Source organism: Nonomuraea sp. NPDC049480 (assembly GCF_044465905.1).
In the GTDB taxonomy this organism is placed as follows: Bacteria; Actinomycetota; Actinomycetes; order Streptosporangiales; family Streptosporangiaceae; genus Nonomuraea.
Map to the genome: position 1 here is coordinate 1 of NZ_JBITMD010000017.1, position 55757 is coordinate 55757.

General features: G+C 71.4%; 52 protein-coding genes and 2 pseudogenes (1 of these 54 running past the window's edge). 31 read left to right on the forward strand and 23 right to left on the reverse strand.

All coding sequences use genetic code 11. From position 1 onward, the window contains the following. Positions 1-86: 86 nt before the first annotated feature. Positions 87-295, reverse strand: a pseudogene (locus ACIBX3_RS38020) (Tn3 family transposase); the annotation flags it as partial. Positions 296-415: 120 nt separating this feature from the next. Here ACIBX3_RS38020 and thyX point away from each other — a divergent pair. Continuing rightward, entirely contained in the window at positions 416-1198 is a 783-nt protein-coding gene (gene thyX / locus ACIBX3_RS38025) for an FAD-dependent thymidylate synthase (protein WP_397125381.1), read from the forward strand. A 378-nt stretch (positions 1199-1576) separates the two neighbouring features. Here thyX and ACIBX3_RS38030 read toward each other — a convergent pair whose 3' ends face one another. After that, the gene (locus ACIBX3_RS38030) at positions 1577-1846 is read right to left on the reverse strand and encodes a hypothetical protein (protein WP_397125382.1); all 270 of its coding nucleotides are present in this window, start codon (positions 1844-1846) and stop codon (positions 1577-1579) included. A 232-nt stretch (positions 1847-2078) separates the two neighbouring features. Between ACIBX3_RS38030 and ACIBX3_RS38035 the strand changes: the two genes are divergently transcribed. Beyond that, entirely contained in the window at positions 2079-3038 is a 960-nt protein-coding gene (locus ACIBX3_RS38035) for a S1C family serine protease (protein WP_397125383.1), read from the forward strand. On the opposite strand, the gene ACIBX3_RS38040 is transcribed toward ACIBX3_RS38035, so the two are convergent. The 6 genes from ACIBX3_RS38040 to ACIBX3_RS38065 all read right to left on the reverse strand — a co-directional run bounded on the left by ACIBX3_RS38040 (position 2998) and on the right by ACIBX3_RS38065 (position 11029). Further along, positions 2998-4416 (reverse strand): glycosyltransferase family 4 protein, encoded by a 1419-nt coding sequence (locus ACIBX3_RS38040; protein ID WP_397125384.1) that lies wholly within the window; start codon positions 4414-4416, stop codon positions 2998-3000. The two genes, ACIBX3_RS38035 and ACIBX3_RS38040, sit on opposite strands and share 41 nt — an antisense overlap. A 158-nt stretch (positions 4417-4574) precedes the next feature. Next, positions 4575-7706, reverse strand: a complete 3132-nt coding sequence (locus ACIBX3_RS38045) for a PDZ domain-containing protein (protein WP_397125385.1) — start codon at positions 7704-7706, stop codon at positions 4575-4577. Between the two features lie 98 nt (positions 7707-7804). After that, positions 7805-7927, reverse strand: a complete 123-nt coding sequence (locus ACIBX3_RS38050; RefSeq protein ID WP_397125386.1) for a hypothetical protein — start codon at positions 7925-7927, stop codon at positions 7805-7807. Between the two features lie 88 nt (positions 7928-8015). After that, positions 8016-9881 (reverse strand): GTP-binding protein, encoded by a 1866-nt coding sequence (locus ACIBX3_RS38055; RefSeq protein ID WP_397125387.1) that lies wholly within the window; start codon positions 9879-9881, stop codon positions 8016-8018. A 213-nt stretch (positions 9882-10094) separates the two neighbouring features. After that, positions 10095-10298: a hypothetical protein gene (locus tag ACIBX3_RS38060; protein ID WP_397125388.1), complete on the reverse strand. Its 204-nt coding sequence runs from the start codon at positions 10296-10298 to the stop codon at positions 10095-10097. A 59-nt stretch (positions 10299-10357) separates the two neighbouring features. Continuing rightward, complete coding sequence (locus tag ACIBX3_RS38065; protein WP_397125389.1) at positions 10358-11029, reverse strand: hypothetical protein; 672 nt, start codon at positions 11027-11029, stop codon at positions 10358-10360. A 134-nt stretch (positions 11030-11163) separates the two neighbouring features. On the opposite strand from ACIBX3_RS38065, the gene ACIBX3_RS38070 reads away from it, so the two are divergent. Next, positions 11164-11439, forward strand: coding sequence for a DUF3040 domain-containing protein (locus tag ACIBX3_RS38070; protein WP_397125390.1), 276 nt, complete (start codon positions 11164-11166; stop codon positions 11437-11439). Between the two features lie 332 nt (positions 11440-11771). On the opposite strand, the gene ACIBX3_RS38075 is transcribed toward ACIBX3_RS38070, so the two are convergent. Beyond that, complete coding sequence (locus tag ACIBX3_RS38075) at positions 11772-11939, reverse strand: hypothetical protein (RefSeq protein WP_397125391.1); 168 nt, start codon at positions 11937-11939, stop codon at positions 11772-11774. Positions 11940-11995: 56 nt separating this feature from the next. On the opposite strand from ACIBX3_RS38075, the gene ACIBX3_RS38080 reads away from it, so the two are divergent. Continuing rightward, positions 11996-12691 carry a TetR/AcrR family transcriptional regulator gene (locus ACIBX3_RS38080; RefSeq protein WP_397125392.1) on the forward strand — a complete coding sequence of 232 codons (696 nt, stop codon included), beginning with the start codon at positions 11996-11998 and terminating at the stop codon, positions 12689-12691. Position 12692: 1 nt separating this feature from the next. On the opposite strand, the gene ACIBX3_RS38085 is transcribed toward ACIBX3_RS38080, so the two are convergent. Beyond that, positions 12693-13160 carry an OsmC family protein gene (locus tag ACIBX3_RS38085; protein ID WP_397125393.1) on the reverse strand — a complete coding sequence of 156 codons (468 nt, stop codon included), beginning with the start codon at positions 13158-13160 and terminating at the stop codon, positions 12693-12695. Beyond that, positions 13157-13312, reverse strand: a complete 156-nt coding sequence (locus ACIBX3_RS38090; RefSeq protein ID WP_397125394.1) for a hypothetical protein — start codon at positions 13310-13312, stop codon at positions 13157-13159. The genes ACIBX3_RS38085 and ACIBX3_RS38090 overlap by 4 nt, the downstream gene beginning before the upstream one ends. Before the next feature lie 181 nt (positions 13313-13493). Here ACIBX3_RS38090 and ACIBX3_RS38095 point away from each other — a divergent pair, with 181 nt between their 5' ends. Together ACIBX3_RS38095 and ACIBX3_RS38100 are read left to right on the forward strand one after the other, a co-directional pair. After that, a complete protein-coding gene (locus ACIBX3_RS38095; RefSeq protein WP_397125395.1) occupies positions 13494-14141 on the forward strand; it encodes a PadR family transcriptional regulator in 648 nt (215 codons plus the stop codon). Positions 14142-14279: 138 nt separating this feature from the next. Then, complete coding sequence (locus ACIBX3_RS38100) at positions 14280-15131, forward strand: alpha/beta fold hydrolase (RefSeq protein WP_397125396.1); 852 nt, start codon at positions 14280-14282, stop codon at positions 15129-15131. A 56-nt stretch (positions 15132-15187) separates the two neighbouring features. On the opposite strand, the gene ACIBX3_RS38105 is transcribed toward ACIBX3_RS38100, so the two are convergent. From ACIBX3_RS38105 to ACIBX3_RS38120, 4 genes are all read right to left on the reverse strand, one after another. Continuing rightward, on the reverse strand, positions 15188-16762 hold the full coding sequence (locus ACIBX3_RS38105) for a penicillin-binding transpeptidase domain-containing protein (protein WP_397125397.1): 1575 nt from the start codon (positions 16760-16762) through the stop codon (positions 15188-15190). Positions 16763-16828: 66 nt separating this feature from the next. Then, the gene (locus tag ACIBX3_RS38110) at positions 16829-17491 is read right to left on the reverse strand and encodes a lysophospholipid acyltransferase family protein (protein ID WP_397125625.1); all 663 of its coding nucleotides are present in this window, start codon (positions 17489-17491) and stop codon (positions 16829-16831) included. Between the two features lie 350 nt (positions 17492-17841). After that, on the reverse strand, positions 17842-19464 hold the full coding sequence (locus ACIBX3_RS38115; RefSeq protein WP_397125626.1) for a SulP family inorganic anion transporter: 1623 nt from the start codon (positions 19462-19464) through the stop codon (positions 17842-17844). A 318-nt stretch (positions 19465-19782) separates the two neighbouring features. After that, on the reverse strand, positions 19783-20391 hold the full coding sequence (locus ACIBX3_RS38120; protein WP_397125398.1) for a TetR family transcriptional regulator: 609 nt from the start codon (positions 20389-20391) through the stop codon (positions 19783-19785). A 65-nt stretch (positions 20392-20456) separates the two neighbouring features. Between ACIBX3_RS38120 and ACIBX3_RS38125 the strand changes: the two genes are divergently transcribed. The 6 genes from ACIBX3_RS38125 (at position 20457) to ACIBX3_RS38150 (ending at position 28489) form a co-directional block, all read left to right on the forward strand. After that, positions 20457-22496: a HelD family protein gene (locus tag ACIBX3_RS38125; RefSeq protein ID WP_397125399.1), complete on the forward strand. Its 2040-nt coding sequence runs from the start codon at positions 20457-20459 to the stop codon at positions 22494-22496. An 84-nt stretch (positions 22497-22580) separates the two neighbouring features. Continuing rightward, on the forward strand, positions 22581-22895 hold the full coding sequence (locus tag ACIBX3_RS38130; RefSeq protein ID WP_397125400.1) for a hypothetical protein: 315 nt from the start codon (positions 22581-22583) through the stop codon (positions 22893-22895). A 209-nt stretch (positions 22896-23104) separates the two neighbouring features. Next, on the forward strand, positions 23105-23701 hold the full coding sequence (locus tag ACIBX3_RS38135) for an NUDIX hydrolase (RefSeq protein WP_397125401.1): 597 nt from the start codon (positions 23105-23107) through the stop codon (positions 23699-23701). A 104-nt stretch (positions 23702-23805) separates the two neighbouring features. After that, positions 23806-26475 carry a class IV lanthionine synthetase LanL gene (gene lanL / locus ACIBX3_RS38140; protein WP_397125402.1) on the forward strand — a complete coding sequence of 890 codons (2670 nt, stop codon included), beginning with the start codon at positions 23806-23808 and terminating at the stop codon, positions 26473-26475. 46 nt (positions 26476-26521) lie between these two features. Further along, positions 26522-26647, forward strand: a complete 126-nt coding sequence (locus ACIBX3_RS38145) for a hypothetical protein (protein WP_397125403.1) — start codon at positions 26522-26524, stop codon at positions 26645-26647. Between the two features lie 87 nt (positions 26648-26734). Next, positions 26735-28489 (forward strand): ABC transporter ATP-binding protein, encoded by a 1755-nt coding sequence (locus ACIBX3_RS38150; RefSeq protein WP_397125404.1) that lies wholly within the window; start codon positions 26735-26737, stop codon positions 28487-28489. A gap of 371 nt (positions 28490-28860) precedes the next feature. On the opposite strand, the gene ACIBX3_RS38155 is transcribed toward ACIBX3_RS38150, so the two are convergent. Both ACIBX3_RS38155 and ACIBX3_RS38160 read right to left on the reverse strand, forming a co-directional pair. Continuing rightward, on the reverse strand, positions 28861-29832 hold the full coding sequence (locus ACIBX3_RS38155; RefSeq protein ID WP_397125405.1) for a tyrosine-type recombinase/integrase: 972 nt from the start codon (positions 29830-29832) through the stop codon (positions 28861-28863). Positions 29833-29993: 161 nt separating this feature from the next. Next, positions 29994-31172: a cysteine desulfurase-like protein gene (locus tag ACIBX3_RS38160; RefSeq protein ID WP_397125406.1), complete on the reverse strand. Its 1179-nt coding sequence runs from the start codon at positions 31170-31172 to the stop codon at positions 29994-29996. 9 nt (positions 31173-31181) lie between these two features. Here ACIBX3_RS38160 and ACIBX3_RS38165 point away from each other — a divergent pair, with 9 nt between their 5' ends. The 4 genes from ACIBX3_RS38165 to ACIBX3_RS38180 are packed head-to-tail and all read left to right on the forward strand — an operon-like array spanning position 31182 to position 35084. Then, positions 31182-32234 (forward strand): winged helix DNA-binding domain-containing protein, encoded by a 1053-nt coding sequence (locus ACIBX3_RS38165; protein ID WP_397125407.1) that lies wholly within the window; start codon positions 31182-31184, stop codon positions 32232-32234. Between the two features lie 24 nt (positions 32235-32258). After that, complete coding sequence (locus ACIBX3_RS38170; RefSeq protein WP_397125408.1) at positions 32259-33689, forward strand: wax ester/triacylglycerol synthase family O-acyltransferase; 1431 nt, start codon at positions 32259-32261, stop codon at positions 33687-33689. 16 nt (positions 33690-33705) lie between these two features. After that, entirely contained in the window at positions 33706-34824 is a 1119-nt protein-coding gene (locus ACIBX3_RS38175) for a winged helix DNA-binding domain-containing protein (protein ID WP_397125409.1), read from the forward strand. Beyond that, complete coding sequence (locus ACIBX3_RS38180; protein ID WP_397125410.1) at positions 34761-35084, forward strand: hypothetical protein; 324 nt, start codon at positions 34761-34763, stop codon at positions 35082-35084. The genes ACIBX3_RS38175 and ACIBX3_RS38180 overlap by 64 nt, the downstream gene beginning before the upstream one ends. A gap of 74 nt (positions 35085-35158) precedes the next feature. On the opposite strand, the gene ACIBX3_RS38185 is transcribed toward ACIBX3_RS38180, so the two are convergent. Next, on the reverse strand, positions 35159-35815 hold the full coding sequence (locus ACIBX3_RS38185) for a TetR/AcrR family transcriptional regulator (RefSeq protein ID WP_397125411.1): 657 nt from the start codon (positions 35813-35815) through the stop codon (positions 35159-35161). A 142-nt stretch (positions 35816-35957) separates the two neighbouring features. On the opposite strand from ACIBX3_RS38185, the pseudogene ACIBX3_RS38190 reads away from it, so the two are divergent. The 5 genes and pseudogenes from ACIBX3_RS38190 to ACIBX3_RS38210 all read left to right on the forward strand — a co-directional run. Then, a pseudogene (locus tag ACIBX3_RS38190) lies at positions 35958-36908 on the forward strand (RNA polymerase sigma factor); the annotation flags it as partial. 174 nt (positions 36909-37082) lie between these two features. Next, positions 37083-37850, forward strand: coding sequence for a class I SAM-dependent DNA methyltransferase (locus ACIBX3_RS38195; RefSeq protein ID WP_397125412.1), 768 nt, complete (start codon positions 37083-37085; stop codon positions 37848-37850). A gap of 74 nt (positions 37851-37924) precedes the next feature. Beyond that, positions 37925-38872, forward strand: coding sequence for an adenosine deaminase (gene add, locus ACIBX3_RS38200; protein WP_397125413.1), 948 nt, complete (start codon positions 37925-37927; stop codon positions 38870-38872). A gap of 21 nt (positions 38873-38893) precedes the next feature. Next, positions 38894-39121: a hypothetical protein gene (locus ACIBX3_RS38205; RefSeq protein ID WP_397125414.1), complete on the forward strand. Its 228-nt coding sequence runs from the start codon at positions 38894-38896 to the stop codon at positions 39119-39121. 46 nt (positions 39122-39167) lie between these two features. Next, positions 39168-39629 (forward strand): hypothetical protein, encoded by a 462-nt coding sequence (locus ACIBX3_RS38210; RefSeq protein WP_397125415.1) that lies wholly within the window; start codon positions 39168-39170, stop codon positions 39627-39629. 109 nt (positions 39630-39738) lie between these two features. Here the strand turns inward: ACIBX3_RS38210 and ACIBX3_RS38215 are convergent, their stop codons facing one another. Continuing rightward, the gene (locus ACIBX3_RS38215) at positions 39739-41760 is read right to left on the reverse strand and encodes a beta-galactosidase (protein ID WP_397125416.1); all 2022 of its coding nucleotides are present in this window, start codon (positions 41758-41760) and stop codon (positions 39739-39741) included. A 403-nt stretch (positions 41761-42163) separates the two neighbouring features. Between ACIBX3_RS38215 and ACIBX3_RS38220 the strand changes: the two genes are divergently transcribed. Continuing rightward, positions 42164-43171 carry a LacI family DNA-binding transcriptional regulator gene (locus ACIBX3_RS38220; protein WP_397125417.1) on the forward strand — a complete coding sequence of 336 codons (1008 nt, stop codon included), beginning with the start codon at positions 42164-42166 and terminating at the stop codon, positions 43169-43171. Positions 43172-43185: 14 nt separating this feature from the next. Here the strand turns inward: ACIBX3_RS38220 and ACIBX3_RS38225 are convergent, their stop codons facing one another. Together ACIBX3_RS38225 and ACIBX3_RS38230 are read right to left on the reverse strand one after the other, a co-directional pair. Then, complete coding sequence (locus tag ACIBX3_RS38225) at positions 43186-43455, reverse strand: hypothetical protein (RefSeq protein WP_397125418.1); 270 nt, start codon at positions 43453-43455, stop codon at positions 43186-43188. A 48-nt stretch (positions 43456-43503) separates the two neighbouring features. Beyond that, on the reverse strand, positions 43504-43725 hold the full coding sequence (locus ACIBX3_RS38230; protein ID WP_397125419.1) for a hypothetical protein: 222 nt from the start codon (positions 43723-43725) through the stop codon (positions 43504-43506). Positions 43726-43793: 68 nt separating this feature from the next. Here ACIBX3_RS38230 and ACIBX3_RS38235 point away from each other — a divergent pair, with 68 nt between their 5' ends. From ACIBX3_RS38235 to ACIBX3_RS38270, 8 genes are all read left to right on the forward strand, one after another. Further along, positions 43794-44192: a hypothetical protein gene (locus ACIBX3_RS38235; protein WP_397125420.1), complete on the forward strand. Its 399-nt coding sequence runs from the start codon at positions 43794-43796 to the stop codon at positions 44190-44192. Between the two features lie 374 nt (positions 44193-44566). Then, complete coding sequence (locus ACIBX3_RS38240; RefSeq protein WP_397125421.1) at positions 44567-45145, forward strand: hypothetical protein; 579 nt, start codon at positions 44567-44569, stop codon at positions 45143-45145. Between the two features lie 96 nt (positions 45146-45241). Continuing rightward, positions 45242-46174, forward strand: a complete 933-nt coding sequence (locus tag ACIBX3_RS38245; RefSeq protein WP_397125422.1) for a hypothetical protein — start codon at positions 45242-45244, stop codon at positions 46172-46174. A 63-nt stretch (positions 46175-46237) separates the two neighbouring features. Beyond that, positions 46238-47176, forward strand: coding sequence for a family 43 glycosylhydrolase (locus ACIBX3_RS38250; RefSeq protein WP_397125423.1), 939 nt, complete (start codon positions 46238-46240; stop codon positions 47174-47176). A 23-nt stretch (positions 47177-47199) separates the two neighbouring features. Continuing rightward, a complete protein-coding gene (locus ACIBX3_RS38255; RefSeq protein WP_397125424.1) occupies positions 47200-48465 on the forward strand; it encodes an ABC transporter substrate-binding protein in 1266 nt (421 codons plus the stop codon). A gap of 1 nt (position 48466) precedes the next feature. Continuing rightward, entirely contained in the window at positions 48467-49408 is a 942-nt protein-coding gene (locus ACIBX3_RS38260) for a carbohydrate ABC transporter permease (protein ID WP_397125425.1), read from the forward strand. Continuing rightward, entirely contained in the window at positions 49405-50226 is an 822-nt protein-coding gene (locus tag ACIBX3_RS38265; protein WP_397125426.1) for a carbohydrate ABC transporter permease, read from the forward strand. The genes ACIBX3_RS38260 and ACIBX3_RS38265 overlap by 4 nt, the downstream gene beginning before the upstream one ends. A gap of 38 nt (positions 50227-50264) precedes the next feature. Continuing rightward, positions 50265-51272 (forward strand): LacI family DNA-binding transcriptional regulator, encoded by a 1008-nt coding sequence (locus tag ACIBX3_RS38270; RefSeq protein WP_397125427.1) that lies wholly within the window; start codon positions 50265-50267, stop codon positions 51270-51272. 72 nt (positions 51273-51344) lie between these two features. On the opposite strand, the gene ACIBX3_RS38275 is transcribed toward ACIBX3_RS38270, so the two are convergent. Continuing rightward, complete coding sequence (locus ACIBX3_RS38275) at positions 51345-53678, reverse strand: rhamnogalacturonan lyase (RefSeq protein ID WP_397125428.1); 2334 nt, start codon at positions 53676-53678, stop codon at positions 51345-51347. A gap of 142 nt (positions 53679-53820) precedes the next feature. Then, positions 53821-54600: a DeoR/GlpR family DNA-binding transcription regulator gene (locus tag ACIBX3_RS38280; protein ID WP_397125429.1), complete on the reverse strand. Its 780-nt coding sequence runs from the start codon at positions 54598-54600 to the stop codon at positions 53821-53823. 80 nt (positions 54601-54680) lie between these two features. Here ACIBX3_RS38280 and ACIBX3_RS38285 point away from each other — a divergent pair, with 80 nt between their 5' ends. Beyond that, positions 54681-55757 carry the 5' portion of an L-fuculokinase gene (locus ACIBX3_RS38285; RefSeq protein ID WP_397125430.1) on the forward strand. Its footprint extends 417 nt past the window's final position, so 1077 of the gene's 1494 nt are visible here — the first part of the coding sequence; the start codon lies at positions 54681-54683; the stop codon falls past the right edge of the window.

Below are 55757 nucleotides of genomic sequence, written 5' to 3' on the forward strand. Positions count from 1 at the left end.
GAAGCCCGACAGAACCTCGACAGGAGCCCATGGTCACTGTCCGTCGACCTACTCGTTGACCAGGGGGAACCCTGCGGTATTTCGGTCAACGGGTCCTCCTGGCCTTCGCGGTACGCCTGGCGGATCGGGCCCCGGCCGCCATGGCAGATGGCGCGGGCCAGACGGTGGCGGGACTCCTGGACGGTGAGCTGCCGGTTCATCAGGCGGCGGTAGGTGTCGTCCATCGGGCCGACAGGGCGAGGAGGTGCATGGTCTTGTCGATCCGGCCGTACTCGGCGAACGCCGTACCGAGCGGAGGGGAGATATCGATCCCGGTCTGGAGCGTGTTCGGCCGCGGGCGCCGATTCGCGCCGAGCCGCGGGAGCTGGTTGGCTTTAGGCCGTCACAACGCGGTTGATCCGAACGGGGGCTTTCCATGCGCACTGTCGAACCCGAGGTCTTCATCGTCGCCCGTCCGGCGCTCGACTACGACGAGCTGGCCCGTTACCTGGCCGAGGTCGGCGGGGAGAGCTGGCTGGAGCGGCTGGACCGCGGTGACCTCGACGCGCAGAACCTCGCCGAGTTCGCCGGCCGGCTCTGCTACCGCTCCTTCGAGCCGGGACTCAACCCCAACGTGGTGCGCATCAGGGAAAACCAGGACGACTATCTGCGTAACATCCTGGCCAGCGCGCACGGCTCGGTCCTTGAGCACGTCAGCTTCAGCTTCGTGCTGCACAACGTGAGCCGTGTCCTCACACATGAGCTGGTCAGGCATCGCCCCGGCGTGGCGATCTCCCAGGAGTCGCTGCGGTTCGTCCGCCTGGACGAGCTGCCCTTCTGGTTCCCGGAATGGGCACGGGCCGATGACGAGCTGATGAAGCGGGCCACGGCCGTGCTGGAGCAGCTGGAGCAGTTCCAGCTGTGGATGGCCGATCACTTCGGGCTCGACGAGGAGGGCGTGCCGTTCTCGGAGAAGAAGCACCGCACGTCGTTCATGCGCAGGTTCGCCCCCGAGGGCGTGGCGACCGGGCTGGTGTGGACCGCGAACGTGCGCACGCTGCGGCACACGATCGAGGCCCGCACCGCCGCCGGCGCGGAGGAGGAGATCCGCCTGCTGTTCCAGCGCATCGGTGAGCTGATGCGCCGGGAGGCGCCCGCGCTCTTCGGCGACTACGTGGTCGAGGACGGGGCTTGGGTACCAGGCTGGCGAAAGGTCTGACCGGCCTCGCACTCCCGTAACACAGGCACGCAGCCGGGACACGGGTCCACCGCCTCCCCGCCCGATTCCACCACCGCATGATTCCGGCAGGGCTGAGGCTGTCGGCCTCGGGCTACCTCGCGGTGGCCGCCATCACCGTGCACCTGGGCTCCCCTGGCCTCCCATCAAAGCCGCCGTCGTGTCCGGCGCCGGGATGCCCGGCTTCAGGACCCGGAAACTTCCCCGTCGTCGACCCCGTCCGAGGTGAGCCGACCACGAGGTCGTCCGGCCTCATACGGATCCATATCCCCAAAGCGTGACTCCAGCCAGCCGGTCCCCTCGGAGCGGGCCAGGACGGGGTGGATGGTGCCGGGAGTCAGAGTTCAACTCAGGCGGTCGTCAGGCTGTGCCGGCGTCCGCGCCGGTGTCCGGTTCATGAAGGTCTGCCAGCCCGAGGCCGAGTTCTTCGAGCAACTCCGTCAGCTCGTGCAGCTGGTAGTAGCCGGGTACGCGGCCCACCGCCGCACCGTCTCTGGTGACGAGGTACCACACCTCGCCGGGCTGGACGTCACGGTCGAGCATGCTGACGAAGATCCAGTGAGCGTTGCCGGGGCGGACGTCCACCGGATGAACACGGATGCCGCCTGGACCTTCGAGGTAGCGAGGCATGGCCGTCAGGCGGGCGGCGCGAACCGCGGCAGGCCGGCGAGCTTGATCTCGTGCTGCTCATCCATGAATCGAAGCTACGACGAGATCGCCGGCCCGTCACCTCCTGACCCCGGCCGTCCTTGGGGTGGAGTCCGCGACGACACAGAAAGGCCCGGTCTTCCTCATCTGCGAGGCGCGCCGGGCGCCGTGGTTGGAGTTAACGTGTAAGTAAGTAATCATCTTGGAGGTCTTGATGGCCGACCCCCTCGACGCCTACTCCCAGGTCGTCTCCTCTGTCGCCGCCGAACTCCTTCCGAAGGTCGCTGCCGTCCGTACGCGGGGCGGCAGCGGCTCCGCCGTCGTCATCGACGTGAACGACCTCTCGCCCGGACGCACCTTCACACATGGTTCGCCGAGTTTCCTGCTGACCAACGCGCACGTGGTCGGTTCCTCCCGCGCCGGCACGGTCGCGTTCGGTGACGGCACCTCCGGCGACTTCATCGTGGTCGGCCGTGATCCGCTGTCGGACCTCGCGGTGATCAGGGCGCAGACGGTCACCCCCCAGCCCGCCGTGCTCGGCGACAGCGACGAACTGGTCGTCGGGCAGCTCGTGGTGGCCGTGGGCACGCCGCTCGGGCTGGCCGGGTCGGTGACGGCCGGCGTGGTGTCGGGGCTGGGGCGCTCGCTGCCCGCGCGCAGCGGGTCGAACGTACGGCTCATCGAGGACGTGATCCAGACCGACGCCGCGCTCAACCCGGGAAACTCGGGCGGGGCGTTAGCCGACTCCCGGGCGCGGGTGGTCGGGATCAACACGGCCGTGGCCGGGGTCGGCGTGGGGCTGGCCGTGCCGATGAACGCCACGACCCGCTCCATCATCGCCGCGCTGATCCGGGACGGCCGGGTCCGGCGGGCGTTCCTGGGGCTGGTGACCTCACCCGCGCCGCTGCCCGAGCAACTGCGGCGGCGTACCGGGCAGGACGGGGCCCTGCGCGTGGTCGAGGTGGTGCCGGGCTCGCCCGCGCACCGGGCCGGGCTGCGCGGCGGCGACCTGGTGCTGAGCGCGGGCCGCAGCCCGGTGGGCGACGCGCAGAGCCTGCAGCGGCTGATGTTCGCGGACGCCATCGGGCAGCCGCTGCCGATCACCGTCTACCGCAACGGTGCGCTGGTCGACGTCATTGCTGAGCCGGTGGAGCTGACCGGCTCAGGTGTGTGACGCCGGGAGCGTCCGGTGACGCGCCATCGGACGTGGCCTTCCGGGGCGGCTGCGGCCCGTCGGACGTGGCCTGTCCAGGCGGCTGCGGCCCGTCGGAAGTGGCCTGCGCGGGCGGCTGAGGTCTGGCGTACGTCCCGTTGCGGCGGGCCAGCAGCTCGGCCAGCAGCGCGTCCCACTGCCGCCCGATCGCGTCCACGTCGTACGTCTGCGCAGTCTCCAGCGCCCCCGCCGCCAGGTCCCGGCGCAGCTGCTCGTCCTCGATGACCCGGATGATCGCCGCCGCCAGGTTGGCGTTGGTGCGCGGCTTGACCAGCAGCCCGTCCACCTCGTGCGTGATCATCTCCTTGGGGCCGTGCGGGCTGTTGAAGCTGACGATCGACAGCCCCTTGGCCATGGCCTCCAAGATCGTCATCGGGAAGCCCTCGTGACGCGAGCTCAGCACGTAGATGGACGCCTTCTCCAGCTCGGCGCCCACGTCGGAGGTGGGCCCGGGCAGCTCGACCGTGCCCTCGAGCCCGGCCTCGGCGATCTGCTGCCTGAGGTTGTCCTCCTGGGGGCCCGCGCCGAAGATACGCAGCTTCCAGTCGGGGTGGGCGGCGGCCACGGTCTCCCAGGCGGTGATGAGCCGGTGGTAGCCCTTGATACGGGTCATCCGGCCGACCGTGATGGCGACCTTGGCGTCGAGCTTGGACACGTCGCCCGTCATGGGGGGCACGGCGTTGGGGATGCGGACCAGCTTCTTCGGCTTCTTCGGCAGCGTCTCACGGTAGTCGCGCAGGTCGGCCTTGGTGAGGGTGGCCAGGGCGTCGAGGCGGCGGTAGCGCCACTTGATCAGCTCCTGGATCGGCTCGGCCTGGGTACGCAGCGCCACGTGCTCCTGCCCGATCGTGATGACGCTCGGCAGTGCTAACTGGGCTATCGCCAGGTTGAGCCCGGGACGGGTGGCCATCAGCACGCCGGTGTCGAGCGAGCGGATGTAGCGGGCCAGCTTGAGGTCGGTCCACAGGTTGAACCGGTGGTAGGCCGACTCCTCCTTGGGGATCAGCTTGCTGGGCATCTTCGACAACATCGCGCGCAGCGGGTCGGCGCTGGGGTTGAGCCGGTCGTCGAGGTAGCGGAACCTGACTCGCGGATCGATCGGGAAAAACGGCTCCTCGGCCTCCTTCAGGATGCTCACGATCTCCACGTCGTGCTCCCTGGCCAGGTAGCTCGCCAGGTTGAACACCGTCCTGATCGTGCCGCCCATCCCGTTGGCGTGCAGCAGCAGAATGCGGACCTGTTCAGTGGACGGAGGCGGAGCCTTCTGCACCTTGCGCCGGTTGTACCCCCGATAGAGCCGGACAACGGCCGACTTTCCCTTGCGTGCCAGTGCGCGCACCTGACAGGTCCCCCTTAAGGACGGAAGAAGTCACACACACGTGGCCGGTGTACAAGGAAGCGCCCCTTGCCACCGGCCAATGTCTCGCGTCGGCGGAGTGCACCATTCATCCCCTGTGCGCTTTCCCCACCTATGATCTTTAGACGCCCGAAAGCTGACTAAGGTTGCATCCGCGGCCGGTGTCGGGGGTCAGGAGTGTGCGGCGGCCGCTCGGCCAGCAGGCCGAGCGCGACGTCGATGGCCCGCTCCAGCTGCGTGTCGACGCCCCTGGCGTAGTCCTGCGGGGTGATGTCGACCTCGATGTCCGGGTCGGTGCCGTAGTTCTCCACCTGCCAGCCGACGTCGTCGAAGGCGAAGGAGAACTCCGGCTGCGTCGTCACCGTGCCGTCGGCCAGCTGGTGCCGCGGCCAGATCCCGATGACGCCGCCCCAGGTGCGCTTGCCGACCAGCGGGCCCAGCTTCAGCACCTTGAACGTGTGGCTGAAGATGTCGCCGTCCGAGCCCGCCCACTCGTTGGTGAGCGCCACCAGCGGCCCGCGCGGCGACTCCGGCGGGTACGGCTCCGCCGCCCCCCACCGCGGGTAGTCGTAGCCGAGCCGGCGCCGGGCCAGCTTCTCCAGCAGCAGCGCCGACACGTGCCCGCCGCCGTTGAAACGCACGTCCACGATGAGCGCGTGCCGGTCGTACTCGGCCAGGAACCCCCGATGAAACTCGCCGAACCCGTCCGCCCCCATGTCGGGAACGTGCAGATAGCCGACCCGGCCGCCGGAGCGCTGGTGGCACTGGGCGCGGTTGAGGTTCACCCAGTCGCGGTAGCGGGCGGGCTGCTCGTCGGCGATCGCCCGCACGGTGACCGTGAAGACCCGGTCCTCGCGGCGCAGCGTCAGCTCGACCTCCTCGCCGGCCTGGTTGACCAGGCGCTCGTTCGGGGTGGCGGCCGTGCCGATGGGTGCGCCGTTGATCGCCAGGACCGCGTCGCCGGTGCGTACGTCGACGCCCAGCCGGTTCAGCGGCGAGGTGACCGCCGGATCCCACGGATCGCCCGTCACGATGGCGCGGATCGAGTAGACGCCGTCGCGGTAGTCCCAGTCCACGCCCAGCTTGCCCTGGCTGTAGTCGGGGCCGGGACGGTATTCGCCGCCGCTTTCGAAGGCGTGGCTGGTGGCCAGCTCGCCGTGCAGCTCCCACAGCAGGTCGGAGAACTCGCCCCGGGTCGTGACCCGGTCCACCAGCGGCAGATAGCGGTCGTACACCGCCGGCCAGTCCACGCCGGCCATGTCCTCGGCCCAGAAGTTCTCCAGCTGCAGCCGCCACGCCTCGCGGAACATCTGCCGCCACTCCGCCTCCGGGATCACCGACACCTTGATGCGCGACAGGTCGATCCAGCCGCTCTCCCGCCCCGGGTGCTCGTCGTCGCCGTCCGGCGCCTCGCCCGCCTTGACCACGCGCAGCCGGGACCCGGCCCGGTACAGCAGCGTCTTGCCGTCGCGGCCCAGCTCGAAGTCGGTGACGCCGTCGGCGAACGTCTCCTTCTCGCGCTTGGCGAAGTCGTACAGATGCAGCGTGTTCTCGCCCTCGGTGTGGCTGGCGAGGAACAGCGCCTTGCCCTTCAGCCCGGCCACCCGCTCGTAGCGGCCCTCGGGCAGCGGGAACGCGGCGACGCGGCCGGCCAGGCCCTCCACGTCCACGCGCAGCGGCTCCGGCGTCTCCTCTTCCTCGTCCTCGTCGTCCTTCTGCTCCAGCGGGCGCTGCGCCGGCACGAACGGGTCCGGGACGTCCGCGCGCAGCGCCACCGCGTACAGGCGGGTGCCGAGCGGAAAGCCCAGGTCGAACTGGAGCTGGTCATAGACGGGGGAGAAGATGCGCTGGCCGATGAAGTACAGGTAGCGGCCCTCCGGGTCGAACGCCGGCATCGCGTCCTGGAGCACCGGCTCCGTGGCCTGCACGGTCAGCCCGGTCTCGGGCCGGTGCAGCTTGATCGCGCTGGTCTGGGCGTTGAGCGGCGAGGCGTAGGCCAGCCAGTGGCCGTCGGGCGACCAGGCGAGGTCCTCGGGCGAGCCGTGCGGATTGGCCTCGACCAGGCCGGCGCGGCCCGTGGCCAGGTCGAGCAGGTGCAGCTCGTGGCGGTGGTTGACGACGGCCACCCGGTCGTGCGCGGGGTCGGGGACGAGCTCGGTGATCCGGCCCAGCCGGGCGACCTCCGTGCCGGGGCCGCCCTCGGTCCCTTCGAGGATCACCAGCCGCTCCTCGTCGCTGTCGTCGCTGGCCGCCGCGACCAGCCGGACGCCGTCGTTGAGCCAGGTCAGGAAGCGGTAGCGGACGCCATCGGGCGCGCCGTGCTGGCGTACCGGGCCTTCCCAGTTCGCCATCGCGTACGCCTTGCCGCGCGCCGTGATCGCCAGCGCGCTGCCGTCCGGGCTGAGCGTGGCGCCGTCGAGGTAGTCGGCCGCGTCGACGAACCTGCGGTTGCGCTGCGTGCGCGAGCTGGCCAGCCGCACCTCCAGCTTGCGCGGCCGCTCCCCGGGGTCGAGCAGGTAGAGATCCGCGCCCGCGTGGTAGACCAGCCGGTGGCCGTCGCCGGACAGGTTGCGCGCGTAGTAGTCGTCGTGGTGGGTGTGTTTGCGCAGATCCTGACCGTCGGGGGTGCACGAGTAGACGTTGCCGACCCCCTCGTGGTCGGAGAGGAAGCACACCCGCCCACCGCTCCAGCACGGCGAGGCCAGGTTGCCGGGCAGCCGGATCAGCCGCCGGAACTCACCGGCTCCGGCCGGGTCGATCCACAGGTCGCCGACCGTGCCGCCGCGGTAGCGCTTCCAGCGGGCCGGATCGGCGGTGTTGCGGCCCAGCACGATCATGCCGCCTGGGCCGTACGCGATCGAGTTCGCCGGGCCGTACGGCAGCCGCTCCGGCACCCCGCCGGGCGCCACCCGGTGCAGCCACTTGCGGGCCTCGAACGGCTGGGCGGCGTCGCTGGCGTACAGGATGCGGCCCTCAGGGTCCCAGCCGGTCACCGTGCAGCGCGCGCCGTGGAAGGTCACCCGGCGGGCCGCACCGCCGTCGGCCGGCATGACGTACACCTCTTCCGGGCCCTCCTCGCGGCCGACGAACGCCAGTTGTTCGCCGCGCGGCGAGATGCGCGGATAGCCCGCCTCGGCGAGCCCGGTGGTCAGGCGGAAGGCCCGGCCGCCCCGGGCGGAGACCATCCACAGGTCGTCCTCGGCGGCGAAGACGACGACGTCCTGGAAGACGGCGGGAAAGCGCAGGTAGGCCGGCATTGCGGTGAGCTCCACGGTCGATCGGACAGCCGGCAGGCCGGACCGGCCCCGGCTGTCCGATCATGTCACCCCGCGGGCGGGCGCCCCATGCCGCCCGCCCCGCGGGTTCCAGGTCAACCCTCTTCCGAGGTCTTCCCGGTGTCCTTCTTCGTCTCCTTGGCCTGCCTGTTGGTCTTGATGGCCTGCTTCTTGGACTTGCCCGACTTGGTGGCGGGTTTCTTCTTCGTGTCTGCCATGGGAATTCCCCCCTGTACGGATGAGATGCACCCGATTGGTGCACCGCGTTCGTTAATACCCATCTATCGACTAAACCCGACATACCGCCTATCGGGTGGGCCGGTCGCCGGACGGCTCCGACCACCACGCGCCCTCGCCGTGCGACAAGCCGGGCAGCCGCTGCTCGAACTCGTGCACCACGGCCGCCGGGAGCTCGCCCGTGATCACCCAGGCGTCGTCGCGCCTGACGGTCCCGTCCAGCTCGCCGCCCAGCGCCGCCAGCCCGCCGGTGACCGCGGCGAACGCCTCCAGCGGGATCTCCACCTCGAAACGGTGACACGGCTCGTACACCGTGGTGCCCGCCCGGCGCAGCGCCTCCATGAGCACGAGCGGCGTACGGCCGCGGAAGTCGGCCGCCACGGTGGTGGGCGCGCTGTAGCCGCTCCGGGTCAGCGTCACCATGACATCGGTGACCGGCCAGCCGTGCGGGCCCTCGCGCAGCGCCAGCCGTACGCTCTCCTCGATCGCCCGGTAGAAGGCCTGCGGCAGCGACCCGAGGTCCACCTCCAGCCGGTAGCCGACGCCCGAGCCCGGCGCGCCCGGCTCCACCCGCAGGCCGACCGTGGCCATGAACGCGTTGGGGCCGTGGCGCCGGATCTCCTCGACGGCCTCGCCCGTGCCGGAGGGACGCTCGAAGAGGATGGGGCGGCTCGGCTCGAACACCGCCTCGACGCCGAACTCCCTGGCCAGGGTCTCGCCGATGACCTCCTTCTGCACCTCCCCGTACAGCAGGACCGACGTCTCGCCGCCGGCGAGCGTGCGGGTGCCGATGAGCGGGTCCTGCTCGGCGAGGGTCAGCAGGGCGGCGTGCAGACGGGGCTCCTGGCCGGGGACGCGCGGGCGGACGACCGTCTCCAGGCTGGGCGGGCTGAAGTACGCCTGACCGCCCGCGGGCGGCTCGCCCACGTGGTCGCCGACGCGGATCTCCGGCACGCCCCGGACCTTGACGATGTCGCCCGCCACCGCCTGACGCCGCCCCGGCGCCCCGGCGACGGCCAGCGCGGTCAGGCGGCCGTCGTAGGCCCGGCCCTTCCCGTGGAACGTCAGAGGCTCCCGAGGCCGCAGCACGCCGTCGCGTACCCGCAGGTAGGCCACCTTCTCGCCGGTCGGGGCGCGCTCGATCGCGAACACGGTGGCCCGCGCCGCGCCCGGCGCCCGCTCGGGGCCGGGCTGATGGACGGCGGGCAGCAGGGTGGCGATGCCGTCGAGGAGATCCGCGACCCCCTGCCCGGTGATCGCCGAGCCGTACAGCACCGGGTGCGCCTCCCCGCCCGCGCACTGGCGGGCCAGCGCCGCGCGCACCTGTCCCAGGTCGGGCGTCTTCCCGTCGGCGAGCAGCTCCAGCAGCCCGTCGTCCCGCTCGGCCAGCACCTCGGCCGCCTCCTCCACCCGCTCCGGCGGGATGCCGTGGGTGGCGGCGGCCGCGCGGCCGATGTCCCGCACGGTGTTCAGGGCGACGCTGTACGGCGACAGCCGCCGCCGGATGTCGGCCAGCAGCTCCCGCTCCCTGGCACCCGCCCGGTCGATCTTGTTCACGAAGATCAGCGTGGGCAGGCGCAACCTGCGCAGGGTCTTCATGAGAACCCTGGTGTGCGGCTGGACGCCCTCGACGGCCGACAGCACCAGCACGGCGCCGTCCAGTACGCCGAGCGCCCGCTCCACCTCGGCCACGAAGTCGGCGTGGCCGGGTGTGTCCACCAGGTTGATCCGCAGGTCACCCAGCGTGAATGAGGCGACGGCCGTGCGGATGGTGATGCCGCGGCGGCGTTCGATCTCGCCGGAGTCGGTCTGTGTGCTGCCCTCGTCCACGCTGCCGAGCCGGTCGATGACGCCGGTCTCGAACAGCAGCCGCTCAGTGAGGCTGGTCTTGCCCGCGTCTACGTGCGCGAGGATGCCGATGTTCAGGATGTGCATGTGTGGTGGAGCCCTCGAGAACTCTCGTGCCAATGGGGCGCTGGGAGATTCCGAGGCGGCGCCGCATCACATGCTCCTGGTAGGTCGGCCAACAGAACCCGGCCATCGTGCCACCGCGAGAGGGCGGCGAGCGAGCGATTTTCCTCCGACCCGCCGACCACCGCGCATCGGGCCCGTCGAGGCCGGACCGGTGCGGGCGATGCGCGGACGAGGTCACAGGAGGCGGAGTTGCTCCGGGGCCGGCGGGGCAGGGGCAGGGGCAGGGGCCGGGCGGGGTGGGAGGCGGCGGGCCATGGCCGGGGTGGCGCGGCCCACGCCGAAGCGTTCGGCCAGCTCCTTGACCTGGGACGTGATGCGTCCCTGGTATGCCTTCGGCGCATAGGCGCCCCGGCCGTACAGCTCCAGGTAGCGCGGCACCAGGCGGGGATGCGCCCGCGACAGCCACCCCAGCCACCACCACGGAACTTTGAGGATCCCTAATGAAACTGGTGAGCCTGGCGCAGACCTCCAGCCGCCGGCGCGGATTGGGTGCCCGCCTCGACCGCCCGCCAGACCTCCTGATCGACGAACCCGACCGACACGCCGGCGCTCACCTCGGTCACCTCGGCCGCCTCGATGAGCAGATCGAGGTCGCGCAGGATCAGCGTGCCCTTGGTGAGGATCGAGAACGGGTTGGCGGCGTCGCGCAGCGCGGCCAGGATGCCGCGCATCAGCCGGTAGCGGCCCTCGGCGCGCTGGTAGGGGTCGACGTTGGTGCCCAGAGCTACCGGGAAACGGCCTCTGACCGGGTGGCCGCCCCAGCGGGGTGAGGCCAGCTCCTTGCGGGCCAGCTCGGCGGCGTTGACCTTGACGACGATCTTGGAATCGAAGTCCGCTCCAGCATCCAAATCCAAATATTCGTGCGTCTTTCGGGCAAAACAGTAAATACAGCTATGGCTGCATCCCCGGTAGGGATTGATCGTGTACTCGAACGGCACGCGACTCGCAGCAGGCACACGGTTGATGATGGATCGGGCCTGGATCTCGTAGAAGGTCATCCCCTTGAACTCGGGTGTGTCGAACGTGCGGGTGATCGCGCCGCGGGCGAACAGCGGAGCGATCGGATCGTCCTGGCCGGGCCCGGTCAGACGCAGGTTGTCCCAGCGCATCCCATGATTAGAACAAAAGTTCGAGCTTGATCGCAAGCTGAAAAGAGAGTGCAATTACCTGGTCAGGCGGTGGCTAATGATCTTCATGGTTGGGCAGAAAGACGCCACAGAGCTTGCGTTCCGGAGGTGCATCTATGGCCTGGTCGCAGGACGAGGAGCGGATGCTGGCCCAGATCGAGCAGCACCTCGTCGACGACGATCCGCGACTCGTCGCACGGCTGGAGTCGTTCAACGAGCGGGCCCGTCGCAGCGAGGCGAGGTCGAATGGGCAGCTCGGCGGCCGGCGGCGACCGCGCCGCTCGACGGTCATCATCTTGATCAGCTGGCTGCTCATGGCCACGCTGATCGCCACTCTCCTGATCATGGTCCTCAGTCACGAGGCCGCCACCGCCGTGGCCGACGCCTTCTGAACGTTCACCGCGCGGTCCAGGCACGCCGGACGATCCCGTAGCCGATCACGGTGATCCCTTTCCGCCGTAGCACTCGCGGGCCCGCGGTGAGATGAGGAACTCGTAGTCACTCCGGCGCACGCGCCATCCGTGCGGATCGACCGCCCGCGACTCCGCTCCTCCCAGACCGGGATGCACGGCCCACTCGCTCAGGCCCGGCGGCAGCTCGCGCAGCCGCCGGGCGTACGCCGGCCGGCGCCACGGTCAGCTCGAACACGTCCGCGCCCGCCGTCGGCCAGGCAGTGCCAGTCCAGGTGGGCCGGTGTCAGGCCGGCGTCGAGGACGGCGTCGATCTACGCGCGGAACTCGACCTCGACCTCGACCTCGATCTCGTCGAGCCGGGCCCGGCCGGGCAGATCGGGGATGCGGTCGTGGGTGAACAGCTCGCCCGTCTCGCCGAGCAGGGACGGAACCCTGTCCCGGTCCGCCGGCGGCCCCCAAGAGAAAGGCGGCGCGCCCACTGCTCCGCCCCATAATGACAAGAAGTTTTCTTAGAGGCGTTAAGGACGGGAGCGGGATGGGCGGCAGGCGCGAGAGGGTCCGGCAGGCGACGCTGGGGGAGATCCGCGCGGCCGCGCGCAGGCTGCTCGTCGAGCACGGCTCGGCGGCCGTCACGATCAACGCCGTGGCCAGGGAGATGGGGATGAGCGGTCCGGCTCTCTACCACTACTTCGGCAGCCACGAGGAGCTGGTCGGAGCGGTGACCGCGGACTTCTTCCGCGAGCTGACCGAGGTCTTGGAGGCGGCGCGGGACGCGTACCCGCAGGGGGAGCACGCCCGGCGGCTGCTGGCCGCGTGCCGTGCGATGCGGACGTGGGCGATCACGCACCGGGCGGAGTTCGGGTGGGTCTTCGCCAGCCCGATCACGAGCGAGCGGCGGCCCGACTCGCCGCGCGAGCTGGCCGGGCGCGACTTCGAGCAGGTCTTCCTGGAGGAGGTCGCGGCACTGTGGGAGAACCGGCCGTTCCCCGTGCCCGCCGAACTGGATCCGGCGATCAGGGAGCAGGTGCGGGCGTACACGGCCGCGGCCGGGATTGGGCTGCCGGTCGAGGCCGTGCACGTCTTCCTGTCGTGCTGGATCAGGCTGTACGGCCTGCTCTGCATGGAGGTGCTCAACCAGCTCGACTTCGCCTACTCGGACCTGGAGCCGGTGTTCGAGGAGTGCCTGCGGGAGATCGCCCCCAAGCTCGGGCTGGACTACGACGACCTGTGAGTCATGCCGTGCGGACTGCCGGCTCGTGACGCACGGGGAAGTTGACCGAGGAGGCGATGAAGCAGGCCTTGTGGGCGTCGGCGTGCAGTCTCGTCGCGGTCTCGGTCATCTCGGGCGCGGCAACGGTGACCTCAGGGCGCAGGACGACCTCGGTGAAGTGGCCGCCGTCCGCGGTCTCGGCCATGGTGCCGACGGCGCGGTCGACGTACTCGGTGACGACGACGCCCGCGAGCGAGCACAGGTGCAGGTACCACAGCATGTGGCACTGCGACAGCGAGCCCACCAGGAGCTGCTCGGGGTTCCAGCGCGCCGGGTCACCTCGGAAGGCCGGGTCGGAGCTGGCCGGGATCGCGGGCGGGCCGTCGGCGGACAGCTCGTGGTCGCGGCCGTAGTCGCGGTAGCCGCTTGTGCCGGTGCCCTTGTTGCCGGTCCAGGTCACGACGGTCGGGTAGGTGTGCAGGCGCGTCATGGGCGGTCGTCCTTCGTCGTCTCGTGCCGGGCGGGGGTGCGGCTCATCTCCAGGATCTCCGCGGCCTCCATCTCCGTGAGCCGGGCCCCGAGCGGGGAGGTGCCGCCGAGGGTCAGCTCCCGCGGCCGGCTGCATGCCACGTCGGTCCGCATGCGATCAGATTAGGGCTTTGTATGCGTTGCAGGTAAATGGGCGTGTACGGCTTCCTCGTGGCGTGCGATCCGTGCCACGGGTGACCGAACCGGAAAGCGGACCGGCCTGCCTGAGCCTTGCGCCCGAATACTCGTCTACGTATATTCGTAGACGGGTATTTGCTGACGAAGGTGATGAGGCATGGCAACGCGACGTCCGGTTCGGAACCTGCTGGCGCTGGCCGTGCTGACCGCGGTCGTCCAGCGCCCCATGCATCCGTACGAGATGGCCTCGGTCCTGCGGGCACGCGGCAAGGACCAGGACATGCGGATCAAATGGGGATCCCTTTACACCGTCGTCCGCAACTTGGAAAAACATGGCCTGCTGGAGGCCGTGGAGAGCACACGGCAGGGCGCCCGCCCCGAGCGGACCGTCTACCGCATCACCGACGCCGGCCGCGCCGAGGCCGAGGACTGGACCCGCGAGCTGCTGTCCACCCCGCACCACGAGCCGTCCCCCTTCGAGGCCGGCCTGTCGGTGATGGGCGGGCTCGGCCCCGGCGAGGTGGTGCCCCTGCTGCGGCGCCGTCTGCAGCTGCTGGAGGGGCGGATCGAGGCCGACCGGCAGGACCTGGAGCGGGAGCGGCGGGAGCTGCCCAGGCTGTTCCTCGTCGAGTCCGAGTACGCGCTGGCGATGCGGGAGGCGGAGGCCGCCTGGGTGCGATCGCTGCTGGCGGAGCTGGCCGGCGGCACGTTCCCCGGCATGGGGGAGTGGCGGGCCTACCACGAGACCGGCCGGCTGCCCTCCGACGTGGCAGGCCTCGCGGAAAGGGGCCTCGCCACCGAATGAAAGACCCGGCGGAGGTGCTGGCACACCGCCGCCGGGTGACCTCGTACCGACAGACCCGCGGAGCGGACCCCGGCCACGAGATGGCACTGGCAACAATAGCCGGGCTCCCCTCCACGGACCCAACCAAGGGGAGACACCATGATCACTCTCGACGCCGTGACGTCGAAGGACGGCACCGCGATCACCTACCACCGGCTCGGCCACGGCCCGGGCCTGGTCCTCCTGCACGGGGCCATGCAGACCGGGCACGGCAACATCGAGCTGGCCGAGGCCCTGGCCGGCGATTTCACCTGTTACGTGCCCGACCGCCGGGGAAGGGGCCGCAGCGGCCCGTGCGGGCCCGGCTACGGGCTCCGGCGCGAGGTCGAGGATCTGGACGCGCTGCTCGCGGCGACGGGCGCGCAGCACGCCGTGGGCGTCAGCTCGGGCGCGATCATCGCCTTGCATGCCGCGCTCGTCCGGCCGTCACTGCGCAAGGTCGTCGCTTTCGAGCCGCCGCTGGACATCGACGGCTCCAACCCGACCGGCTGGCTGTCCCGCTTCGACAGGGAGATCGCCGCGGGCCGCATCCCCGCGGCGCTGGTCACCGGCATGCGAGCCACCCGGATGGGGCCGCCGATCTTCAAGGTGATGCCGCGGCCGCTGCTGGAGCTGCTCACCGCCATGATGCTGAAAAATCAGGACAAGGCCGCCAGTGTCGGGGAGCCGACGTTCCGCGAGCTGGCACCGTCGCTGCACAACGACGTTCAGGTGGTGGCGGAGACCGCCGGTGACCTGGACGTCTACGGATCGGTCGGGGCCGAGGTGCTGCTGCTCGGCGGCACGAAGAGCCCGGCGTACCTGAGGTCGGCGCTCACCGCCCTGGAGCGGGTGCTGCCGCGGTCGCGTCGCGTGGACCTGGCCGGTCTCGGCCACAGCGCCACCTCGAACGCCGCCATGCGCGGCAGGCCGGAGCGCGTGGCTGAGGAGGTGCGCCGCTTCCTCGCCTGAGGCGGGCCGCAGGCCTCGTGAGGAACCGCCGGCCCGTCAGGAACACCTGAGGCGGGCTACAGGCCCTTGAGGAACGTCGCCGCCACGGGGGCGGCCACCTTGCCGCCTCCACCGCCGCCCTCCACGACCACCGCGAACGCCACGTCGCCCTTGAACCCCATGAACCAGGCGTGGCTGGGGAGCTTCTCGCCGGTGCCGTACTCGGCCGTGCCGGTCTTGCCGTGGGTGCCGGCGGGCAGCCCCGCGGCCTTGGCGGTGCCCTTGGTGACCACGGCCGCCATCATGGCGTGGAGCTGCTCCTTCACCCCGTCGGGCAGCTTGCGCTCGGCGGCCTTCTGCTTCAGGGAAGGCACCAGCGTCGGCGGGCGCCAGGTGCCGTCGGCGATGGCGGCGGCCACCGACGCCATCGACAGCGGGCTGGCGGTGATCTTGGCCTGCCCGAACGCCTCCGCCGCCAGCTCGGAGTCCGAGCCGGCCTTCGGGAAGCTGGCCTTGGCGGCCGGCACCCCGATGTTGAGCGGCTGGTTGAAGCCCACGTCCTCGGCCGCGTCGAGCAGCTTGTCCGCGCCCAGCTTGGAGTGCGCCAGGGGCGCGAATGTGGTGTTGCACGAATGAGCGAAGGAGTCCAGGAACGACAGCGACCCGAACGCCTCGTTGTCGGAGTTGCGGATCGGCAGGCCGCCGACGTTGGCGTTCTTCGGGCAGGTGACCCGGTCCTGCGGCGACATCCCCGCCGCCAGCAGCCCGATCGCCGTGACGGCCTTGAACGTCGAGCCCGGCGGGTAGCGGCCGTCCAGCGCCCGGTTGAACCCGCCCCGGTTGTTGACCACGGCCAGGATCTCTCCGGTCGACGGCTTGATGGCCACCATGGACGTCGGCTTCTCCATGTCCTTGACCGCGCCCACCGCCGCGGCCTGCACCTGCGGGTCGAGCGTGGTCTGGACGGGCTCGCCCTTGCTGCCCTCGATGGTCTTCAGCGTCTTGCCGCCGAGCTGGATGTCGGTGGACGGGGTGCCGGCCAGCCGCTCCTGGAACGTCTCCTGCAGCCCGCCCCGCCCGACCGCCTGACCCACCTTGTAGGCAGAGCCGAGCTTGGCCACGTCCTTCTTGGTCGCCTTGTCCAGGAATCCGACGAGCTGCTGCACCGACCCGCCTGCCGTGCCGTCGTCGATGCGGTCGCCGTCGGCGTCGGTGATCTCGGCCCTCCCCGGCCAGCGCGTCTTGATCTGGAACGTCTGCCCCGCCGTCATCGACGGATGCAGCGTCGCCGGCTTCCAGTCCACCTTCCAGGAGCGGTCGGCCACCACGAGGTCGATCTGGCCCTCGTAGGACCACTCGCCGATGTTCTTCAAGGCCAAGGTCGCGGTGTACGGGACGCGGGCCGAGTCGTCGCCCTCGGCTACCGGGCCCAGCCGGATCGAGGTCCGCTCCACCGCCAGCCCGCTGCGCTGCTGGTCGTACGCGCCGAGCTGTTGCGGCTTGGCCAGTTCCTTCGCCATCGCCGCCTTGTCCCCGGCCTGCCACGCGGCCGCGAAGCGTTGCGCCGTCTCGGCCGGGGTGCCCCTGGTGTGCAGCAGGTAGTACGCGCCACCGGCCGCGGCTCCCACCGCGAGCACGGTGGCGCCGGACACGATCGCGATCGTACGGCCCCGCGCCACTGACTCAGCCCCCTGGTCCTCGACGACGAATGTCCGAGCCTAGGCCAACCCGTTGGATGCCTTGACGCTGGCAGCATAGACCGGGACGTATTCCTGCCCGGACAGCTTCTGGACGGCGGCCATGATCTCGTCGGTGACGCGCCGCCGGTCGCGGGCGCTGGTGTGGTCGCCCTCGAAGTGCATCGGCTCGCCGATGGAGATGCCGATCTTCGCGGGCCTGGGCACCTTGGCGCCGAGGGGCAGCACCTTCTCGGTGCCGTTGAGCGCCACCGGCAGCACCGGCGCGCCCGTCTTGAGCGCCAGCCAGGCCACCCCGATCTTGCCGCGATAGAGGCGGCCGTCGGGGGAGCGGGTGCCCTCGGGGTGGATGCCGAACAACTCGCCCCGCTCCAGCAGCGCGGCGGCCTCGTCCAGCATGGTCTGCGCGGCGTGTGCGCTCTCGCGGTCGATCGGCAGGCTCCCGCCCAGCCGCATGAAGAATCCGGAGACCGGGTTGCCCGAGAAGTACTCGTTCTTGGCGGTGAACGTCACATGCCGCGGCAGCAGCGCGGGCAGCAGAAACGAGTCCAGCACGGACAGGTGATTGGCGGCCAGGATCGCGGGCCCGCTCCTCGGCACGTGGGCCGCGCCGGTGATGTGCGGCCGGCACATCGCGTGCGCCAGCGGCGCGGCGGCGAACTTGACCACTTCGTAAAGCAACAGGCTCTCCTGGATCAGCGGGCGGTCGGCCACCCCACCATAGAGCAGGCGTCCCGCTGGTGAGCGGGACGCCTGGGAAAGCAGTTAGGCCGATGTGGCGGTCGCCTCCTCGGCGAGATGCACAACACGGTTCCAGCCGAACGGTATTCCGTGAAGGCGGTAATTTGCGGCCCGGGGGACACTAACCACATCGGCTCCTTGAGTTAAGCACACGGCTTGGCCCGGGAGGTAATCGTGGCCTCCACCTGGGAAGCCCGTGACCCTGCGCCCGGGTGGACCGGCGCGGCGACGCGGGGTCGTGGCGGGAGCGCGGCGCCCATGCCGGTGGTCGCCGGCGCGGGCGCCGCGGCGGGTCAGCCCGCCAGGCGGGGCAGGACGCCGGTGCTGTGGAGGCGGTCGCGGGCGGCGGCGATGGCCTCCGTGGTCGTGGCGAAGACCTGGCCGGCCTGATTGAGGCGCGCGATCACCCCCAGCGCCTCCAGCGGCTGGTGGTGGCCGTCCGGGATGCCCGAGACGTAGACGAGGATGCCGCGCCGCTCCAGTCGTTCGATGGCGTCCCCCAGGACCAGTGCGCCGCTCGCGTCGATGGTGGTGACCCGGGACATGCGCAGGACCACCACGGACACGTCGGCCACCTCCGACAGCTCCAGCAGGAAGCGATGGGCGGCGGCGAAGAACAGCGGTCCCGCCAGGCGGTAGGTGACGATGTGCTCGGCGAGCACGGCGTGCTCGTCCTCGGTGTGCTGGAGCCGCACGTCGCGGCGCAGCGGCTCCGGGTCGAGGCGTACGTTGCGCGCCATGGCCCGCAGCGCCAGCGCCCCGGCGACGACCAGGCCGAGGATGACGGCCGGCACAGTGTCGAGTGTGAGCGTGGCGACGGCGGTCAGGACGAGGACCACGGCGTCGCCCCGGGTGGACCGGAACATGGCCCGCACCGCGTCCATCTCCACCATGCGGGCGGAAGTGGCCAGCAGGACCCCGGCCAGCGCGGCGAGCGGGATCTTGGAGACGAGGCCCGCGGCGGTGTACACGATGCCGGCCAGGATCACCGCGTGCGAGAGCGCCGCCAGCCGGGACCGGGCGCCGGAGCGCACGTTCACCGCGGTCCGCACCATGGCCCCGGTGCCCGGCATGCCGCCGAACAGCGGCGTGACGAGGTTGGCGAGGCCCTGACCGAACAGCTCCCTGTCGGGGTCGTGCCGGCGCCCCCGGCTCATGCCGTCGGCGACGGCCGCCGACAGCAGGGATTCCAGCGCGGCCAGGGCGGCCACCGCGATGGCGGGCGCGACGAGGGACGGCAGCGCGGCCGGATCGAGGAACGCCAGCGACGGCGCGGGCAGTCCGGCGGGCAGGTCGCCGATCCTGGCCAGCGGCAGCCCGGCCACCTCGGCGACGACGGTGGCGGCGGCGACGGCGAGCAGCGAGAACGGCACGGTGGGCCGCAGGCTCGTCCCCACCAGCAGGACGGCGGCCACGGCCAGCGTGACGGACATGGCCCACCAGTGCGGCCGGGCCAGGAAGTCCACGAGCCCGTGCCAGGCCACGACGGCGACCTCGTCGCTCTCCGCGGCGGGTACGCCGAGCGCGTGGGGAATCTGCTGCAGGCCGATCACGCAGGCGATGCCGACGGTGAAGCCGGCCACGACGGGAGCGGGGACGAGCGCGACGTACCGGCCGGCGCGGGCCAGCGCGAGGCCGACCAGCAGCAGCCCGGCCAGCACGCCGACGGTGAGGACGCCGGAGACGCCGTGGGCGGTCATGATCGGCATGAGCACGACCGTCATCGCGCCGCTGGCTCCGGACACCTGCAGCCCGGACCCGCCGAACACGGCCGCCACCGACCCGGCGACCACGGCCGTGGCCAGGCCCGCCTGGGCGCCCATGCCGGAGGAGATGCCGAACCCGAGGGCCAGGGGCAGGGCGACGATCGCCACCGTGAGACCGGCCTGCAGGTCCCTGCGCGGATGGCGGCCCATCGCGGCCAGCGCGGCGCGTTCCGGAAGCACGGCGCGCACGCGCGCCCACCCGGACGACACGACGCCGGTCACTTTATGTAGTCCTTCAAACACGTAACGTCACGACATATGTGCATAAAGAACCCGTCCACTCATCACTCCCTCTCGTAAAGCCCGGCTCCGCAATGTCCCGAATTGCATATCTGCAATCGTCAAGCGGTTGTCAGGATTACAAGTACACGCCCTCTCGCCTGCCTAAACATCGGTGGAGCCCGGGATGTTCGGCCGGACGCGAACGTGGGCCGTCACCCGAAAGGCGGCATAATTCCTATATCTCGCTCAACCCGTACGAATTGCGAGGAGTGAGAAAGCCCGCTCGGCGGCGCGGACCGCCTCCGGCTCGACCTCGCGCAGTGGCCGGCCCTCCGCCAGCGGCAGCCAGTTGCGCCGGGCGAGCACCCGCTGCGCGGCGAGCACCTGCGCGGCCAGCAGGGCGGCGGTCAGGTCGTCCATGACCTCGCCCAGCGCCTCGGCCAGGGCCAGCTCGTCGCGCGAGATGTGCTGGAACAGCCGCGCCGCCAGGCTCGGCGTGGCGAAGACCATCCGGTGGAAGGCCACCACCTCGGGATGGTCGTTGAGCCCTGTGACGGGGTCGCGCCTGGCGAGCCCGTCGAGGAAGTGGCGGCGCAGCGCCTCCAGCGGCTCCTCCCCGGCGGCCCGCTGCCGCACCATGCGGGCGGCCTCGCCCTCGTGGTCGGCGATCCGGTGCAGGACGAGGTCCTCCTTGGCCGGGAAGTACTTGAACAGTGTCGGCTTCGACACCCCCGCGGCCGCCGCGATCTCCGTCACGGGCACCTCGTCGAAGCCGCGCTCCAGGAAGAGTGAGACCGCCGCCGCCGAGATGGCGTCGTGCACACGCTGCCGCTGGAGCTGTCGCAGACCCGTCATGGACACACCCTACCAAAGTGTTAACCTGGTTAATCTCTTAACCGAGTAAACACTTTGGGGTTGCGATGAGGACACTCGACGACGAGCGGCAGTACGCCGAACGCTGCAAGGCGGGGCTGCGCAGGATGCTCGAAGGCGCGCGGGACAACGTGATCGTCGGCGAGACGGTGGCCGGCGACCGCTACAGCGCCGAGCGACTGGGACGCCACCTCAAGAGCCTGGCCAAGGAACTGAGCGAGGAGCCGGAGGGGCCGCCGTTCTTCGGCCGGCTGGACTTCGGCCAGAGCTCGGCCGAACACCCGGGCCGCGCGTACCACATCGGCCGGCGGCACATCTCCGGCGAGCACGGCGGCCCTCCGGTGGTGATCGACTGGCGCGCGCCGGTCTCGCGGGCGTTCTACCGGGCGAGCTCCCGGGACCCCCAGGGTGTCGCGGTACGCCGCCGCTTCGGCTGGTCCGGCACCACCCTGACCTCGTACGAGGACGAACGGCTCGAACAGGGCGAGGAGGGCGAGAGCCGGATCCTGACCGCCGAGATCGAACGCCCCCGCGTCGGCCCCATGCGCGACATCGTCGCCACCATCCAGCCCGAGCAGGACGACCTCGTCCGCGCCGAGCTCGACATCTCGATCTGCGTGCAGGGCGCGCCGGGCACCGGCAAGACCGCGGTCGGCCTGCACCGGGCCGCCTACCTGCTGTACACCCACCGCCGGCGCCTCGAACGCGACGGCGTGCTGGTCCTCGGCCCGAACCGGGCCTTCCTCGGCTACATCTCGGCCGTGCTGCCCGCCCTGGGCGAGGTGGACGTCGAGCAGACCACGCTGGAGCGGTTGCTGGCCACGGCTCCGGTCGCCGCGGCCGACAGCGAGGCGGCCGCGATCGTCAAGCACGACGCCCGCATGGCGAAGGTGCTTCGCAGGGCGTTGTACGCGCGGATCGGGAAACCGGCCGAGCCGGTCGCGGTGCCCGACGGGTCCTACCGGTGGCGGGTCCACGAAGGCGAACTGCGCCGGATCGTGGACGACACCAGGCGCGAGTCCCTCCCGTACGGCGTGGGCCGGGAACGGGTGCGGGCCCGGGTGGTGGCGTCGATCCGCCGCCAGGCCGAGGCCCGGGGGCAGACCGCGACCGCGGCCTGGACCCGCAGGATCGCCCGCGCCGTCACCCCGGCGCTGGACGCCCTCTGGCCGCCCGTCAAACCGGAAGAGGTTCTGTACGAGGTGCTCCGCGGCCCGTCCGGCCGGCCGGCGGCCGAGCGCGCGTCGGCCGGGGGCGTGCCCGCCGGCCCCGGTGGCGCCGACCCGGCCGAGGGGGTGCTCACGGACGCCGAGCGGGCCGCCATCACCTGGGCCGAACCGCCCCGCAGCCCCAAAAGCGCGAAATGGACGACCGCCGACCTGGTCCTGCTGGACGAGATCGCCGCCATGATCGAGCGCCCGCGCGGCTACGGTCACGTCATCGTCGACGAGGCCCAGGACCTGTCCCCCATGGAATGCCGGGCGGTGGCCCGGCGCAGCGAGCACGGCTCGCTCACCGTGCTCGGCGACCTGGCCCAGGCCACCACGCCGTGGGCGGCCACGTCCTGGCCGGAGCGGATGGCGCTGCTCGGCAAGCCGGACGGCGAGGTCGTCACGCTGACGACCGGCTTCCGGGTGCCGGGCGCGGTGGTCGACCTGGCCAACGCGCTCCTGGCGGCGCTCGACGTGGAGGTCCCGCCGACCCGCTCGTACCGCTCGGACGGCAGGCTGCGGGTGACCAGGGTGACCGGCCTGGAGAAGGGGGTGGCGGCGGCGGTGCGCGAGGCGCTCGCGTTCGAGGGATCGGTCGGGGTGATCGCGGCGGACGCCGGCGTCGAGGCGCTGACGTCCGCGCTGTGGGACGACGGGTTCGACGTCGGCGGGCGCCTGAGCGTGCTGCCCGCGTCGCTGGCCAAGGGCCTGGAGTACGACCACGTGATCGTGGCCGAGCCCGCGGCCATCGCCGAGGCCGAGCGGCGCGGGCTGAACCGCCTCTACGTCGCCCTCACCCGCGCGGTCTCCCGGCTCGACGTCGTCCACGCGCGCCCGCTCCCGCCCGAGCTCTCGCGTCCGGAACAAGCGGCCTGAAATGGGCAGATGTCCTGCTATATGCGGCTCGACAGGGCCACGGCTTGGGTGTGTGATGTGGTTCCCGCCTCAAGAGGAGCGCCCGTGACCTCTGCGCAGGACCCGCCCCCAGGTGACGAGCCGGACGCCCGCCGTGGTTCCTGGACGCGGCCGTCTCCCGTCCCGCGGCCGCCCTACCCGACGCGGGTGACCGACCAGGTCCTGTCGATCGTCGGGTGCGTCTGCGCCGCGGTGGCCGTGCTGTTCAGCCCCGTCCTGTTCGGCCTGGCCGGCATCGTGCTGGGCATCGTCGCTCACACGAAGGGCGAGCCGCTGGGCAAGTGGGCCGCGGTGGCCGCCGGCGTGGGCATGATCATCGGTACGGTCCTCAGCGTCATCCTCGAGAGCGTGATGTCCTGATCGCCGGCCTGGACGGGGAGCTTCCCCCGGCACCACCTGCCGCCTGCGGCCCGCGCCGGCCCGCTACGAGCGGCTCATCGAGGGGCCGCTCCTGCTTGCCCGACGAGCCCGCCGTGGCAAGCGGGCTCAGTGCGTCCCGAGCCGGGCGGCCTCCGGGTCACCGTACGGCTGCCGAGTCCCTGAGCGGGGCGCCGTGAGACCCTTGAAGCGTGCTGTCGCCCATTGACATGCTGCGCGAGCAGATCACCGCCCGGCTGGCCGCCTTCGACCGCAGGGAGGTGCCGCCCGCCGGAGGGATCCGCCGGGCCGCCGTGACCGTGTGCGTGCTGGAGGACGCCGAGCGGGTCCCGTACACGATCGTGATCAGGCGCGCCCCGCGCGGCCGCAACCCCGGGCAGTGGGCACTGCCCGGCGGGCGGCTGGACGACGGGGAGCGGCCGGTCGACGCGGCGCTGCGGGAGCTGGCCGAGGAGACCGGTGTCACGAAGGTCGAGGTGGCGGGGCTGCTCGACGACTTCGTCACCGACTCGGGGTTCGTGATCACGCCGGTGGTGGCGTTCGGCGGCCGGCAGGAGCCGGTGGGCGACCCGCGCGAGGTGGCGTCGGTGCACGCGGTGCCGCTGGAGCGGTTCCTGGCGCCCGGGGTGCCCCGGTGGGAGGGCGAGCTGCTGCAGATGCCGCTGGGGCCGTCGATCGTGATCCACGCGCCGACGGGGGCGATCCTGTGGCAGTTCGCCGAGGTGGCGCTGCGGGGGCGCGAGCAGCGGGTCTTCGACGTCGTCCAGCCGCACTGGACCCGGACCTGACCGGGCCACTAAGCCGCTCATCCGGGCGAGGAGTGGTGCTGGCCCGCTTGCCGTGACGGCGGCTTCCATGGGTGTGGCGGGGCACATCCGACGGGGGGACCGGCATGAGCGAGCGGGGCGACACGATCCTGGGCGACATCGTCGCCGCCGTGCTGGGCGACGGCTGGAGCGTGGCGGACCACGGCTTCTGGCGCTCGGCCGCGCCGGAGGGAGGCTCCCTGCCCGTCCAGGGCTGGAAGCTGCACGTCTCGGCCACGATGCTGTCGGCCCCCGTCGTGCTGTCCAGGGTCGCCCGCGTGCTCGTACGAGAAGGATGCGCCTTCAAGTTCCCCGCCACACTCGACGGCTACTGGGAGCTGTGCAGTCCGCGCTGCGACCGGGCGCAGGCCGGCAAGCTCGTCACCGCGTACCCGGAGGACGACCGCGAGTCCGCGCGGCTGGCGGCCCTGCTCGACGCGGCGACCCGCGGCCTGCCCGGCCCGGCGATCCTGTCCGACCGGCCCTACCGGCCCGGCGGCATCGTCCACTACCGCTACGGCGCGTTCGACGGAATCCGGGTGCTCGGCGGCGACGGGTTCTACGAGGTGCGCCTGCGCTCCCCTGACGGTGAGCCGGTCCGCGACGAGCGGCTGCCGCGCTTCACCCCGCCGCCGTTCGCCACCTCCCCCTTCGCGGAGGAGCCGGTACGGCCGTCCGCGGGTGCGGTGCTGCTCAACGGCCGGTACGTCGTCCGCGAGGCCATCCGGCACGGCAACCGCGGCGGCGTGTACCTGGCCCGCGACGACCGGACCGGGCACGAGCTCGTGATCAAGGAGGGCCGGCCGCACGCCTGCGCCGACCTCAGCGGCGCCGACGCCCGCGACAAGCTGGCGGCCGAGCGGGACCGTCTGGAGGCGCTGGCCGGCACCGGCGCGGCGCCCGCGGTCGTGGACTTCTTCGAGCAGGGCGGGCACGTCTTCCTCGCCGAGGAACGGGTGCCGGGCACCACCCTGGAGCGCTGGTCGGAGCGCACCGCCGGGCCGCTCGGCCGCGACGGGTTCGGCGGGGCCGCCCGTGACGTGCTGCCCGTCGCGCGGGAACTGGTGCGGAAGGTGGCGGCCGCGCATGGGCGGGGGCTGGTGCTGATGGATCTGGCGCCGGGGAACGTCATGATCGGGCCCGATGGAGATCTGCGGCTGATCGACCTGGAGTTCGCGGCAGGGCCGGGGGACACCGTCCTGGTCGGGGGCACGCCGGGGTTCCTGGCGCCCGAGCTCGTGCCGTACCGCGGCCTGCACCGGGCCGCGCCGGAGCCGTCCGCCGACCTGTACAGCCTGGGGGCGATGCTGTTCTTCCTGGCCACCGGGGGTGCTCGGCCCGAGGCGAGGGAAGGCGCGCCGGCGGAGCGCGCGGTCGCGTACGCGCGCCGGGTCCGGGCGGGCAACCCGACGCTCGCCCTGCTGTGGCCGGTGGTGGAGGGGCTGCTGGCCGAGCCGGGGAAACGGTGGAGCCTGGACCGGTGCGCCGCCTTCCTCGACCACCTCACCCCACCCGCCACGCCGGACACCGCCGCGGAAGCCGCGGCCCCGGTCAATGCCGCGCTTCCCTCCGGCGTGGGGGTGGACGAGCTGGTCGCGGACGGGCTCGCCTGGCTGGCCGGGACCATGGACCGCGGGGAGGACGCGCCGTCCCTCTGGGACAGCCGGGTCCACGGCGCGGAGGCCGACCCGTGCGCGGTGGCACACGGAGCCGCGGGAGTCCTCACCGTCCTCGCCACGGCGGCCCGCGTGACCGCCTTCCAGGGCACTCTCACCGGGATCGTGGCCGGGTGGTTGCGGCGGCGCCTGGAGCGCGAGGCCGTCTGGCCGCCCGGCCTGCACATGGGCAGGTCCGGAGCCGTCTGGGCACTCCACGACGCCGCCACCACCCCACAGGACCGGGCCGCCGCGTTACGGGCCGCCCGCGAGCTGCCCACCCGCCATCCCAGGACCGACATCACGCACGGCCTCGCGGGCTGCGGCATGGCGGTCCTGCGCCTGGCCCTGCTCTCCGGCGACACCGGCCTGCGCGCGCAGGCCGAGGCCACGTTCGACCACCTGCACGTCGCCCGCTCCCACCCCGACGGCCACCCGCGGTGGCCCACCCACACCACCGGCGACCCCGCCGGGCATCTCGGCTTCGCCCATGGCGTCGCCGGCATCGCCACGGCGCTGCTGTACGCCGCCACCGCGCTCGACCGCCCCGACTGGATGCCCGCCGTGCACGAGGTGGCCGCGCTGCTGCGCGAACGCGCCGAGCTCGACGGCGACACCGCCTGGTGGCCCACCCTGCGCTCCGACCCGGCCACCGTACGGCCGCGCCGCCCGCACTGGTGCAGCGGATCGTCCGGCATCGGCTCCTTCCTGGTGCGCTACTGGCGCGCGACCGGCGACGAGGCGGCGTTGTCGCTGGCCGGGCAGGCGGCCGCCGCCGCGCACCGGTCGCGCTGGAGGATCGGCACGGCGGCCTGCCACGGCCTGCCGGGCGAGGGCGACTTCCTGCTCGACATGGCCGCGTTCACCGGCGAGGCCCGCTACCGCCGCTGGGCCGAGGACGTGGCCGCGTGCCTGGTGAGCAGGGCCGCCGAAGAGGACGGGCGGCTGCTGGTCCCCGACCCGTTCGGCGCCTTCGTGCCCGGCTACCTGGGCGGCGTGGCCGGGGTGCTCGCGTTCCTGCTGCGGCTGCGGCACGGGCACGCCCGGCTCTGGATGCTCGACGACGTCGTACCCGCCCATGAGCTCGTCGCGGTGTCCTAGCCGCGGCGGTCACCCACACCCATCAGACAGGAAGGAGGGGGAGCACATGTCGTTCGACGTTCGGGATCTGCAGGATCTCAGCGAGCGTGAGCCGGTCGCCGCGGCGGCCCTGTGGACGAACTGCATCAAGCACAGCGGATGCACCGACTGGGCCGGCGCCGAGGGCGCCTGACGCGACACGCGTCCGGTCACCGCCGCGTATGCCGGCAACCGTCCGGCATACGCGGCATCCCACTTTTCTCCCGCAGGAGGGACGCACGTGACGGTTCCGCGCACGGGAGGGCGAATCCTCCGCCTGTTCGCGCCGCACCGCAGGGCCGTGTGCCTGGTCGTGCCGCTGGTCGCGGTCCACTCCGCGCTCCACGCGGCCGTCCCCCTGCTGGCGGGGCTGGTCTTCGACCGCGCCCTGTTCGGCCCGGGCGGACCCGACCTGGGGCTGCTCGCCGCCATCGCGGGCGTGGCCGGCGGCGTGGCCGCGACGGCGGCGGGCGTCGACCTCGCACAGACCTGGCTGGCGGCCCGCGTGGCCGAGCGGGTCGTGCACGGGCTGCGCGGCGACCTGTTCCGGCACCTGCAGCGGATGCCGCTCGGCTTCTTCGCCGCGGCCAGGGGCGGCGAGATCCAGTCGCGCCTGGTCAACGACACCGACCGCATCGAGGACACGGTCAAGGACGGCGTTCCGGCGGTGCTCGGCAGCGCGCTGGTGCTGGTGTTCGCGCTCGGCGCCATGGTCGCGCTCTCTCCGCCCCTGGCCGTCGTGGCCGTCGCGCTGCTGCCCGGCGCCTTGTGGGTGGCCGCACGGTCCGGGCGTGCGCTGAGACGGCTCGCCGCCACCGGCCAGCAGGTACGCGCCGAGCTGTCCTCCATCAGCGCCGAACGCCTCTCGCTCGGCGGCGTCACCCTGGCCCGCGTACACGGCCGGGCCGACGACGAGGCGGCCAGGTTCGGCGCCGAGAGCCGGCGGCTGGCCGGCCTGGGCGTGCGCTCCAGCGTGGTCGCCGAGTCCGTGCTCGCCGCGGGCCAGGTGTTCCTCGTGCTGACCCCGTACGTCGTGTACGTGGCGGCCGGGCTGACCGGCGGCCTCACGCCCGGCGAGCTCGTCGCCTTCGCCGCCCTTCAGGCCAGGGTCTACCAGCCGCTCTGGCAGATCCTGGACTTCGCCACCGGCTTCCAGGCCGCGCGGGCGGCGTTCGAGCGGGTGTTCCACCACCTCGACCTGCCGGTTTCCCCGCCCGCTCCGGCCGGGATCCCGGGGGAGGGCGCGTACGCCGGGGTCCGGCTGGCGGGCGCCGGCTACTCGCACGACGAGGACCGCTCCCGCTGGGCCCTGCGCGACGTCACCCTCGAGCTCCCGCCCGGCTCCGCCACGCTGGTCGTCGGCCCGAGCGGCTCGGGGAAGACGACCCTGGGCCGCCTGCTCGCCGGCCTGCACCCGCCCACCGAGGGAACGGTCGCCACCGGCCCCGGCCCCGTCTGCCTGGTGCCGCAGGAGCCCTTCCTCTTCCACGGCTCGGTCGCCGGCAACCTCCGCTACGCCGCCCCCGGCGCCGCGCTCGACGACCTCGTACGAGCCTGCCGGATCACCCGCGTGCACGATCGCGTGGCGGCGCTGCCCGGTGGCTACGACGCCGTGGTCGGTGAGCGCGGCGCCCTCCTGTCCGGCGGCGAACGGCAGCGCATCGCGCTCGCCCGGGGCCTGCTGAGCGCCGCTCCCGTGCTCGTCCTCGACGAGGCCACCTCCGCCCTCGACCCGTCGGCCGAGCTCGACGTGGTCCACGCGGTCCTGGGGGCGCGCGCCGGGCTGACCACCGTGATGATCAGCCACCGCCTCGGCGTCGCCGCCGCCTTCGACACGGTCGTGGTCCTCGACGGCGGCCGGATCGCCGAGCAGGGTGCCCCGGACGAGCTCCTCACCAGGCCGGACGGGCAGTACGCGGGTCTGGCCCGCGCCGCCTTCCAGCCTGCCCACCCGATCGGCGCCCGCCGCTCACCCGTCCGCACATCATCCGCATAGTCGTATTTCCGCCAGCACGTCGGTCCGGCTGGACAGGTCGGCCCGCTTTCCGCCAGCACGTCGGTCCGGCTGGACAGGTCGGCCCGCCCGAACCCGCCGGACGGACGCGGCTTGGGGTTCCATCGGATCGCCGCCCGGCCTCGGCCGGCGTGCGACGACGCTACGCCGATGTCCGTTCTCCATAGGTGAACACAGAGAACCGAAGGCGCTCGGGCGGCGAAGACGACAGGGCGGCGGGGCCGGCGGGACCCGGCGGAGGGCCGTGGTGCGGTGCGGCGGCGCGAGATCGGGCCGTCGGCGGACCCGAGTGCCCGTGCCCGGGACCGCCGGTGCGCCGGGCGACGTATGACGGAGTGCCGCCAGTGCCGGGGTCAGGCGAGGGGGCGTGGGGCCGGGAGGCGGAGGCGGTCGACGGCTTCGCGGCGGGTGCGTTCCGGGCGGCGGTCGTAGCGGGCCGTCGTGGCCGGGGAGGAGTGGCCGACCAGGGCCTGGGCGGTCGCCAGGTCCACGCCCGCGTCCAGGAGCTCGCCGATGAACGTACGGCGGAAGTCGTGGGCGGTGCGGCGGGCCGCGCCTGCCGCGCCGAGCCGCCGCGCCAGGATGTCGGCGATGCCCTGCCCGGTCAGCCCCACCGGCCGGCCGTCGCGCACCCTCACCCGCCCGAACCTGCTGATCGGGCTGAACAGCGCCCCGGGGGCGGCCCCGCGCACCGCCAGCCACCGCTCCACCAGCCCGATCGCGTCGGTCGTCAGGTAGACCATGCGTTCCTTGTCCCGCTTGCCGCGCACCCGCAGCGACCGGGCCCCCGGATCGTAGTCGGCCAGCGTCAGCCCGCCGAGCTCGGCCCGCCGGCATCCCGTCGAATACAGCACGGCGATCAGCGCCGCGTCCCGCACCCCGGCCGGCGAGTCGTCGCAGGCGGACAGGGCCGCGCCCACCACCTCCGGCGGCACGTGGTGGCCGGAGGGCAGCCGGCTCTGCCGTACGGGAGCCAGGTCGGAGGCGCGGGCGAAGTCCTCGGCGCTGGTCTGCCCCAGCCGCCACGCCTCCTTCAGCACCCTCCGCAACGCCACCAGGTGCTTGTTGACGTACGCCGCCGACCACCCCTGGCCGGTGAGCATCGTACGGATGCGCACGGTGTGCTCGTACCGCAGCAGATGCCACGGCTGCCCCGCGCCCGTAGCGGTCTCGTCGTCGGTGAGCAGGCGGGCCAGCCGGTCGAGGCAGCCGCGCATGGTGCGGCGCGACTCCGGGCTGGTGAGCGAGTCGAGATAGACGTGGTACGGGTCGCGCGCCGGTTCGACCGGCGGCACCCCCGGATCGGTCACGGCAGGCAGGCTCACGTGGACGATCTTAGAAGGGTTCGGCGAGTTCGCCCAGCCGGCCGGTCGGCTTCTCCGAGCAGCCGACCGGCACGGTGATCAGCGGCACCGTGATCACCGGCACCACGTCGTGACGCGCCGGTCGACGGCCGCGGCGGCCCGCCGGGACGTGGGAAACGCCGTCATCCGAGGCGTGACACCCCGTCGAGGAGCCGGTCCACGTCGGAGCGGTCGTTGTAGTGGACCAGCCCGGCGCGCACCGCTCCGCCCGTGTCGCGGATGCCGAGCGCGCCGGTCAGCTCCCAGGCGTAGTTGTGGCCGTTCCAGACGTTGACGCGGAGCCCGGCCAGGTGCTCGGCGACCTGGCGCGGAGTGTGCCCGGCCACGTTGAAGTAGGCGGTGGCGGTGCGCCTGGCCGGCTTGCCGTACACGGTGACGTTCGGCAGCGTCTCCAGCCCTTCCAGCAGCACTCTGAACAGCTCCAGCTCGTGCTGCTCGGCCGCCGCCATCGAGGCGAGCAGGCGTTCGCGGCGGCTGCCGGTGCCGGGGAGCATGGTCGCCAGGTGGTCCACGGCCGCCGTCACCCCCTCCAGGTCGGCGAACGCCGCAGTGCCCGTCTCGAACCGCTGCGGCACCGTGTCCGGTGACGATGCCAGTTTGTCCGGCCTGATGGTCTCCAGCAGCGCCGGGTCGGCCACGACCGCGCCGATGTGCGGGCCGGACCACTTGTACGCGCTGGTGGCGTAGAAGTCGGCGCCCAGCGCGCGCATGTCCACCGGGCCGTGCGCGGTGGCGTGCACCCCGTCCACGTACATGAGCGCGCCCGCCTGGTGCGCCAGCGCGGCGATCGCGGGCACGTCGGGGCGGGTGCCGAGGACGTTGCCGGCCGCCGTCACCGCCACGACCCTGGTCCGTTCGTTGATCAGGCCGGAGTACTGCTCGATCGGCAACTCCCCGGTCACCGGGTCCACCTCGGCCCAGCGGACGGTGGCGCCGGTCTGGGTCCAGGGGCGGACGTTCGCGTCGTGGTCGAGCCTGGAGACCACCACCTCGTCGCCGGGGCCGGCGATCGCCCTCGACAGGCGGTAGGTGAGGGTGGTCATGTTCGGGCCGAGGATCACGCCGTCCGGGTGGCCGCCGACCAGGTCGGCCACGGCCGCGCGGCAGGCGGCCACGATCGCGTCGGAGCGGTGGCTGGCGGGGAACGCGCCGCCCACGTTGCCGATCCCGCTGCGGTAGGCGTCGGAGATGGCGTCGATGACCGATCGGGGGGTCTGGGTTCCGGCCGCGCCGTCGAGGTAGGCGTAGCCGTCGGTCAGTGCGGGATAGCAGGCACGCACCGAATTGATGGGGAAAGGCATGATAGGTAAATGCTCACCCTCCGCGACCTCAACCGTGCCACCTTGGCCCGCCAGCACCTGCTCGAACGCCACAAGGGGGACGTCGCGGATGTCGTGCACCGGCTGGCGGGGCTGCAGGCGCAGGAGCCGCGGCCCCCGTACCTCGGGGTGTGGTCGCGGCTGGCGGCATTCGAGCGTGATCATCTGCACGCGGCGCTGCACGCGGGCACGATCGTGCGCGCCACCATGTGGCGGGCCACGCTGCACCTGGTGACGGCCGCGGACTTCGCCGCGTTCCGGCCGCTGCTGGCGCCCATGCTGGCCGCCGCCGCACGCCGCTTCCCCGGGATCGACTTCGACGCGGTCACGGCCGCCGCCGACCGGCTGCTCGCCGGCGGTCCGCTCACCTTCAACGAGCTGCGGCCCCGGCTCCAGCAGGAATTCCCCGACGCGTACGACCGGGCGCTCGGGTACGCCGTGCGCATGCTGACGCCTCTGGTCATGGAGCCGGCCGAGGACCGGTGGAGCTTCCCGCGCGACCCGGCGTTCGGGTTGCCCAGCATCGACCTGGACCCCGCGCCCCGGCCGGAGCCGCTCGTCGAGCGGTACCTGGCCGCGTTCGGCCCGGCCACCCCCGCCGACGTGCAGACCTGGTCGGGGCTGGGCGGTCTGCGGCGCGTCATGGCGGCCATGGACCTGGAGCGGCTCGCCGGTCCCGGCGGGGCGGAGTTGTTCGACCTGCCGGACGCGCCCCGGCCGGGCGGTGACGTGCCCGCGCCTGTGCGCTTCCTGCCCGACTTCGACACACTCGTCCTCGGCCACGCCGACCGTACCCGCGTGCTGGCCGACGAGCACAAACGCCTGGTCAGCACCAAGAACCTGCGGATCAGGGCCGTCTACCTGGTGGACGGGTTCGCGGCCGGCATCTGGCAGATCAAGCGCTCGGGCAAGAAGGCGAAGCTGCTGCTCAGCCCCTTCCGCGCCACCCCGTTGGAGGCGCTGGAGGAGGAGGGGCTACGGTTGCTGACGTTCGCCGAGCCCGAGGCCGCCTCGTTCGCTCTTGAAGTGGCGGACGGAGTCTGATTGGTTCGGTGCGGAGGTGTCACCATGTCGCAGCTTTCCGCCCTGGATGCACAGTTCCTCCATTTCGAGACCGCCACGAACGTCGCCAACATCGCCGGCCTCGCCGTGCTCGACGGCGATCTCAACCGCACCGACCTGCAGAACCTCCTCGAACAGCGGCTCCCGTACGTGCCCGCCATGCGGCGCAAGCTCGCCCAGGTCCCGCTCGGGCTCGACCACCCGTACTGGGTGCAGGAGGACGATCTCGACCTCGACTACCACGTACGCGAGATCGGCCTGCCGCCGCCCGGTGACGACCGGCAGCTCGCCGAGCAGATCTCCCGCCTGCACGCCCGCCGCCTCGACCGCGCCCGCCCGCTGTGGGAGATCTACCTGATCCACGGCCTGTCCGGCGGCCGCATGGGTCTCTACACCAAGATCCATCACGCGGCCGTGGACGGGATCGGCGGCGCCGACGTGCTGGCCGCGCTGCTCGACATCAGCCCCGAGCCCGCGCCGCCGCCCGCGGTCGCGCCCGAGCGCGACGAGCCGCCGCCCGGGACCGCGGAGATGGTGGTGCGCGGGCTGGCCAGGCTGGCGCTCAACCCCGCCCACGCCGTGCGGTTCGCCGCCAGGGCGGTGCCGCACCTGGACGAGATCCCCGTCGTGTCCCGGATCCCGGGCAGCCACCTCGTCTCCGGGGTCGCCCGCAAACTGGCCGGCACCGGTCACGCGCCGGAGCTGCCGACGCTGCCCGCGCCCAAGACCCCCTTCAGCGGCCCTGTGTCGCAGCACCGGCGCTTCGCGTTCGTGTCGCTGCCGCTGGAGGAGATCAAGCAGGTGCGCAAGGCGTTCGGGGTCACGGTCAACGACGTCGTCATGGCCGTGTGCGCGGGCGCGCTGCGCAGGTGGCTGGCCGCGCACGGCGGCGTGCCGCGCCAGCCGCTGGTGGCGGGGGTGCCGTTCTCGCTGCGGGAGGCCGGCGTGGAGGGGCGCGGCAACCAGGTGGCGATCATGACGGCGCCGCTGGCCGTGCACGTCGACGACCCCGTCGCCCGGCTGCACCAGGTGCGGCGGGCCATGCATCGGATCAAGGACAGGTTCTCGCTGGCACCGGCGCGGTGGCTGCGCGAGTTCAGCGAGTCCATGCCGGCCGCGCTCATGGGGCTGGCGTCGAGGTCGGCGTTCGCCCTGGTGGGGGAGACCGTCCCGCCTATCAACGTCATCGTCTCGAACGTGCCGGGACCCCAGTTCCCGCTGTACGTGTGCGGCAGGCGGCTGCTCACCCACTACCCGGTCTCCGTGATCACGGACATGAGCGGCGGTGTGAACATCACCGCCTTCTCGTACGACGGCTCACTCGACATCGGCGTCGTCACCGACCGGCGGATGGTCCCCGACGCCTGGGAGCTGACCGGGCACCTGCGTGACGCCCTGGAGGAACTGCGCAACGCGGAATCAACCTTGCCGCATTGACTCCTAAGCTGGGCGCATGATCCTTAGCCGCCGGGTGCTCAACCGCACCGCGCTCGACCGCCAGCTGTTGCTGAGCCGCGCCGCCGTGACGCCTGCCGAGGCCATCTCGCGCCTGGTCGCGGTGCAGGGTCAGGAGATCGACGCGCCGTACATCGGGCTGTGGTCGCGCCTGGCCGCCTTCACCCAGGACGACTTGGCCGCGCTGCTGCACGGCAAGCAGGTGGTACGCGGATCGCTGCTGCGCGGGACCCAGCACCTGACACTGGCTGAGGACTACGTGTGGATCCGGCCCCTGGTGCAGGTGATACTCAACCGGACCCGGCAGGCGGCCTTCGGGCGGCTGATGCGCGACGTGGACCTGGGGGAGTTCGCCAAGCTGGCGCGCGAGCACCTGGCCGGGCGCACGCTCACCCGTCCCCAGTTGCGGGACCTGCTGCGGGGGCGGTGGCCCGAGGTCGATGGGACGGCGCTCGGCTTCTCGGCGCAGGCGTTGCTGCCGATCGTGCACACGCCGCCGAACGGGATCTGGGGGACCGGCGGGGCCACGCCGTTCACGCTGGCCGAGGAGTGGCTGGGGCGGTCACTGGAGGACTCGCCCTCCGTCGAGCGGCTGGTGGTGCGGTATCTGGCCGCTTTCGGGCCGGCGAGCGTGATGGACGTCCAGATGTGGTCCGGGCTGACGCGGTTGCGGCCGGTCCTGGAGGGGATGGGCTTTCTACGCAAATATCAGGACACCGAGGGCCGCGTCCTCTACGACCTGCCCGATGCCCCGCTCGCCGCGGAGGACGTGCCCGCGCCCGTACGCTTCCTGCCCTGGTTCGACAACCTCGTGGTCGCGTACGCCGACCGCAGCCGGTTGATGACCGCAGAGCAGCGTAAGGAGGTGTGCGTGGGCGCGGTCATCTACCCCACCTTCCTCGTCGACGGAACTGTCGGTGGCATGTGGGACCTTAAGAACGGTGTGCTGACGGTCGAGCCCTTCCATCCTCTGCCCGACGGCGTGATGGACGAGCTGGCCGCCGAGGGGGCGCGCCTGACGGCCTTCGCCGGTGCCGAGGAAGGGAGCATCACATGGCTACCGCCCAGGAGCTCTACGACGACCTGGTCGTCGAGCAGCTCGCCAGAGCCGAGGTGAGCATGGGGCGCATGTTCCACGCGGAGGGCCTCAAGGTCGGCGGGAAGGTGTATGCGTTCTTCTCCGCCTCCCGCGACCGGGTCGTGCTCAAGCTGCCGGCGGCGCGCGCGGGGGAGCTGGTGAAGGACGGCACGGCCGAGGTGATGCGGATGGGTGCGCGGCAGATGCGGGAATGGGTGTCGTTGCGGGAGCCGGACGAGGGGGTGTGGCGGCGGCTGATGGGGGAGGCGGCCGACTACGTCGAGAGCCTGGGCCGCTGACTCGGCCGTCGCCGCCATGCCGCGGCCGGAGCAGGCCCGCTCCGACGGCGGGCTCAGCGGCGGACGCGGGGGGCTCAGCGGCGGGCGTGCTCGCCGATGGCCGGCTCGAGCAGGTCGAAGACGTGCCGGGCGGCCTCGGTGAGCGCGGCTGCGATCGTGTCGTCGCTCTCACCTGCCAGGGTGCGGCTTTGCAGCTCGCGGAAGAGCAACCGGTCCGCCGCCGCGAGCTGCGCGGCCACGGCGCGTGCGGTGAGCTGGTGGTCCTGGGCGTCCGGAGGGGTGGGGGAGCCGGCCGGTTCCGCCGCGAGCCGGTCGGCCAGGGCGGCTTCGCGCTGGTCATGGAGGTCGCGGAGGCGCGCGACCAGGGTCGGGCTGTCGGCGATCATCCTGGCGAAGTCCCGCCCCGTGAAGCCGATGACCGGATCGCGACGCTCCACCGCCGACAAGTACGCCCGCCGCACCGCCCCCAGCGCCGATTCGCCCGGCGCCCGCCCCGCGACCGTCTCGGCCAGGCCCGCCACAAAGGTCTGGTGGTGATCGAGTGCCAAATCCTCCTTTCTGGGGAAGTAGTTGGTCACAGTCATCTTCGCGACCCGGGCCGCGGCGGCGATGTCGGCAATCGTGGTCCGGTCGAAGCCACGTTCCAGGAACAGTTGGGTAGCGTGGTCGGAGATGGCCTGCCTGGTCTCTCGCTTCTTCTGTTCCCTCAACCCCAAGGTGTCGATGCTCATACGCCACAGTCTTCCACAAATTTTTAGGTCCGACCTCATTTTAGGTTGACCCTGTCTGGATCCTGACCTAAAGTTAGGCGCGACCTAAGTTTGTGCGTCCGCCAACGCGAGCGAGGAGAGAGTTTTGTCCGAAGCAGCAGAGGTTCTCGAGCTGGACGACGACATCGCCGGCGGCGGCTCGGCCGTCGGCGCCGACTCGGTCAGGGCGTACCTCAAGGAGATCGGCCGCGTGCCGCTGCTGACCGCCGAGCAGGAGATCGACCTGGCCAAACGCATCGAGGCAGGGCTGTTCGCCAGGGAACGACTGGAAACCGAGCCGGAGCTGCCCGCTCAGCTGCGGGCCGACCTGGAGTGGATCGCCGACGACGGCATCCGCGCCAAGCGCCGCATGCTGGAGGCCAACCTGCGGCTGGTCGTCTCCATCGCCAAGCGTTACACCGGCCGCGGCATGCTCTTCCTGGACCTGATCCAGGAGGGCAACATGGGCCTGATCCGGACGATCGAGAAGTTCGACTACCGGCTCGGCTTCAAGTTCTCCACGTACGCGACCTGGTGGATCAAGCAGGCCATCACCAGGGCCATGGCAGACCAGGCCCGGACGATCCGCATCCCCGTGCACATGGTGGAACTGATCAACAAGGTGGCGCGGGTGCAGCGGCGCCTGCAGAGCGACCTCGGGCGCGAGCCCACCCCCGAGGAGATCGCCGTCGAGACCGAGCTCGAGGTCGACCGGGTGATCGAGGTCCAGGGCTACGGCCGTGAGCCGATCTCCCTCAGCACGCCGCTGGGTGAGGAGGGCGACAGCGAGTTCGGCGACCTCATCGAGGACACCGAGGCCGTCTCCCCGGCCGACGCCGTCTCGTTCACCCTGCTCCAGCAGCAGCTGCGCGTCCTGCTCGACCAGCTCTCCGAGCGGGAGGCCGGCGTGATCAGCCTGCGGTACGGCCTGGCCGACGGCAAGCCGCGGACCCTCGACGAGATCGGCAAGGTCTACGGCGTCACCCGCGAGCGGATCAGGCAGATCGAGGCCAAGACGATGTCCAAACTCCGTCATCCGTCCCGGTCGCTGGCACTGCGCGAATATCTCAGCTAGCCGCGCCGATTGCCGGGAGTTCGCCGGAGGTGCCGTACACATGATCTCGTGGGAGCGACGGCACCTTTCTGGGCCGGAATTTCCGCCGGCCGGGAGAAAGGCTGCGCAAAAGGCGACTCAAGAATGTCGCATTGGGCCTATGACCGGCATGGCGGCTGGCCTAGATTCCCAACCGTGAAACGCACCCGTTCCAGCCTCGTCCACCAGGTGACGTACGCGATCAAGAATCCGCGGAAGATCATCCCCCACCTGCGGCGGCTGGCTCGCGACACGTGGTTCAGGCTGCGTACGCGCGACCACGTCGCCTACTACCGCGCCGTCATGAAGTCCGACACCGCCCGCGATCCCGAGGGCGCGGTCGGCTCGCACACGCACAAGCGGTGGCTGGCGCTCGGCCGCATGCAGTTCGACTACCTCGTCGAGCACGGGCTCAAGCCGGAATGCCGCATGCTGGAAATCGGCTGCGGCAATCTGCGCGCCGGTCATTTGTTCATCGACTACCTGCACACCGGCAACTACTACGGAATCGACATCTCGCCCGACATCCTCATGGCGGCGCAGGACACGATCGTCCAGCAGGGCCTGCGGGACAAAATGCCGTATCTGACCCCGGTCCGCGACCTGCGTTTCGCGTTCCTGCCCGACCGGCATTTCGACGTCGTGCACGCCCACAGCGTCTTCTCGCATTCACCACTGCACGTCATCGAGGAGTGCTTCGCGCACGTGGGCCGCGTCATGAAGCCGAACGGCTGGTTCGACTTCACCTTCGACCGGACCGAGGGCAAGGAGCACCAGGTGCTGCGGGAGGACTTCTACTACCGGACCGAGACGCTCGTGGCGCTGGCGGAGAGGCACGGGTTCACGGCGACGTTCATGGAGGACTGGGAGCGGCTGCCGCACAAGCAGTCGAAGATGCGCCTCACCAAGAACGCCCCCGCCTAGCCCCTGACGACCGGTGCGGTCGCCGGGCGGATAATGGACTGCGGGCGGCCGGGACCCGGCTCTATGGTTGGGGCGTGAGAGACGTACGCTCGCTGCCCAAGGCCCACCTGCACGTTCACCTGGAGAGCACCGTACGACCGGAGACCGTGCGCGACCTGGGCGGGGCACGCGAGCCCGAGGGCGTGTTCGGCAGCTTCAGGGAGTTCGCGGACCAGCGGGCGAGGGTGCGGGAGCTGCTGCGGACGCCCGAGCACTTCAGGCGGATCGCGGCGGAGTTCTGCGCGGACGAGGCCGCCCAGGGCACCCGCTACGTCGAGGTCATGTTCACCGCGGCCTCCCACGGCGAGCGCCTGGGAGCGCCGGAGATGCCGTTGGAGGCGGTGCTGGAGGGGCTGGCCGAGGGCGGGGCCAGGCACGGGATCGAGTGCCGGGTGCTGCTCGACCACTCCAGGCGGCGGCCGGTCGAGCGGCTGTGGCGCACGTTCAAGCTGGCCACCCGCTACGAGGCCGTGATCGGCATGGGGCTGGCCGGCGACGAGGCCTATCCTCTCGCGCCGTTCGCCGAGGTGTGCGACGCGGCCAGGGACGAGGGGCTGCGCCTGGTGCACCACGCGGGGGAGACCGCTGGGGCGGCCAGCATCCGGGAAGCGCTCGACCTGGGACATGCGGAGCGGCTCGGGCACGGCATCCGGGTGCTCGACGACGACGCGCTGGTGGCGGAGGTACGCGAGCGCGGGATCCCGCTGGAGGTCTGCCCCACCTCCAACGTCCTGCTCGGGCTCGTCCCCTCGCCGTCCGCCCACCCGCTGCCGCGGTTGCGGGCCGCCGGGCTGGTGGTCACGATCAACACGGACGGGGAGACGGCGCTGGCCGACGAGTACGCCCGGCTGCGCGATGTCTTCGGGTACGACGACCGCGACCTGGCCGACCTGGCCCGGGCCTCGATCGACGCGTCCTTCGCCGCCGAGCCGCTCAAAGCGCGCCTCCGGGGTGAGGTGGATGCCTGGCTCGGTGAGCGGTGACACGCCGTCGGACTCCCGCCGATGAAGCGGGCGGGCGTCGCGGCGGCCACGTTCGCCGATCCCGTGGACGATTACCTGGCCGGGGCGGGCGGCCGGTTCAGCAGGGACGACGTGGAGCTGGGCTACCGTGCGACCCTCGCGCTGACCGGGGCGGGCCGGGTCCACTGGATGTTGTCACGTGGGATGCGACCGCCCGACGGCTACGAGGAATTCATCCTGTCATGCGCAGATGCCGTACATAAATCGTGATGAATGGCCGTGGTGAGTGATGTGGGCCGTACCTCATGCTTGTGGGGTGGACTCATCGACGGCACACGCGGATGACAGACTTTCCCAGCGGGTGGCCCTCGCCGGACTCGCCGGAGGAATCCTGCCGTTCGTCCAGTTCGCATGGATGCTTCTCATCCTGGCTTCGATCGACGACATATCGCCCGGTCAGCTGGCGGACGCCTGGGAGTCGAGGCACTGGGCCGTGCTCGTCTTCGCCTGGCCGCTGCTGCACCTCTTCCGCGTCCGCCCGGCCTGGCCCGTCGCCCTCGCGGCCCCGCTTTTCGTCATCCCCGTCTGGGTTCTCGTCGGCGAGCTGGTGGGCCCGGCCATCGTGATGACCGGCGTGTTCGCGTACCCGTTCGCCGTCCTGGTGACCGCGCCCCGGCTCTCCTGGTGGTGGCGCTCCGTGGTGCTGGCCCTGTACCTCGTGCTCTGCGTCTTCCTGGCCTTCGTCCCGGGGTCGGCGCTCAACCCCGGCATGGTCTAGATCGCGCGGCCGCGTCGCGGCCACTGCCGGTACCGCCGCGGACGGGCAGCGGGCGCTCGCCGAGCGGTTCGTGGCCGCGATAGCGCGGGCGACGAGGACGGGGTCCGCTCTACGTGTGAGCCACCCGGATCACCGCCGCGCCGAGCGGCGCCAGCTCCACCCGCCCGGACACCTCCCGGCCGGTGAGCAGGTCGGTCCCCTCCCCGCCCACGGGGACGGACGCGCTCAGCTCGCCGCTGTGGTTGAGCAGGAACACGTACTCGTGCGCGTCGTCGCCCCGCACCGCGCACTCCACATGAGCGGGGACATCCGCGAACCGCGACCGCACGCCCGCCGACGCGACGGTCTCCGCCACGAGGGCGTCGAACGCGGCCTGCTCCAGCAACGTCGCGACGTACACGACACGACCGGCGCCGTACCGGTTCTCGACGACGGCGGCCCGCCCCTCCAGCAGCCCGTCGCCGTACGTCGCCAGGGCCGTCCCCGCCTCCAGGTGGAGATCCTCCCGCCACCACGCCGACGTCGCGCGACGCCCGTCGGCGAACTCGATCGCGAACTCCTCGTGCGGCCGCGCCGGCCAGTACTCGTCGATCTTCGCGCCGATGAGCTCACGGAACGCCCCCGGGTACCCGTCGGGGCGCACCCGGTTGTTCCCGTCGACCACGCCGGAGAAGAACGACATGAACACCGTCCCGCCGTTCCGCGCGAACTCGGTGATCCGCCGCACCCCCTCGTCGTCGACCAGGTACGCGTTCGGCACCACCAGCACCTTGTACCCGTCCAGCGACGAGCCGCAGGACACGACGTCCACGGCGTGGTGCCGCTCCCACAGCGGCGTGTAGTGCCGCATCACCGTGTCCGTATAGCTGAAGTCGTTGCGCGGCAGCCCGGCCGTCTCCTCCAGCCCCCACCAGCCGTCCCAGTCGAACAGGATCGCGATCTCCGACCGCGACGTCGTGCCCGCCGTCGGCGCCAGCAGCTTCAGCTCCCGCCCCAGGTCGGTGATCTCCCGGAAGGTACGCGAGTCCGGCCCGGAGTGCGGCAGCATCGCCGAGTGGAAACGCTCCTGCCCGCCCTGGCTGGCCCGCCACTGGAAGAACATCACCGAGTCCGCCCCGCGGGCCATCGCCGCCAGCGAGCCGAGCCGCATCCGCCCCGGCTCCTTGACGACGTTGAGCTTCCACTGGCTGACCGCGCTGGCTGCCTGCTCCATCAGCAGCCACGGCCGCCCGCCCTTGAGCGAGCGGAACAGGTCGTAGTTGAACGCCGCCGACACGTGCGAGTCGCCCTCGGCCGGGTTGGGGTAGATGTCCAGCGCGGCCGCGTCCTCCTCGGCCGCCCACCTCCAGTAGTCGGCGTGACGGAAGAACCGCATGAAGTTGGTCATGACCGGGATGTCGTCGCGGAACGAGCGGACGATGTCCCGCTCGGCGATGTAACACTCCAGCAGCGCGTCGGAGGTGAAGCGCTTGAAGTCGAGCCGGCGGGTGGGGTTCATCCAGGTGCGGGGGATGTGCGGCACGTCGATCTGGTCCCAGTCGGTGTAGATCTGGCCCCAGAAGCGGGTGGTCCACGCCTCGTTCAGGGCGTCGAGGTCGCCGTACCTGCGGCGCAGCCAGCGGCGGAAGTTGACCGAAGCGGCCTCGTTGTACGCCGTCGGCCCGTACTCGTTGCTGATGTGCCACATCGCCAGCGCCGGATGGAACGAATACCGCTCGGCCAGCTTGGTCGTGATGTTGGCCGCGTATTCGCGGTAGATCGGCGACGACGGGTCGTAGTGCAGCCGGTTCCCGAACCCGAACGGCTGCCCGTCGTCCCTGATGGGGAACACCTCGGGATGCAGGTGGGTGAGCCACACCGGCGGCGCCGCCGTGGGTGTGGCCAGGTTGACGCTGATGCCGTTCTCGTGGAGGAGATCCATGATCTCGTCCATCCAGCCGAACCGGTACTTGCCCGGCTCCGGCTCCAGCGACGCCCACGCGAAGACCCCGAGCGAGACGGTGTTGACACCGGCCTGGCGCATGAGGCGCACATCCTCCCGCCAGACGGCGGGATCCCACTGCTCGGGGTTGTAGTCGCCGCCGTAGGCCAAGCCGCCTACGCGGTTCCTGAACGCGTCCATACGGGTCATGTCAATTCTCCTGTGTCAGTTCCACGGACACGGCGGTGAGCCGCCGCTCGGCGCCGGTGATCCAGCGACATGTCCGCCGGCAGTTCCTCGGCCCGCCGCGCTCGCTTTCGGCGCCCTCCGGAGTCGGCTGCTCAACAGGTGCAGGCATACACCCTCGTTCGCTGGGAGGGACGGGGAGATCAGGTCGGAAAGTTTCCGGTCGGCTTTCCGAAACGTTACCGTGACATTGCCGAAGCGTTACGCTAGGCTGCGGGTCGCGGAACTGTCAACAGTTCCCGACGATCAGCAGCAAACCGCCAGTCATCCCAGCTCAGATGGGCTATCTGGGGTCACGACATTTTTCCGGAAAGTTGTCATCCGCCGGTGTCGGCCTGATGGCGGCACCGAGGCAACGGGAGGTCCTGTGCGCCGAGCCACGCTCGCCGACGTCGCGGCGGCCGCCGGAGTGTCGGTGCCCACGGTTTCCAAGGTCCTGAGCGGCAAGAAACACGTCTCCGCCGCCACCAGGGACAAGGTGCTCAAGGCGGTCCGCGCCTTCGGGTACGAAGCCCCGCGCCCGCCGAGCACGCCCCGGGTCGGCCTGGTCGACCTGCTCATCGACGGGCTCGGCTCGCCATGGGCGCAGGTCCTCATCAGGGGCGCGGAGAAGGCGGCGGCCCGGTGGGGGTTCTCGCTCGTCGTGACGTCGTCGGCGCGGCCCGACTTCGACCTCCGCCGCTGGATCGGGATCATGCGCAAGCGCGGCACCGACGGGATCGTGCTGGTGCTGTCCCGGGCCAACTCCGAGGAGATCACGGCCATCGGGGAGTTGCTGCACGTCCCCCTGGTGTTGCTCGACCCGGTCGGGCAGCGCGACCCGCGCATGTCCACCGTCGGGGCCACGAACTGGTCCGGCGGCGTCATGGCCACCACCCACCTGCTCGAGCTGGGCCACACCCGGGTCGGCTTCATAGGCGGGCCGCTCGACGTCCAGTGCACGCTCGACCGTTACGAGGGCTACCTGGCCGCGCACCGCACGTTCGGCATCGAGTCCGACCCCGAGCTGACCCGCTACGGCGACTTCCTGGTCTCCGGCGGCAAGCGGCACGGCGCCGAGCTGCTCGACCGCGACGACCCGCCCACCGCGATCTTCGCGGGGTCCGACCTGCAGGCCGCGGGCGTCTACCAGGCGGCGGCCGAGCGCGGCCTGCGCGTTCCGGACGACCTGTCCGTGGTGGGGTTCGACGACTCGCCGCTGTGCGAGACGTTGTCGCCGCCGCTCACCACCGTGCGCCAGCCGCTCGACGACATGGCGAACGAGGCGGTGCGGCTCATCTCCGAGGAGCTGACCCATCCGAGGGGGCCCGCCGGCACGCGCATCGAGCTCGCCACGACGCTGATCGTCCGCGCCAGCACGGACCCGGTCACCTGACCCGCCCCGGCCGCTCAGCGATCAGGCATGCCGTACCGGTTCCCGGTGGGGGAGCGGACCGGCCAGGTGGCGGAGTTCCAGCCGCCGGGCAGCGGCTCGACCGACTCCACGAGGATCTTCCGCGCGCCCGGCACTGAGCGCAGCCGGTCACGCGTCGGCGTCGAGTCCGCGCACCGGGCCTTCTGGTGCGAGTACGGCACCATGAACGGCCTGGTCGTCGACAACAACCAGCCCACCGGCACCTGGTGGCTGTACAAGTGGTACGGCGACATGGCCGGGAACATGGTCGCCACCTCCTCGACCACGCAGACCGGCCTGGACGGCTTCGCCGCCTACGACCCCACCCGCAGGATCGTCAACGTGGTGTTCGGCAACGAGTCCGGCACCAACACCGTCAACCTCACCGGCCTCGGCGCGCTCGGCTCCAGCGTCCGCGTCACGCTCACGTCCACCCCGTCCAGCGGCCGCTTCACCGCGGTCACCGCGCCGGCCACGATCTCCTCGACGACCCGGACGGTCAGCGGCGGGCAGCTCAGCGTGTCGGTGCCCGGCATGAGCGCCACCAGCGCCTACCAGTTGCTCGTCGAACCGGTCAGCGGAGTGCCGTCCTACCAGCAGCGCTATGAGGCCGAGAACGCCTCGGTGTTTCCGCGCCCAGCGGCTCGGCGCTTCCAGCGCGTCGGGCGGCGGCTACGTGGGGCGGATCGACAACTCCGGCACTCCGCGCACCGACAGCTACGCCGACTTCGTGGTGAACGTGCCCACCGCGCGGGCGTACACGATGACCATCGGCTACGCCAACGGCACCGGCGCCACCTCCACCCAGGGCCTGGCCTGCAACGGCGGACCCTGGACCACGGTCAGCTACCCGCCGACCGCGGCCTGGGGGCAGTTCGGGGCCACGATCAGCACCACGGTCAATCTCCGGGCCGGATACAACGTGATCCGGCTGGCCAAGGGCTCTCCGTACTTCGCGGGCGGCACCGGATACGCCGAACTGGACTACATCCAGCTCACCTGACAGTGGCCGGCGGGCCGTCCGGGAATGGTCCCGTACGGCCCGCAGGCGCGATGGCGCGGGGAATGGACGTGGCGGCCGGGGCGTTCCAAACCTCGAACTCCGGACTGTGAACCGGCCTTTACCCCACGAGGTAGATCTTTGCCCGGTTTATAGGGTTTCGTTTGCTTTTGTCCGGTTTGAGGGTTAATGTCTTACCTATGTCCGGCGAGTGACCTGTGCCTTCACCTTCCGAAGGACGACTCGACCGGAGTCAGAACCCCCGGTTTCCCCGGATTCTGTAGCGCTCCGCGTAGTGCCCGTATGGCGATGATGCCCGGCTACGTCCGAAAGCGAGCGCGTTGTTCGTTGTCCCCTAACAAAGGACTGGCTTGACCTTGTCTGCTCGCATACGTTCTTTCGCCCTGCTCGCCGCCGCCACCCTCGGCGCCCTCACCATCGGCTCGGCCGCGGCCCACGCGGACTCCGGCGCGGAGAAGAGGGTCATGCTCCAGGGCTCCACGACCGCGTCCTACTTCTGGGACGACTCCTCCGGCCGCGCCGGCGACACCGGCCTGCCCGCCGCGGGCAAGCCCATGCAGAAGGGCCTGGCCGCGAGCCCCAGCTGGCCGCTCATGACCGAGGGCTACGTCGTCTACGAGGGCAAGAAGCTGCCCTTCTTCGTGGGCGACCGCGGCCCCGGCGACCCCTCCAGCCAAGGCGTCATGCTGGACCTGGACGCCAAGACCTTCGCCGAGCTGACCGGCGGCACGTTCAACCCCGACACCCTGGGCGTGGACGGCGTCGGCGGCGAGGGCCACATCAAGATCAACTACGTCATCACCAAGTGGGGCGACGGCATCGGCAAGAAGAACTACCCGGTCGCCTTCTCCACCGGTGCCTGGTCCGAGAAGGACTCCAGCCCGGCCGCGTCGCGGCAGATCAAGGCCCTGCCGGTGAAGAACCAGGCCGGCTGACAACCGCGAGCAGGTCCGTCCACGAGGAGGGCGTCCCCACTGGGGGCGCCCTCTTCGCCTGTATCGTTACAAAACCGATCGACAGGAAGGACGGTCATGACGGAGGTCCCCCGGCCGCTCTATCGCGACCCCATGCACGACGGCGCCACCGATCCCACCGTGATCTGGAACCGTGCCGAACGCGCGTGGTGGCTCGTCTACACCAGCAGGCGCGCGACGGCGCCCGACCGCCGGGACGTCGGCTGGGTCCACGGCACCGACCTGGGCGTGGCCTCCTCCGCGGACGGCGGCGTGACCTGGCTGTACCGGGGGACGATCGACGGGCTCGGCACCGAATGGGGACGGCACACGTACTGGGCGCCGGAGATCGTCGACGACGGCTCCACGTACCACATGTACGTCAGCGTCATCCGCGGCGTCCCCGGCGCCTGGCACCCCCACGAGCGCCATATCCGCCACTACACCAGCCCCGACCTCGTCCGCTGGACGTACCGCTCCACGCTCGCCCTGTCCTCCCCGTACGTGATCGACGCCTGCGTGGCGGCGCTGCCGGGCGGTGGCTACCGGCTCTGGTACAAGGACGAGGCCGACGACTCCCATACCTGGGCCGCCGACAGCCCGGACCTCTACACCTGGCAGGTCAAGGGGCCGGCGGTGACGATCTCCGCCCACGAGGGGCCGAACGTGTTCGCCCTCGGCGGCCGGCACTGGATGATCGTGGACGAATGGCACGGCCAGCGTGTGCTCAGATCCGACGACCTGGAGACCTGGCAGCCCCTGGGCCTCATCCTCGACGAGCCGGGCAGCGGTGAGCACGACGGAGGGTGCGGCCACCACGCGGACGTGGTGGTGACGGGGGAGGAGGCGCTGGCCTTCTATTTCACCCACCTCGACGGGCCGGGCGGCGGGCGGCGGTCGGCCGTGCACGCCGCCCGCCTGCGGGTCCGCGGGGACGAGCTGACCTGCGATCGTGACGAGAAGCTCACCGGGCCGATCTTGCCCGTTGAAGGTCCGGTAACACATCCTTGACACTCGGTGGTTTGTATCGATACAACTTATCGATACAAACCGGCGAAGGGATGGAAAGCCGACATGGCGCAGCATACCGGGGCAACCCGTACGCCTGACGGCGCGAACGGGCCCGAGCGCGCGGCCGGTGAGCCGCCGTCGCCGACGGGCCGCCTCCTGGCCGATCCCGCCCTGGTCGTGGCGGACGGGCGCTACTACCTTTATCCGACGACCGACGGCCACCCCGGCTGGGATTCGACGAGCTTCTCGGCGTACTCCTCGGCCGACCTCGTCGGCTGGCGGGACGAGGGCGTGGTCCTCCGGCTCGGCGTGGACGTGAAATGGGCGGCCCGCCACGCCTGGGCCCCGGCGATCGCCGAGCGGGACGGCGCCTTCTACCTCTACTTCACCGCCGAGCAGAGCATCGGCGTGGCCCGCGCGGACGCCCCGACCGGTCCCTTCGAGGACCTGGGGCGGCCGCTGGTCGCGGCGGGCGGCTTCCCCGGCGTCGCCATCGACCCGTCGGTGTTCACCGATGACGACGGCGTGACCTACCTCTACTGGGGCAACGGCGTCGCCCACGGCGTCCCGCTCAACGACGACCTCATGTCCTTCGATCCAGAACGGGTCGTCTCCTGGGTGCCGACGGGCTTCCGGGAGGCGGCGACGGTCCACCGGCACCACGACCGCTACTACCTGTCGTGGTCCGAGAACGACACGCGCGAGCCCGACTACCGCGTCAGGTACGCCGTCGGCCCCGGCCCGCTCGGGCCCTGGCAGGACCGCGGCGTCCTGCTGGAGAAGCGCCCCGAGCGCGGCATCCTCGGCACCGGCCACCACGCGATCCTCCGCGCGCCGGACGGCGACCGCTGGATCATCGCCTACCACCGCTTCGCCATCCCCGGCGGAGACGGATTCCACCGAGAGATCATGTTCGACTGGCTCGTTCACCGTCCCGACGGCGATCTCGAACCGGTCACCCCCGCGCGGACACACATCCGCGTGCCCATCCCCCCACGGTAAAACGAGTGCTGAAGAGGTGAGCGATGTCCCCACTCAGGTCGTCCCTTCCCAGAACGAAGTCCCTGCTCACGAGGTCGGTCGCGGTGCTGGCGGCCGCGGCCCTGGCCCTGACCGGATGCGGGTCGGGAGACGGCGGCGGTAGCGGCGGAAAGACCAAGCTGAGCTTCTTCTCCTGGGACGGGGAGAAGATCATGAAGCCGCTCATCGAGGACTTCGAGAAGAAGAACCCGAGCATCGACGTCGAGTTCTCCCACACCCCGCCCGTGGCCGAGTACATCGCGGCGCTGCAGACCAGGATCGTCTCAGGCACGGCGGCGGACGTGTTCGTGATCGCGGCCGAGAACAAGACGAACCTCATCCAGGGCGGCTCCGTCAAGGACCTGACCGGCAAGCCGTTCATGGCGAACACGTCCAAGTTCAACACCGCGACCTACTCCCAGGACGGCAAGGCCTACGGCATGTCGGTGTCGTCGTGGTCCGCCGGGATCCTCTACAACAAGGACATCCTCGACAAGGCGGGCGTCACCGAGTTCCCGACGAAGTGGGACGACTTCATCGCGCTGTGCCAGAAGCTCAAGGCGGCGGGCGTCACGCCGTACCTCGAATCGGTGTTGGGCATGCCGCTCACCGTCGCCGCGCTCGTCGGCCACGCGAACGCCGCCCAGGGCGGCGACATGGACGCCCAGATCTTCGCCGGGAAGAAGAAGTTCGGCGACCTGTGGGACGGTCCGCTGACGACCTTCAACCAGCTGTTCACCGAGGGCCTGGTGAGCAAGAACGCCGTCGGGCTGAAGGGCGAACAGATCGTCGACGAGTTCGCCAACGGCCGCGTCGCCATGATCCCCGCTGGTCCGTGGGACGTGGCCGGGCTGCACGAGAAGGCGCCGAAGCTGAACATGGTCTTCGCCGGCGTGCCCACTCCGGACGGCAAGCCGTTCTGGGGCGGCGCGGCCTCGCCCGGCTACGCCATCAACGCCAAGACCGAGCACGAGAAGGAGGCCGAGGCGTTCCTGACGTACCTCGGGAGCAAGGAGGGCGTGGCGCTGTTCAACAAGCAGACGAGCGCCATGACCACCACGGCCGACTTCGACCCCGTGATCGACAAGGTGCTGGAGCCCAACCTGCAGGCCCTCAAGGAGGGCAACTTCTACCTGCCGCAGATCGCCTGGCCGCGGGTCCAGGACGCGCTCAACACCGAGGCCGTCGCCCAGCTCCAGCTGATGGTGCAGGGCCAGGCCAAGCCGGCGGACGTGGCCGCCGCGCTCGACAACCGGCTGGCCCAGGGCTGAGATGACCACGCTCGGCAGAAGGGCGCCCGCGCAGACGGGCGCCCTGTCCTGGCTCACCTCGCCGAAGAGGCTCGAAGGACTGCGCCTGCAGGCGTTCCTGGTGCCGATCGGGATCGTGTTCGCGGTGTTGTTCGCGATCCCGCTGGCGCAGTCGCTCTACTTCAGCGTGACCGACTTCAACGGCTACTCGACGGACGTCAACTTCGTCGGGCTGGAGAACTACCGGAAGATCTTCAACGATCCGTCCATGCTGGCGGGCCTGGGGTTCACGCTGCTGTACGCGATCGGCACCACCGTGATCGTCACGGTGCTGGCGATCCCGCTGGCCGTGCTGTTCAACCGGCGCTTCTTCGGCCGGAACGTCGTGCGCGCGGTCTTCTTCTTCCCGGCGATCCCGAGCATCGCGATCCTGGGCCTGGTGTGGGGGTTCATCCTGTCGCCGCTCGGGTCGGGCGCCCTCAACTGGGTGCTCGACGCCGTCGGCGGATTCGGACCCGTGCCGTGGCTGTCGGACGGCACGCTCGCCCAGCTGTCGGTCATCGTGGTCGCCGTCTGGTCGACCACCGGCTGGCACGCCATCCTTTACCTGGCGTACCTGCAGGCCATCCCCGGCGACTACTACGAGGCCGCGCGGGTCGACGGGGCCTCGCCGCGCCAGTCGTTCTTCAGGATCACGCTGCCGCTGCTCGCCCCGGCGGTCACCGTCAGCTCGCTGCTGCTGATGACCGGCGGGCTGAAGGTCTACGACCTGCCCTACACGCTCACCAAGGGCGGGCCCGGGTACGCGACCTTCACCATCACCCAGTCGATCATCCAGAGCGGCATCGCCCAGGCCAAGTTCGGCCAGGCCTCCGCGCTGGCCGTGGTCTTCATGCTGGTCGTGGGCGCGGTCGTGGCGGTCCAGCTCGTCCTGTCCCGCCGCCTGGAGGGACGCCTGTCATGAGGAAACAGCGCTCCTCGCCGATCCTGTCCCTGGCCATGATCCTGGCCGCGGCCGTGGTCGGCGTGCCGTTCTACTACATCGTCGTCAACACGTTCAAGACGCAGCAGGAGACCTCGGCCTCGCCGCTCGCGCCGCCGACCAGCCTCTACCTCGACAACTACACGCGGGTGTTCGAGAACACGCCGATCCTGCAGTCGTTCCTCAACACCCTGTACGTCACCGCCGTCTCCATCGTGATCATGCTGGTCATCGGGTCGATGGCGGCGTACGCGATGCTGCTGCGCAAGACCCTGCTCAACCGGGTGGTCGGGGTGCTGCTGGTGATCGCGTTCCTGGTGCCGGGGCAGGCCACGCTGATCCCCGTCTACCGGATCCTGGTGGAGCTGCGGCTGGTGGACACCCTGGAAGGGCTCGTCCTCCTGTACACGGCCGGCTCGATCTTCTGTTACTTCCTCATCCAGGGATACCTGCGGTCGCTGCCGATCTCGATCTTCGAGGCCGCGCGCATCGACGGCGCCGGACCCTGGCAGATCTACTGGCGGATCGTGCTGCCGCTGATCCGGCCGATCCTCATCACGGTCGGCGTGTTCCAGACCATGTGGATCTGGAACGACTTCATCACGCCGAGCGTGTTCATCAGCTCGCCCGACAAGCAGACCCTGGTCCTGCAGGTCTACAAGGCGGTCGGGGAGTACAGGGTGGACTGGCCGGCGTTCATGACGCTCAGCGTGATCGTGCTGATCCCCGTTGTGATCTTCTTCATCGCGATGCAGCGCCACATCGTCGACGGGCTCCTCCAGGGGAGCGTCAAGGGCTGAGATCATGAGAGGATGCGGGCCGTGTGGGTGATTGACGAATGGTGACGATCCAGGACGTGGCCAAGGCCGCGGGCGTGTCCGCCATGACCGTGTCCCACGTGATCAACGATCACCCCCACGTCAAGAACGAGACCCGCGAGCGTGTGCTGCGGGCCATCGCCGACCTCGACTACCGGGTCAACGTGGCCGCCCGCAACCTGCGCACCGGGCGCACGGGCACGATCGGGCTCGCCGTCCCCGAGGTGGACCGGCCCTACTACGGGCAGCTCGCCGCCGAGATCATCACGGCGGCGGCCCGGCACGGCCTCAAGGTGGCGATCGAGCAGACCGGCGCCTCGCGCGAAGGCGAGCTCGACGCCCTGGCACTGTCCCGCAACCGGCTCTACGACGGGCTCATCCTCAGCACGGTCGGGCTGGGACCGGCGGACACCGACCTGCTCAGGGTCGACTACCCCATGGTCATCCTGGGTGAGCGGATCTTCGACGGGCCCGTGGACCACGTCGCGATGCCCAACGTGGAGGGCGCGCGGGCGGCGACCGCGCACCTGATCGAGCGGGGCTGCCGGCGCATCGCGCTGATCGAAGGCACGCCGGGGGACGAGGTCGACGTCTCCGGCCTGCGCTACGACGGCTACCGGGAGGCGCTGGGGGAGGCGGGCATCCCCCTCGACCCGCGGCTCCTGGTCCACATCCCGGCGCTCACGATGGAGCAGGGCGCAGCGGCCACGCGCCGGTTGCGCGAGTCCGGGGTCGAGGTCGACGGCGTGTTCTGCGTGACCGACACGGTCGCGATCGGGGTGCTGCGCGGCTTCGCCGACGCCGGGGTTCGCGTGCCGCAGGAGGTCAAGGTCATCGGCTTCGACAACATCGCCGAGGGCGCCTACGCCGTGCCCTCGCTGTCGTCGGTCGACCCCGACCACCCGCTGATGGCCAGCACGGCCGTCCGGTTCCTGGTCGGGCGGCTGGCGGAGAAGGGCAAGAAGCAGCAGGTCGCGCGGGAGTTCATCAGCCGCTTCACGGTAGTGGCGCGGGAGTCGACCGGCTGACGTCCCCGCCCGCCGGCGCGGGTCAGGCCGGCACCCCCGCGCCGGCCTGACTTCCGCGCCTGCCTTCCGGCCCTATCGCCTGGGCGTCCGGATGCCGGGCACCGGCACCCGCGACCAGTCCATGTCCGAGGCGAGGTAGAAGCTCGGGTACGCCGGCTGGTTGTAGCCCGTCTGCTGCCGGGCCACCTCCACCCGGTACTGCGGGTCGTGCATCAGCGTGTACAGCTTGCGGTTCGTGACCTCCGTGCTGAGGAAGATCCGGACCGCCGAGCTGTCGGCCGTGCGCACCAGCAGCTCCTCCCGCCAGTCGCCGAACACGTCGGCCACCAGCCCCGGGTTGCCCTTCGTCCAGTTGTTCGTCAGCGTGCCCTCGGCGGTGAGCACGGTGCCGCGCTTCCAGTCGTCGATCGTCGGCGTCTGCAGCACGGTGGTGGCGGTGCCGTTGACGATCTGGGTCGTCATGTCGGCCGCCCAGCGGATGCTCATGTTCGTGCCGGGGGTGGTCCTGCCCAGGTGGTCGCCGCGGGCGGACCACATGCCCGCCTGGATCGCCGGGTCGCGGGGCAGCGACGACCACGCCTCCAGGCCGCGGACGGCGGGGTCGACGTCGCCGGCCATGCCGCGCCCGGTGTCCACGCCGCTGTAGCCGCCGAACAGCACCTCGCCCGTGGCGGCGTCCCGCATCGCCCACCCGTACGGCGCCCACGGGCCGCCCTCGTGCACCGTCCAGATCTCCAGGCCGGGGCGATCGGGGTCGAGGTCGCCGGCGTGCATGGCGTCGCCGTGGCCGAGCCGGACGTTCTGGCCCGGCACGTTGCTCTGCGGCGGGCCCTCGGCGAACGACGAGTACAGCACGTCGCCGTCGTCGTCGATGGTCGCGGCGCCGTACACGATCTCCTGGCGGCCGTCGCCGTCCACGTCGGCCACGCTCATCGAGTGGAAGCCCTGAGTGGTGATGTCGGCATATTTCGGGTTGCTCCCCGGGACGCCGTGCGGCGAGGCGTTGAACGGGTTGGCCATCGGCGCGTGACCGCTGTCGACGTACCAGACCTCCTTCAGCTTCCTGCCGTCCCAGTCGTAGGCGACCAGCGTGGTCCGCGTGTAGTAGCCGCGGGCGAAGATCGCCGACGGGTGCCTGCCGTCCAGGTAGGCGACGGAGGACAGGAACCGGTCGACCCGGTTGCCCGGCTCGATGCGGGCCATCGCGTAGTCGCCCCACATCAGGCCGTCGTCGCCGCGGCCCGGTTTGTAGGGGATGGTCTGCAGTTCCCTGCCGGTGGCGCCGTCCAGCACCGACAGGTACTCGGGGCCGGTGATGACGAACCCGGCGAACTCCCGCAGCCGGTTGTTGCCGCTGCGGCCCGGCGCGTACACGTCGGCGAAGTACGTGGCCAGCTCCACCGCCGCCTCGTGGGAGAGCGGGTACTGATGCTTGGGCTCGATGCCGAAGGCCTGCTCCAGCGTCGCCGGCCAGCGCCCGGCGACCACCTCGGGGTGCTCGTGCCACTTCTCGAACATGGCCACGACGTGGTCGAAGTAGTCCGCCGCGCTCTTGCGGTAGTCGTCACCGTGCGAGTAGCCGGCCTTGACGTCCCGCCTCGGCATCGTCACGTGGCGCTCGGAGACGACCTCGCCGTTCGCGCCGTAGCGGATCATCTTCGTGCCGGGGGCCGTCTTGAGCATCATCTCCGAGCGGCCGTCGCCGTCGAAGTCGTAGACGAGGAACTGCGTGTAGTGGGCGCCCGAGCGGATGTTGACGCCCAGGTCGAGCCGCCAGCGCAGGGTGCCGTCCAGCTCGTACGTGTCCACGTACGTGTTGCCGGTGTATCCGCGCTGGGAGACGTCCTTGGAGTTCGACGGGTCCCACTTGACGACGTACTCGTACTGGCCGTCGCCGTCCACGTCGCCGACGCTCATGTCGTTGGCCGAGTAGGTGTAGGCCTCGCCCGCCGGGGTCACCCCGTCGGCCGGTTTCGTCAGCTTCAGATCATAAAACGATTTAAGCCAGGGCGTGGCCGCGGCGCTGCGCCGGCCCTCCCGGCCCTTGACGATCGGGGCGACGCGGTACTCGGCGGAGCCGGTGCCGCCGGTGTCGAGGTAGTTGGTGCTGTCGGTGACCGTCGCGATCGGGCGCCCGTCGCGGTAGACCCGGAAGTCGGCGCCGGTCATGCCCGTGGCGCCGGGGCCGGAGACCTCGTCGCCGAGCAGCCGCCAGCTGAGGAAGACCCCCTCGCCGGCCGAGGCCGCAACCAGGCCGCGGTCGAGGTACTCGAGCTGCACGCGCGCGCCCGGCCGCCCATGCCCGCCCGCGGGGTCCGCGGCGGCCGGGAGCGCGGCCACCGGGATGCAGAGGAGGGCGGCCAGCGCTGTGGTGACGGCGCGGCGGACGCCGCTGGGGGGACTCATGTCACGGGCTCCAGGGATGCTGCCCGCATGGAGGGCGCGGGATTGAATCGATATAATTTCCGCGCCCGTGACATTTGTCAAGGTTTAATTTCGCACCGCATTTCGCGAAATGCATGCACGCGTTTGCAGTGAATGAATGCGCCTATCTCGCCATTCCAGCCGCGATTTCCACGGGGGCCGCCGCGAAGCCGGCCGGCGGGGCGTCGTCGGTCACCAGGCGCTCGACCGCGTCCCAGCCGCACACCCGGATCGGGGCGCTCGACGCGAACTTGCGCGCGTCGCTGACCACGACCGTCCGGCGGGCGATCGAGATGAGCCTGCGCTTGGTCTCGGCCTCGTACGGCGTCGCCCCGAACACGCCGGAGCCGTCGAGCGCGGTGGCGGCCAGGAACAGCGTGCGCACGCTCAGGTGCTCCAGCGCCGCCAGGGTCTCGGGGCCGCCGAACGAGCGGGTGTCGCGGCCGTACTGGCCGCCGATGGCGATCAGCGTGACGTCCGCCCTGGGGGCGAGGACGGCGATGGCGGGAAGCGAGTGGGTGACCACGGTGAGGCCCGCGCCGGCGGGCAGGAGCCGGGCGATCTCCAGCGTCGTGGTGCCCGAGTCGAGCGCCACCGCCGTGCCCGGCTCCACGTGCCGCACGGCCGCCGCGGCGATCGCGCGCTTGGCGCCCGCCGCCTGGGCGGAGCGGTCCATGAACGGCACGGCTCCCGAGTCCACGGCCGTGGCGCCGCCGCGTACCGCGCGGACCAGGCCGTCGCCGGCCAGCCTGCGCAGGTCGCGGCGGACGGTGTTGGGGGAGACGCCGAGCTCGGTGACGAGGTCGGCGGCGGCGACGTACCCGTCCAGCTCGACGCGGCGCAGGATCGCCTCCCGGCGGTGGGGCGCCGACGAGTACCGCAGGCTCGCGTCCATGTCGTCCATGCCCCCATGATGACCTATATCCACCATAAGTTGGCGTATTTCCACCATCTTCCTGCCATCTTCGGGCTTATAGTGACAACATGCCGCTGCTCGCCGGGATCGACGTCGGGACCACCCACGTCAAGGTGGGCGTCTACGACGAGGAGGGCCGCTGCGCCGCCTCCGTGCGCCGGACGACCCCACACGACCTGCCCGGCCTCCTCGCCGCCGTGTGGGCGGGCCTGGCGGGGTGCGCCGCCCGCGCGGGCCGGAGCCCGCGGGCGATCGGGATCGCCGGCATGGCCGAGACCGGCGTGCCGCTCGACCGATCGGGCCGGCCGCTCACGCCGCTGCTGTGGTGGAACGACCCGCGCGGCGCGGAGGAGATCGCCGCGCTGGACCGCGACGCGGCCGCGTTGTACGCCGTGACCGGGCGCTGGGCCGATGCCAAGGCACCGCTGGCCAAATGGTTGTGGCTGCGTGCGCACGAGCCGGGGGTGCTGGCGGGGATGCGGTGGTGGGCGAGCGTCCCGGACGCCGTGGCGTACGCGCTCACCGGCACGCTCCGCACCCACGAGACGCTGGCCGCCCGCACACTGGCCTATGACGTCCGGCGGGGGTCCTACGACGAGGACCTGCTGGAGCTCGCGGGGCTCCGTCCCGGCCTGCTGCCCCCGACGGCCGGGGCCGTGGAGCCGGTCGGCGCGCTGACGGCCGAGGTGAGCGGGGTGACGCCCGGGATCCCCGTGGTGATCGCGGGACATGATCACGCGGTGGGGGCGTGGGCCGCGGGTGTGCGCCGGGCCGGGCACGTCGCGGACTCGCTCGGCACGGCGGAGGCGGTGATGATGCCTGCCGCCGCCCCGCCCGGCCCCGGGGCGGCCCTGGCCCTCGGCGTCACGGCCGACCCCTCCCTGGACGGGGCTCGAACGGTGCTGGTCGGCGGGCTTCCCACGAGCGGCGCCCTGATCGACTGGCTCCTCGGCCTCCTGGTTTCCGCCGGGACCACGACGACGCCGGCCGGGCCGCCGCCGGTGCCCGGCCCGGCGAGCCGGGCGGCGGGCGATGCGGCGGCGGGGCGGGGGCGGTATGGGGCCTTGCCGGGGCTTCTGGACGGCGTGCGGTTGCCGACCGGGATCCTCGTGGAGCCGTACCTGGCTGGGCGGGCCGCGCCGGCG

Bases quoted from the DNA above. Each gene is read 5' to 3' on its own strand.
- thyX (WP_397125381.1), top strand. From the start codon at position 416: ATGCGCACTGTCGAACCCGAGGTCTTCATCGTCGCCCGTCCGGCGCTC.
- ACIBX3_RS38030 (WP_397125382.1), bottom strand. From the start codon at position 1,846: ATGCCTCGCTACCTCGAAGGTCCAGGCGGCATCCGTGTTCATCCGGTG.
- ACIBX3_RS38035 (WP_397125383.1), top strand. From the start codon at position 2,079: ATGGCCGACCCCCTCGACGCCTACTCCCAGGTCGTCTCCTCTGTCGCC.
- ACIBX3_RS38050 (WP_397125386.1), bottom strand. From the start codon at position 7,927: ATGGCAGACACGAAGAAGAAACCCGCCACCAAGTCGGGCAAGTCCAAG.
- ACIBX3_RS38055 (WP_397125387.1), bottom strand. From the start codon at position 9,881: ATGCACATCCTGAACATCGGCATCCTCGCGCACGTAGACGCGGGCAAG.
- ACIBX3_RS38065 (WP_397125389.1), bottom strand. From the start codon at position 11,029: ATGCGCTGGGACAACCTGCGTCTGACCGGGCCCGGCCAGGACGATCCG.
- ACIBX3_RS38070 (WP_397125390.1), top strand. From the start codon at position 11,164: ATGGCCTGGTCGCAGGACGAGGAGCGGATGCTGGCCCAGATCGAGCAG.
- ACIBX3_RS38080 (WP_397125392.1), top strand. From the start codon at position 11,996: ATGGGCGGCAGGCGCGAGAGGGTCCGGCAGGCGACGCTGGGGGAGATC.
- ACIBX3_RS38085 (WP_397125393.1), bottom strand. From the start codon at position 13,160: ATGACGCGCCTGCACACCTACCCGACCGTCGTGACCTGGACCGGCAAC.
- ACIBX3_RS38090 (WP_397125394.1), bottom strand. From the start codon at position 13,312: ATGCGGACCGACGTGGCATGCAGCCGGCCGCGGGAGCTGACCCTCGGC.
- ACIBX3_RS38095 (WP_397125395.1), top strand. From the start codon at position 13,494: ATGGCAACGCGACGTCCGGTTCGGAACCTGCTGGCGCTGGCCGTGCTG.
- ACIBX3_RS38100 (WP_397125396.1), top strand. From the start codon at position 14,280: ATGATCACTCTCGACGCCGTGACGTCGAAGGACGGCACCGCGATCACC.
- ACIBX3_RS38115 (WP_397125626.1), bottom strand. From the start codon at position 19,464: ATGGGCCGCCATCCGCGCAGGGACCTGCAGGCCGGTCTCACGGTGGCG.
- ACIBX3_RS38120 (WP_397125398.1), bottom strand. From the start codon at position 20,391: ATGACGGGTCTGCGACAGCTCCAGCGGCAGCGTGTGCACGACGCCATC.
- ACIBX3_RS38125 (WP_397125399.1), top strand. From the start codon at position 20,457: ATGAGGACACTCGACGACGAGCGGCAGTACGCCGAACGCTGCAAGGCG.
- lanL (WP_397125402.1), top strand. From the start codon at position 23,806: ATGAGCGAGCGGGGCGACACGATCCTGGGCGACATCGTCGCCGCCGTG.
- ACIBX3_RS38145 (WP_397125403.1), top strand. From the start codon at position 26,522: ATGTCGTTCGACGTTCGGGATCTGCAGGATCTCAGCGAGCGTGAGCCG.
- ACIBX3_RS38160 (WP_397125406.1), bottom strand. From the start codon at position 31,172: ATGCCTTTCCCCATCAATTCGGTGCGTGCCTGCTATCCCGCACTGACC.
- ACIBX3_RS38165 (WP_397125407.1), top strand. From the start codon at position 31,182: ATGCTCACCCTCCGCGACCTCAACCGTGCCACCTTGGCCCGCCAGCAC.
- ACIBX3_RS38170 (WP_397125408.1), top strand. From the start codon at position 32,259: ATGTCGCAGCTTTCCGCCCTGGATGCACAGTTCCTCCATTTCGAGACC.
- ACIBX3_RS38175 (WP_397125409.1), top strand. From the start codon at position 33,706: ATGATCCTTAGCCGCCGGGTGCTCAACCGCACCGCGCTCGACCGCCAG.
- ACIBX3_RS38180 (WP_397125410.1), top strand. From the start codon at position 34,761: ATGGCTACCGCCCAGGAGCTCTACGACGACCTGGTCGTCGAGCAGCTC.
- ACIBX3_RS38185 (WP_397125411.1), bottom strand. From the start codon at position 35,815: ATGAGCATCGACACCTTGGGGTTGAGGGAACAGAAGAAGCGAGAGACC.
- ACIBX3_RS38205 (WP_397125414.1), top strand. From the start codon at position 38,894: ATGAAGCGGGCGGGCGTCGCGGCGGCCACGTTCGCCGATCCCGTGGAC.
- ACIBX3_RS38215 (WP_397125416.1), bottom strand. From the start codon at position 41,760: ATGACCCGTATGGACGCGTTCAGGAACCGCGTAGGCGGCTTGGCCTAC.
- ACIBX3_RS38225 (WP_397125418.1), bottom strand. From the start codon at position 43,455: ATGTTCCCGGCCATGTCGCCGTACCACTTGTACAGCCACCAGGTGCCG.
- ACIBX3_RS38230 (WP_397125419.1), bottom strand. From the start codon at position 43,725: ATGCCGGGCACCGACACGCTGAGCTGCCCGCCGCTGACCGTCCGGGTC.
- ACIBX3_RS38235 (WP_397125420.1), top strand. From the start codon at position 43,794: ATGAGGCCGAGAACGCCTCGGTGTTTCCGCGCCCAGCGGCTCGGCGCT.
- ACIBX3_RS38245 (WP_397125422.1), top strand. From the start codon at position 45,242: ATGACGGAGGTCCCCCGGCCGCTCTATCGCGACCCCATGCACGACGGC.
- ACIBX3_RS38250 (WP_397125423.1), top strand. From the start codon at position 46,238: ATGGCGCAGCATACCGGGGCAACCCGTACGCCTGACGGCGCGAACGGG.
- ACIBX3_RS38255 (WP_397125424.1), top strand. From the start codon at position 47,200: ATGTCCCCACTCAGGTCGTCCCTTCCCAGAACGAAGTCCCTGCTCACG.
- ACIBX3_RS38260 (WP_397125425.1), top strand. From the start codon at position 48,467: ATGACCACGCTCGGCAGAAGGGCGCCCGCGCAGACGGGCGCCCTGTCC.
- ACIBX3_RS38265 (WP_397125426.1), top strand. From the start codon at position 49,405: ATGAGGAAACAGCGCTCCTCGCCGATCCTGTCCCTGGCCATGATCCTG.
- ACIBX3_RS38270 (WP_397125427.1), top strand. From the start codon at position 50,265: ATGGTGACGATCCAGGACGTGGCCAAGGCCGCGGGCGTGTCCGCCATG.
- ACIBX3_RS38275 (WP_397125428.1), bottom strand. From the start codon at position 53,678: ATGAGTCCCCCCAGCGGCGTCCGCCGCGCCGTCACCACAGCGCTGGCC.
- ACIBX3_RS38280 (WP_397125429.1), bottom strand. From the start codon at position 54,600: ATGGACGACATGGACGCGAGCCTGCGGTACTCGTCGGCGCCCCACCGC.